General features: G+C 67.6%; 55 protein-coding genes (1 of these 55 cut by a window edge). 29 read left to right on the top strand and 26 right to left on the bottom strand.

Annotated elements, in window-relative coordinates:
* A protein-coding gene (locus ACFOYU_RS25450; RefSeq protein WP_226739557.1) for a DsbA family protein crosses the window boundary here: on the bottom strand, positions 1 to 217 show its 5' end (the start). The gene continues 422 nt to the left of window position 1, outside the view; the window shows 217 of its 639 coding nt (coding positions 1-217); it begins with the start codon at positions 215 to 217; the stop codon falls past the left edge of the window.
* A gap of 72 nt (positions 218 to 289) precedes the next feature.
* A complete protein-coding gene (locus ACFOYU_RS25445; protein ID WP_226739555.1) occupies positions 290 to 793 on the bottom strand; it encodes a DUF721 domain-containing protein in 504 nt (167 codons plus the stop codon).
* 57 nt (positions 794 to 850) lie between these two features.
* On the opposite strand from ACFOYU_RS25445, the gene mutY reads away from it, so the two are divergent.
* A complete protein-coding gene (gene mutY, locus ACFOYU_RS25440; protein WP_377035694.1) occupies positions 851 to 1,972 on the top strand; it encodes an A/G-specific adenine glycosylase in 1,122 nt (373 codons plus the stop codon).
* A gap of 5 nt (positions 1,973 to 1,977) precedes the next feature.
* Here the strand turns inward: mutY and ACFOYU_RS25435 are convergent, their stop codons facing one another.
* Positions 1,978 to 2,874 (bottom strand): LysR family transcriptional regulator, encoded by an 897-nt coding sequence (locus ACFOYU_RS25435; RefSeq protein WP_226739551.1) that lies wholly within the window; start codon positions 2,872 to 2,874, stop codon positions 1,978 to 1,980.
* 359 nt (positions 2,875 to 3,233) lie between these two features.
* Here ACFOYU_RS25435 and ACFOYU_RS25430 point away from each other — a divergent pair, with 359 nt between their 5' ends.
* Positions 3,234 to 4,118, top strand: a complete 885-nt coding sequence (locus ACFOYU_RS25430; RefSeq protein WP_377035693.1) for an alpha/beta hydrolase — start codon at positions 3,234 to 3,236, stop codon at positions 4,116 to 4,118.
* Between the two features lie 73 nt (positions 4,119 to 4,191).
* Here the strand turns inward: ACFOYU_RS25430 and ACFOYU_RS25425 are convergent, their stop codons facing one another.
* The 5 genes from ACFOYU_RS25425 to ACFOYU_RS25405 form a co-directional block, all read right to left on the bottom strand.
* Positions 4,192 to 6,027, bottom strand: a complete 1,836-nt coding sequence (locus ACFOYU_RS25425; RefSeq protein WP_377035692.1) for an ABC transporter permease — start codon at positions 6,025 to 6,027, stop codon at positions 4,192 to 4,194.
* Positions 6,024 to 7,001: an extracellular solute-binding protein gene (locus ACFOYU_RS25420; protein WP_377035691.1), complete on the bottom strand. Its 978-nt coding sequence runs from the start codon at positions 6,999 to 7,001 to the stop codon at positions 6,024 to 6,026. Before ACFOYU_RS25420 ends, ACFOYU_RS25425 begins: the two co-directional genes overlap by 4 nt.
* A 98-nt stretch (positions 7,002 to 7,099) precedes the next feature.
* Positions 7,100 to 8,293, bottom strand: a complete 1,194-nt coding sequence (locus ACFOYU_RS25415) for a site-specific DNA-methyltransferase (protein ID WP_377035690.1) — start codon at positions 8,291 to 8,293, stop codon at positions 7,100 to 7,102.
* A gap of 159 nt (positions 8,294 to 8,452) precedes the next feature.
* A complete protein-coding gene (locus ACFOYU_RS25410; protein ID WP_377035689.1) occupies positions 8,453 to 9,094 on the bottom strand; it encodes a ribonuclease HII in 642 nt (213 codons plus the stop codon).
* A 328-nt stretch (positions 9,095 to 9,422) separates the two neighbouring features.
* On the bottom strand, positions 9,423 to 10,508 hold the full coding sequence (locus ACFOYU_RS25405; RefSeq protein WP_377035763.1) for a PA0069 family radical SAM protein: 1,086 nt from the start codon (positions 10,506 to 10,508) through the stop codon (positions 9,423 to 9,425).
* Positions 10,509 to 10,719: 211 nt separating this feature from the next.
* Between ACFOYU_RS25405 and ACFOYU_RS25400 the strand changes: the two genes are divergently transcribed.
* Positions 10,720 to 11,223, top strand: coding sequence for a hypothetical protein (locus ACFOYU_RS25400; protein ID WP_377035688.1), 504 nt, complete (start codon positions 10,720 to 10,722; stop codon positions 11,221 to 11,223).
* Between the two features lie 3 nt (positions 11,224 to 11,226).
* Here the strand turns inward: ACFOYU_RS25400 and moaB are convergent, their stop codons facing one another.
* The 7 genes from moaB to ACFOYU_RS25365 form a co-directional block, all read right to left on the bottom strand.
* Positions 11,227 to 11,781, bottom strand: coding sequence for a molybdenum cofactor biosynthesis protein B (gene moaB, locus ACFOYU_RS25395; protein ID WP_377035687.1), 555 nt, complete (start codon positions 11,779 to 11,781; stop codon positions 11,227 to 11,229).
* A gap of 92 nt (positions 11,782 to 11,873) precedes the next feature.
* Complete coding sequence (locus tag ACFOYU_RS25390; RefSeq protein WP_377035686.1) at positions 11,874 to 12,455, bottom strand: hypothetical protein; 582 nt, start codon at positions 12,453 to 12,455, stop codon at positions 11,874 to 11,876.
* Between the two features lie 99 nt (positions 12,456 to 12,554).
* On the bottom strand, positions 12,555 to 13,418 hold the full coding sequence (locus ACFOYU_RS25385; RefSeq protein ID WP_377035685.1) for a neutral zinc metallopeptidase: 864 nt from the start codon (positions 13,416 to 13,418) through the stop codon (positions 12,555 to 12,557).
* A gap of 87 nt (positions 13,419 to 13,505) precedes the next feature.
* Positions 13,506 to 14,333 (bottom strand): uracil-DNA glycosylase, encoded by an 828-nt coding sequence (locus tag ACFOYU_RS25380; RefSeq protein ID WP_226739533.1) that lies wholly within the window; start codon positions 14,331 to 14,333, stop codon positions 13,506 to 13,508.
* A 68-nt stretch (positions 14,334 to 14,401) separates the two neighbouring features.
* Positions 14,402 to 14,968 carry a methylated-DNA--[protein]-cysteine S-methyltransferase gene (locus tag ACFOYU_RS25375; protein WP_377035684.1) on the bottom strand — a complete coding sequence of 189 codons (567 nt, stop codon included), beginning with the start codon at positions 14,966 to 14,968 and terminating at the stop codon, positions 14,402 to 14,404.
* A gap of 80 nt (positions 14,969 to 15,048) precedes the next feature.
* Positions 15,049 to 16,182 (bottom strand): transglycosylase domain-containing protein, encoded by a 1,134-nt coding sequence (locus tag ACFOYU_RS25370; RefSeq protein ID WP_377035683.1) that lies wholly within the window; start codon positions 16,180 to 16,182, stop codon positions 15,049 to 15,051.
* Positions 16,124 to 16,462, bottom strand: coding sequence for a hypothetical protein (locus ACFOYU_RS25365; protein ID WP_226739526.1), 339 nt, complete (start codon positions 16,460 to 16,462; stop codon positions 16,124 to 16,126). The genes ACFOYU_RS25370 and ACFOYU_RS25365 overlap by 59 nt, the downstream gene beginning before the upstream one ends.
* A gap of 200 nt (positions 16,463 to 16,662) precedes the next feature.
* Between ACFOYU_RS25365 and ACFOYU_RS25360 the strand changes: the two genes are divergently transcribed.
* From ACFOYU_RS25360 to ACFOYU_RS25350, 3 genes are all read left to right on the top strand, one after another.
* Positions 16,663 to 18,327 carry an electron transfer flavoprotein-ubiquinone oxidoreductase gene (locus tag ACFOYU_RS25360; RefSeq protein WP_377035682.1) on the top strand — a complete coding sequence of 555 codons (1,665 nt, stop codon included), beginning with the start codon at positions 16,663 to 16,665 and terminating at the stop codon, positions 18,325 to 18,327.
* Positions 18,328 to 18,916: 589 nt separating this feature from the next.
* A complete protein-coding gene (locus ACFOYU_RS25355) occupies positions 18,917 to 20,701 on the top strand; it encodes a tetratricopeptide repeat protein (protein WP_377035681.1) in 1,785 nt (594 codons plus the stop codon).
* A gap of 127 nt (positions 20,702 to 20,828) precedes the next feature.
* Positions 20,829 to 21,701 carry a 4-(cytidine 5'-diphospho)-2-C-methyl-D-erythritol kinase gene (locus tag ACFOYU_RS25350; protein ID WP_377035680.1) on the top strand — a complete coding sequence of 291 codons (873 nt, stop codon included), beginning with the start codon at positions 20,829 to 20,831 and terminating at the stop codon, positions 21,699 to 21,701.
* Positions 21,702 to 21,785: 84 nt separating this feature from the next.
* Here the strand turns inward: ACFOYU_RS25350 and ACFOYU_RS25345 are convergent, their stop codons facing one another.
* Entirely contained in the window at positions 21,786 to 22,091 is a 306-nt protein-coding gene (locus ACFOYU_RS25345; RefSeq protein ID WP_377035762.1) for a MetQ/NlpA family ABC transporter substrate-binding protein, read from the bottom strand.
* 203 nt (positions 22,092 to 22,294) lie between these two features.
* Here ACFOYU_RS25345 and ACFOYU_RS25340 point away from each other — a divergent pair, with 203 nt between their 5' ends.
* Both ACFOYU_RS25340 and ACFOYU_RS25335 read left to right on the top strand, forming a co-directional pair.
* On the top strand, positions 22,295 to 22,513 hold the full coding sequence (locus ACFOYU_RS25340; protein ID WP_377035679.1) for a cadherin repeat domain-containing protein: 219 nt from the start codon (positions 22,295 to 22,297) through the stop codon (positions 22,511 to 22,513).
* A gap of 6 nt (positions 22,514 to 22,519) precedes the next feature.
* The gene (locus tag ACFOYU_RS25335) at positions 22,520 to 22,984 is read left to right on the top strand and encodes a M10 family metallopeptidase C-terminal domain-containing protein (RefSeq protein ID WP_377035678.1); all 465 of its coding nucleotides are present in this window, start codon (positions 22,520 to 22,522) and stop codon (positions 22,982 to 22,984) included.
* Between the two features lie 142 nt (positions 22,985 to 23,126).
* Here the strand turns inward: ACFOYU_RS25335 and ACFOYU_RS25330 are convergent, their stop codons facing one another.
* Entirely contained in the window at positions 23,127 to 24,146 is a 1,020-nt protein-coding gene (locus ACFOYU_RS25330) for a polyprenyl synthetase family protein (RefSeq protein ID WP_377035677.1), read from the bottom strand.
* A 114-nt stretch (positions 24,147 to 24,260) separates the two neighbouring features.
* Between ACFOYU_RS25330 and ACFOYU_RS25325 the strand changes: the two genes are divergently transcribed.
* Complete coding sequence (locus tag ACFOYU_RS25325) at positions 24,261 to 24,485, top strand: DUF2007 domain-containing protein (RefSeq protein ID WP_226739513.1); 225 nt, start codon at positions 24,261 to 24,263, stop codon at positions 24,483 to 24,485.
* Positions 24,478 to 25,218 carry a tRNA1(Val) (adenine(37)-N6)-methyltransferase gene (locus ACFOYU_RS25320; RefSeq protein ID WP_377035676.1) on the top strand — a complete coding sequence of 247 codons (741 nt, stop codon included), beginning with the start codon at positions 24,478 to 24,480 and terminating at the stop codon, positions 25,216 to 25,218. Before ACFOYU_RS25325 ends, ACFOYU_RS25320 begins: the two co-directional genes overlap by 8 nt.
* A gap of 46 nt (positions 25,219 to 25,264) precedes the next feature.
* On the opposite strand, the gene ACFOYU_RS25315 is transcribed toward ACFOYU_RS25320, so the two are convergent.
* Positions 25,265 to 25,594, bottom strand: coding sequence for a hypothetical protein (locus tag ACFOYU_RS25315; protein ID WP_226739509.1), 330 nt, complete (start codon positions 25,592 to 25,594; stop codon positions 25,265 to 25,267).
* Between the two features lie 165 nt (positions 25,595 to 25,759).
* Here ACFOYU_RS25315 and ACFOYU_RS25310 point away from each other — a divergent pair, with 165 nt between their 5' ends.
* The 7 genes from ACFOYU_RS25310 (at position 25,760) to ACFOYU_RS25280 (ending at position 34,219) form a co-directional block, all read left to right on the top strand.
* Entirely contained in the window at positions 25,760 to 26,641 is an 882-nt protein-coding gene (locus ACFOYU_RS25310; RefSeq protein WP_377035675.1) for a S49 family peptidase, read from the top strand.
* 162 nt (positions 26,642 to 26,803) lie between these two features.
* Entirely contained in the window at positions 26,804 to 27,745 is a 942-nt protein-coding gene (locus ACFOYU_RS25305) for a glycine--tRNA ligase subunit alpha (protein ID WP_377035674.1), read from the top strand.
* A gap of 49 nt (positions 27,746 to 27,794) precedes the next feature.
* Positions 27,795 to 29,900, top strand: a complete 2,106-nt coding sequence (gene glyS, locus ACFOYU_RS25300) for a glycine--tRNA ligase subunit beta (RefSeq protein ID WP_377035673.1) — start codon at positions 27,795 to 27,797, stop codon at positions 29,898 to 29,900.
* A 98-nt stretch (positions 29,901 to 29,998) separates the two neighbouring features.
* The gene (locus ACFOYU_RS25295) at positions 29,999 to 30,649 is read left to right on the top strand and encodes a L,D-transpeptidase (RefSeq protein ID WP_377035672.1); all 651 of its coding nucleotides are present in this window, start codon (positions 29,999 to 30,001) and stop codon (positions 30,647 to 30,649) included.
* 254 nt (positions 30,650 to 30,903) lie between these two features.
* A complete protein-coding gene (ppdK, locus tag ACFOYU_RS25290) occupies positions 30,904 to 33,582 on the top strand; it encodes a pyruvate, phosphate dikinase (protein ID WP_377035671.1) in 2,679 nt (892 codons plus the stop codon).
* Positions 33,582 to 33,851, top strand: coding sequence for a hypothetical protein (locus tag ACFOYU_RS25285; protein ID WP_226739498.1), 270 nt, complete (start codon positions 33,582 to 33,584; stop codon positions 33,849 to 33,851). Before ppdK ends, ACFOYU_RS25285 begins: the two co-directional genes overlap by 1 nt.
* Positions 33,852 to 33,874: 23 nt before the next feature.
* Complete coding sequence (locus ACFOYU_RS25280; RefSeq protein WP_377035670.1) at positions 33,875 to 34,219, top strand: GFA family protein; 345 nt, start codon at positions 33,875 to 33,877, stop codon at positions 34,217 to 34,219.
* A 78-nt stretch (positions 34,220 to 34,297) separates the two neighbouring features.
* On the opposite strand, the gene ACFOYU_RS25275 is transcribed toward ACFOYU_RS25280, so the two are convergent.
* Positions 34,298 to 34,699: a hypothetical protein gene (locus ACFOYU_RS25275; RefSeq protein ID WP_226739494.1), complete on the bottom strand. Its 402-nt coding sequence runs from the start codon at positions 34,697 to 34,699 to the stop codon at positions 34,298 to 34,300.
* A gap of 143 nt (positions 34,700 to 34,842) precedes the next feature.
* On the opposite strand from ACFOYU_RS25275, the gene ACFOYU_RS25270 reads away from it, so the two are divergent.
* The 6 genes from ACFOYU_RS25270 to ACFOYU_RS25245 all read left to right on the top strand — a co-directional run bounded on the left by ACFOYU_RS25270 (position 34,843) and on the right by ACFOYU_RS25245 (position 41,017).
* On the top strand, positions 34,843 to 35,664 hold the full coding sequence (locus ACFOYU_RS25270) for a helix-turn-helix domain-containing protein (RefSeq protein ID WP_377035761.1): 822 nt from the start codon (positions 34,843 to 34,845) through the stop codon (positions 35,662 to 35,664).
* Between the two features lie 172 nt (positions 35,665 to 35,836).
* Complete coding sequence (locus ACFOYU_RS25265; protein ID WP_377035669.1) at positions 35,837 to 36,964, top strand: cell wall hydrolase; 1,128 nt, start codon at positions 35,837 to 35,839, stop codon at positions 36,962 to 36,964.
* A gap of 92 nt (positions 36,965 to 37,056) precedes the next feature.
* The gene (locus ACFOYU_RS25260) at positions 37,057 to 37,956 is read left to right on the top strand and encodes a hypothetical protein (RefSeq protein ID WP_377035668.1); all 900 of its coding nucleotides are present in this window, start codon (positions 37,057 to 37,059) and stop codon (positions 37,954 to 37,956) included.
* 6 nt (positions 37,957 to 37,962) lie between these two features.
* Positions 37,963 to 38,634, top strand: coding sequence for a M10 family metallopeptidase C-terminal domain-containing protein (locus ACFOYU_RS25255; protein ID WP_377035760.1), 672 nt, complete (start codon positions 37,963 to 37,965; stop codon positions 38,632 to 38,634).
* Positions 38,635 to 38,695: 61 nt separating this feature from the next.
* Complete coding sequence (locus tag ACFOYU_RS25250; RefSeq protein ID WP_226739486.1) at positions 38,696 to 39,940, top strand: MFS transporter; 1,245 nt, start codon at positions 38,696 to 38,698, stop codon at positions 39,938 to 39,940.
* A gap of 90 nt (positions 39,941 to 40,030) precedes the next feature.
* Positions 40,031 to 41,017: an MDR family oxidoreductase gene (locus ACFOYU_RS25245; protein ID WP_377035667.1), complete on the top strand. Its 987-nt coding sequence runs from the start codon at positions 40,031 to 40,033 to the stop codon at positions 41,015 to 41,017.
* A gap of 490 nt (positions 41,018 to 41,507) precedes the next feature.
* On the opposite strand, the gene ACFOYU_RS25240 is transcribed toward ACFOYU_RS25245, so the two are convergent.
* Positions 41,508 to 42,428 carry a LysR family transcriptional regulator gene (locus tag ACFOYU_RS25240; RefSeq protein ID WP_377035666.1) on the bottom strand — a complete coding sequence of 307 codons (921 nt, stop codon included), beginning with the start codon at positions 42,426 to 42,428 and terminating at the stop codon, positions 41,508 to 41,510.
* 164 nt (positions 42,429 to 42,592) lie between these two features.
* Here ACFOYU_RS25240 and wrbA point away from each other — a divergent pair, with 164 nt between their 5' ends.
* Positions 42,593 to 43,192, top strand: coding sequence for an NAD(P)H:quinone oxidoreductase (gene wrbA, locus ACFOYU_RS25235; protein ID WP_226739481.1), 600 nt, complete (start codon positions 42,593 to 42,595; stop codon positions 43,190 to 43,192).
* Between the two features lie 18 nt (positions 43,193 to 43,210).
* On the opposite strand, the gene ACFOYU_RS25230 is transcribed toward wrbA, so the two are convergent.
* Complete coding sequence (locus ACFOYU_RS25230) at positions 43,211 to 44,200, bottom strand: L-threonylcarbamoyladenylate synthase (RefSeq protein WP_377035665.1); 990 nt, start codon at positions 44,198 to 44,200, stop codon at positions 43,211 to 43,213.
* 107 nt (positions 44,201 to 44,307) lie between these two features.
* On the opposite strand from ACFOYU_RS25230, the gene ACFOYU_RS25225 reads away from it, so the two are divergent.
* The 4 genes from ACFOYU_RS25225 to ACFOYU_RS25210 all read left to right on the top strand — a co-directional run bounded on the left by ACFOYU_RS25225 (position 44,308) and on the right by ACFOYU_RS25210 (position 48,844).
* Entirely contained in the window at positions 44,308 to 46,089 is a 1,782-nt protein-coding gene (locus ACFOYU_RS25225; protein WP_377035664.1) for an acyl-CoA dehydrogenase, read from the top strand.
* A 4-nt stretch (positions 46,090 to 46,093) separates the two neighbouring features.
* Complete coding sequence (locus ACFOYU_RS25220; protein ID WP_377035663.1) at positions 46,094 to 46,945, top strand: SDR family oxidoreductase; 852 nt, start codon at positions 46,094 to 46,096, stop codon at positions 46,943 to 46,945.
* Between the two features lie 42 nt (positions 46,946 to 46,987).
* The gene (locus tag ACFOYU_RS25215; protein ID WP_226739473.1) at positions 46,988 to 47,983 is read left to right on the top strand and encodes a magnesium transporter CorA family protein; all 996 of its coding nucleotides are present in this window, start codon (positions 46,988 to 46,990) and stop codon (positions 47,981 to 47,983) included.
* A gap of 111 nt (positions 47,984 to 48,094) precedes the next feature.
* Entirely contained in the window at positions 48,095 to 48,844 is a 750-nt protein-coding gene (locus ACFOYU_RS25210) for an SOS response-associated peptidase (RefSeq protein WP_377035662.1), read from the top strand.
* A 268-nt stretch (positions 48,845 to 49,112) separates the two neighbouring features.
* Here the strand turns inward: ACFOYU_RS25210 and ACFOYU_RS25205 are convergent, their stop codons facing one another.
* From ACFOYU_RS25205 to ACFOYU_RS25185, 5 genes are all read right to left on the bottom strand, one after another.
* Complete coding sequence (locus tag ACFOYU_RS25205; RefSeq protein WP_377035661.1) at positions 49,113 to 50,363, bottom strand: class I SAM-dependent RNA methyltransferase; 1,251 nt, start codon at positions 50,361 to 50,363, stop codon at positions 49,113 to 49,115.
* The gene (locus tag ACFOYU_RS25200; protein ID WP_377035660.1) at positions 50,356 to 51,084 is read right to left on the bottom strand and encodes a TlyA family RNA methyltransferase; all 729 of its coding nucleotides are present in this window, start codon (positions 51,082 to 51,084) and stop codon (positions 50,356 to 50,358) included. Before ACFOYU_RS25200 ends, ACFOYU_RS25205 begins: the two co-directional genes overlap by 8 nt.
* A 188-nt stretch (positions 51,085 to 51,272) precedes the next feature.
* Complete coding sequence (gene dxs, locus ACFOYU_RS25195) at positions 51,273 to 53,180, bottom strand: 1-deoxy-D-xylulose-5-phosphate synthase (protein WP_377035659.1); 1,908 nt, start codon at positions 53,178 to 53,180, stop codon at positions 51,273 to 51,275.
* A 105-nt stretch (positions 53,181 to 53,285) separates the two neighbouring features.
* Complete coding sequence (locus tag ACFOYU_RS25190) at positions 53,286 to 53,534, bottom strand: exodeoxyribonuclease VII small subunit (protein ID WP_226739463.1); 249 nt, start codon at positions 53,532 to 53,534, stop codon at positions 53,286 to 53,288.
* Positions 53,535 to 53,622: 88 nt separating this feature from the next.
* Positions 53,623 to 54,135, bottom strand: coding sequence for a tyrosine phosphatase family protein (locus tag ACFOYU_RS25185; RefSeq protein ID WP_377035658.1), 513 nt, complete (start codon positions 54,133 to 54,135; stop codon positions 53,623 to 53,625).
* Positions 54,136 to 54,280: 145 nt separating this feature from the next.
* On the opposite strand from ACFOYU_RS25185, the gene ACFOYU_RS25180 reads away from it, so the two are divergent.
* A complete protein-coding gene (locus tag ACFOYU_RS25180; protein WP_377035657.1) occupies positions 54,281 to 54,703 on the top strand; it encodes a helix-turn-helix domain-containing protein in 423 nt (140 codons plus the stop codon).
* Positions 54,704 to 54,826 lie beyond the last annotated feature (123 nt).

Genomic DNA, 54,826 nt, shown 5'->3' with positions numbered 1-54,826 from the left:
CCTTGTGGAAAGCCGCGCAGTGCGAGCAGGTGAGCGAGGCGTACTCGATGATCGTCACCTTCGCGTCCTCGGGGCCGAGGGCCACGTCGCCGAGGGGGCCGGGGACCGCGAGGTCCGCAGGTGCGACGTTTTGGGCCAGAGCCGGAAAGCTCGTGGCGATCAGGGCCGTGGCGGCCGCGGTACCAAGAAGCTGAAGCGTTTGACGCCGGGTGATCATCTCAAAGGTGCTCCGTGAGAAATTTCGTTCTGCGGTAGAATGCCTTGGGATATGTGGCAAGCGCTGCGTCTGTCACGCTTTCGTGCGCGAGCCCACCACCGCCTGCCCGAGCCGGGCCAGGGCGGCCTTCAGGCCGTCCTCCTCGATGGGCGCCACGGCGCTCTCGACCCGGCGCCGGTCCGCCTCTCCGAGGACGGGGGCGGGCGGGCGCTTCTTCTCGGCGCGCCGCACGGGCCCCTGCTTCAGCACCAGCTTCCCGATGCAGCGCCAGCCGTAATAGACGTTGACCCGCTCGATGACGATGGGCGCCATGTGCTGCATCTCGAGGGCGAAGGCGCCCTCGACCCGGATCACGAGGGTCGCGGGCTCGGGCCGCGCCTCCGGATCGGCATGGGGGCCTTTGCGCTTCCACTCGATCTTCAGCGGCTGGGTGAAGGCGGCGAGGCGCTCGCCCACGATGTCCGGCCAGGCCACGATGATGTCGGAGGTGGCAAAGCCTTGCGCCGCCAGGCTCGGGCTGAGACAGACGTCGAGAAAGTCGGCAAGGGGCCGGGGCCGGTGTCTCGGCTGTCGCATGTTGAAGGTCCAAAAGCCACGTTGGAATATTCGACGAGGATCGTTATTCCACGTCACATGTTAACGCCCGCCTTGCGCGTCACCAAGCCATGCCCTGACGATTTGCTCGCCTGGTACGACCGTCACCGGCGCGATCTGCCATGGCGCGCGAAGCCGGGCGAGACGGCAAACCCTTACCGCGTCTGGCTTTCCGAGATCATGCTGCAGCAGACGACGGTGGTGGCGGTCAAGCCGTTCTATCTGAAGTTCCTGGAGCGTTTCCCCACCGTCGAAGCCCTGGCCGAAGCGCCTGCGGACGCGGTGATGCAGGCCTGGGCGGGGCTGGGCTACTATTCCCGCGCCCGCAATCTCCATGCCTGCGCCAAGGCGGTTGTGGAAAACCATGGCGGACGTTTTCCGGGCACGGAGGCCGAGCTCCTCAAGCTCCCCGGGATCGGCGCCTATACGGCAGCCGCCGTGGCGGCCATCGCCTTCAACCAGAAGGCCGCCGCGGTGGACGGCAACGTGGAGCGGGTCATGTCCCGGCTCTTCATGGTCGAGGAGCCGCTGCCGAAGGCCAAGGCCGCGATCCGGACGCTGACCGAGGATCTGGTCCCGGCCGACAGGCCCGGCGATTTTGCCCAGGCCGTCATGGATCTCGGCGCCAGCATCTGCACGCCGAAGCGGCCCGCCTGCGCCATCTGCCCCTGGATGCTGCCCTGTCAGGCCCGCGCGGCGGGCCTTCAGGAGAGCTTCCCCAAGAAGCAGAAGAAGGAGACGGGCCAGCTCCGCAAAGGCGCCGCCTTCGTGGTCCTGCGCGCCGACGACAGCATCCTCCTGCGCACGCGCCCGCCGCGGGGCCTTCTCGGCGGCATGGTCGAGACCCCGACCAGCGCGTGGGAGCCCGACTACGAGCCCTCCCGCGCCATGGTGGACGCCCCCATCGAGGCGCGGTGGAAGCGCCTGCCGGGCACAGTCCGCCACGTCTTCACCCATTTCCCCCTGGAGCTCACGGTCTTCTTCGCCCGGGTGCCGAAGGACGAGCCGGCCCCGGAGGACATGCGCTGGACCCCGCGCCAGCAGCTCCACGAGGAGGCGCTGCCCGGCGCCATGAAGAAGGTGCTGGCCCATGCGCTGGGGGACATGCCGGGGGCCAAGCCGCCGGCCAAGGCTTCTGCGAAGCCAAAGTCAGAAGGCTGACCGGTTCAGATGCCGGTCAGCGCCTTTCGGTGCCGCTTGAACAGATCCGCCAGGGCGTTCGCCACCCGCTGCACGCTCTCCCGGTTGCGGCTGCGGCGGTGCATGACGAGGAAGACGTCCTCGATCAGGTCGCCCTGCGGTTTCGTGACCTGGACGAGATCCGGGTCCGAATCGCCGAGCCAGCAGGGCAGGAAGGCGGCGCCCAGACCGGTCCTGGCGGCCTGATAGCGGATGGGCATGTCGCCGATGCGGGCCGAGATGGCGCGGCCCTGCGCGAATTCCGCAACGTAGGCGGCCTGCCGCGAGAGGGTGGGGTCCTCCGAAGGCGCGATGACCGCCTTCGGGTCGGCGGTGCGGTCGTACATGGCGAAGGCGATCTGCCCGACCTTGCGCACCACGAGATCCTCGGCCCCGTCGGGCAGCGTCCTCATGCGCAGCGCGATGTCGGCCTCGCCCGCGGCGAGGTCGAGCTTCCGCCGGGTCGGGATGTAGGCGATCTCGGCGGGCTGCGCCGCCCTGTGCAGGTCCGCGGCGTGGAGCGAGAGGAAAAGCGTCACCGAGGACGTGGCGGTGATCCGCACCGGCGCCGTGGGATCGGGCCGGTAGGCGGCCGCGATGCGCGGCACCGCATTGGCGGCCTCCGCCATGGGCGATGCCGCCTCCAGCACGGCACGGCCGGCTTCCGTCAGGTCGAGATTGTTGGGGCCTCGCTGGAACAGGGGAACGCCGAGCGTCTCCTCCAGTGTCCGGATCCGGCGGGCGACGGTGGGCTGGCTCAGGTCCAGGGCGCGGCCGGCGCCGTTCATCGATCCATGAGCCACCACAGCCAGGAAGATCCGGAGGTCGTCCCAGGACGGCTCGGCCGCGCCGGGCCAGGATGGATCGAGAGAAGGAGCAGCCATGAGACGATGCTAAAGCTTTTCGGGACGTTCGACATGGGAGAATGCTCGCGCTTCCACAGGGTTGGAACCGGGCCGACGATGGCGCGGGGAGGCGAGGCGTGCAGCCCGCCGGGAATGTGCGGGTGGCCTTCACCGGCGGCGGGCTTCAGGCCATTCACAAGCTGCGCATTTTCAGGCAAAAGCATCGCGCCGAAACCGGCGCCCGTTTTTCGAAGGACAGCTCCCGTGCCCCTCATCCGTTAGCGACGCTATCCGACACGACAGAAGCCGGCGTGCAGCCCGTTTCCGGGCCGCTTCGTCACGACCTTTGTCGGCCGAACCGAGGGTTCGGTCGGATGCAACGGATTCAAGGACATCACATGTCTGCCTTTGGACACACAACCGGCGCCTCGACGCGCGGAACCATCCGCTCGGGCGCTTTCGAACTGGGCTATTCGATCGAAGGGGAGGGGCCGCCCGCCATCGTGATCGGCAGCGCGGTCTACTATCCCAGGACCTTCTCCGAACGGTTGCGGCAGTCGCTGAAGCTGGTCTTCGTCGATCACCGCGGCTTCGCCCGTGCGAGCGGCGACGTCTCGGCCGCGGATTTCGCGTTCGATACGGTTCTTGCCGATATCGAGCGGGTGCGCGAGCATCTCGGTCTCGGCGAGGTGATCGTGATCGGACATTCCGGCCATGGCTACATGGCGCTGGAATACGCCAAGCGCTATTCCCGCAATGTCTCGCATGTGGCGATGATCGCCACCGGCCCGAGCCACGGCGCCGTGCATGTGCAGGCCACGGAGCGGTACTGGGACGAATCGGTCTGCCCGGAACGGAAGGCGCAGCTGGCGGCGGACCTCGCGAAGCCTCCCGCCGAGATCGAGGCCGCGCCCGACAGGCGCTTCGTCGCCTATTGTGTGAGGATGGGCGCGCGAAGCTGGTACGATTATACGTTCGACGCCTCGCCCCTGTGGCGGGACGTGCATGTGAACATGCCCGCCTTCGACCATCTCTGGGGCGAGGTCTTCCGCGACATCGACATCGGGCATGGCCTCGATGCGCTGGACGTTCCGGTGCTGCTGGCGCTCGGGCGGTACGATTACCTCGTGGCGCCCTACGCCACGTGGGAGCCCTATCGCGAGAGCTTCCGCGACCTCACGGTGCGGGTGTTCGAGAGGAGCGGGCACACGCCGCAGTTCGAGGAGAGCGCGCTTTTCGATGCGGAGCTGCTGCGATGGCTGTCGGAGAGGCGGCGGGCCTAGGCGCCGCCGGGAAGAAGCAGGAAGGCCGCCGCAGGGCGGCCTTTCACGTAATGGGCTCCCGGCGTCTCGCCGCCTACCGGCGAAAGGCTCTCGACGGCACGGCCGCCACGGCGGGCAGCGGCGGCGCGGCGGGTCTGCGCCGGGTGGCGGGGGAGGTCGACAGGCTCTCCGGAATTGCCGCCCGAACCGGAGCGGCAGCGATGTCCCACGGCAGGGTCCCGGCCGGCAGCCATGCGCCGAACCTGTCGAGCGCCACCATGGCAAGCGTCACGATGACGACGCTCGTCACGGCGACGGCGGCGGCCTGGGCGGCCAGGCCCGCTTCCTCCAGATTGTAGAGCACCACGCCGATGGTCTCCGTTCCGGCGGTCCAGAGGAGGGCCGAGACGGTGAGTTCGTTGAAGGCCAGGAGGAAGGCCATCAGCCCTCCGGCCGCCGCGGCGGGCAGGAGCGAGGGCGCGACGATGTCGAGGATCCGCCGCCTCAGGCGGGCGCCGTCGAGGGCCGCGGCCTCCTCCTGCGCCAGCTCGACCTGCTCCATGGCCGCAAGCGCGGGCTTCAGCGCCACCGGCAGAAAACGGGCGAGATAGGCGAACACGATGATCCAGGGTGTGGCGTAGAGCGACACGCCCACGAGCGGCAGGGGCTTGAGGAAGAGCAGGATGCACGCAATCGCCAGCACGACGCCCGGCAGAATGTAGGAGGTTTCGAGAAGGGCCGGCAGGATCGTCCGGCCCGCTCCGGCATGGCGCACGAGCCCATAGGCGAGGGGGATCGAGAGAGCGGCCAGCATCAGCGCCGCGCCGCCCGCATAGAGGAACGAGTTTCCGAAGGCGCGCACGGTCACGGTCTGGCGCACCAGAACCTCGACGAAGTTGTCGAGCGTCACGGTGGAGGCGTCGAGCGGCATGCCGTAGGACGGCACGAGAGCGGCGGCCAGGAGCGACAGCATCGGCAGGACGAGCGCGATGCCGAGCAGTCCCCACACGAAGATCCCTGCTGCGGCCTTGGCGCCGGCAAGCTGCCAGAACGGCTGGAGCGGAGCATCCTCCTCGAGCTGCACGGCATCCCGCCGGGTGAGCCATTGGCTCAGCGCGACGCAGATTCCCGCCACGGCGGCGACGAGAATGCCGAGCGCCGCGACGTCGCCGATGACGCCGGGCCCGAAGCTCGACAGGCGCCGGTAGATGAGCACGGGCAGGGTGAGGTAGTTCACCGGAGCGCCGAGAAGGGCCGGAATGCCGAAATTGCCCGCGCCCGCCACGAAGGCGAGAAGCGTCGCGCCGATCATGTGCGGCCTCAGCAGCGGAAGCACCACGTCGCGCACGACGCGCTGCGGCGTGGCCCCGTCGATGCGCGCGGCCTCGATGACGGCGCGAGGAATGCGCCGCAGGCCGGCATTCAGCACCACATAGACGAGCGGCGCATGGTGCAGGCCGAGCACGAGGACGATGCCGCCGCGTCCGAGCATCGGGTTGGCGCTGCCCGCTTCGGGCGCGAGCCCGAGGGTGTTCAGGAGCGGCGAGGCCGGGCCCGCGAGGCTCAGGAAGGCGAGCGCCACGACCTGCGGCGAGATCATGGTCGAGAGAACGAAGAGAAAGGAGGCGGGACGGCGGGCGCGGACATCCGTGACGCCGAGAACGAGCGCCATCGCGCCGCCGATGAGGAGCGCGAGGAGGCTTGAGAAGAAGGCGGTCTCCAGGGTCGCGAGGCTCGCGCGGATGGCGGAGCGGCTGGCGATGACGGAGAGCGCGTTGTCGGGCGCGAAGGTTCCGCCCGGCGCGATGGCGGCGGCGATCAGCCGCGCGGCGGGCATCACGTCGAAGGCGAGGGCGAGAACGACGAGAAGAGCAAGGAGGCCGAAGCCACCCTGCTCGGAGAATCCCCTGTCGCGAGGGATGCGTCTCACTGGCCGAAGATGTCCGCGAAGGTCGTCTTGTTCTTGGTCTCGTCGGCAAGAGCCTGGGCGGCGTCGAACGGCATGACCTTGATGGCGTCGCGGGACGGATAGCCGGCGGGAAGGGCGACGGCCGGGTGGGCCGCGATATAGCCCTGCTTGAGGGCGAGCTCCTGGCCTTCCTTCGAGATCAGGAAATCCACGAAGGCGCGGGCGGCTTCCGGGTTCTTGGTGTTCTTCAGGATCGCGACGGGCTCGGTGACGGCCGAGACACCTTCCTTCGGGAACACGAACTCGATGGGGGCGCCCTTGGCCTTCTCGCGGATCGGCATGAAGTCCACGATCATGCCGTAGAGCTTCTCGCCGCCGGCGATGCTCTTCAGCACGTCGCCGTTGCCGCCGCCTGCGAGCGCGCCGTTGTCGTTCAGGGCCTCGTAATAATCCCAGCCGCCTTCCAGGTTGCTGGTGAGCGTCGCGGCATGGATCAGCGCCGCGCCGGAGCTGAGCGGGCTCGGCATGACCACCTGGCCCTTCGCCTCGGGCTTGGTGAGATCGGCCCAGGAGGTCGGCTTGAACGGAGCCTTGGTGTTGTAGGCGATGCCCGTCGTGATCAGCTTGGTGGAGAACCAGTGCTTCTGCGGATCGTGCGTGCCGGCCGGATAGGCGGAGACGTCCGCCTTGTCGTGCGCCAGCAGGCGGTCTTCCTTCTTCAGGCCTTCCATGGTGACGCTGTCGGCGATCAGGAGAAGATCGGCCTGAGGCTGCCCGGCCTCGAACTCCGCGCGCAGCTTGGCGAGGATCTTCGGCGTGCCGTCGCGCACGAAGGTGACGTTGACGCCCGGGTGCTTCGCCTTGAAGGCGTCGATGGTCTGCTGCGCGTCCGTGTTCGGCTGGCTCGTATAGAGCACGAGATTGCCGGACAGGTCCTGCGCCAGCGCAAACGTGGGCGCGAGGGCGAGAACGGCGGAAAGGATGAGGCGCTTCATGGGTTTCGTCTCCGGGCGATGAACGACTTCGCGCTAGCGCTGCTCGGTGACGGTGGTGTGACGGTGCGCTCGCACCGTCAACCAAATAGGCAAAAGGCTCACACGGTCAACGTCGCCCGCACCTTCGCGCGGAACTCGTCGATGCAGACGAGCTTGCCGTTGCGCTCCACGTGCCAGAAGGTCCAGCCGTTGCAGGCGGGCAGGCCCTGGGTGAGCGCGCCGATCTTGTGGATCGAGCCGATGATGGCCCCGAGCGCCAGGCTGCCGTCGGCGCGGATCGTCGCCTGGTAGCGGCGGCGCTCGTCGACGAGGGTCTCGCCCGCCTTCACGTATCCGCCCTCGATCAGCGACAGGAAGGGCACGCGCACCTCGGCGCGCTTCTCGGGCGGGGCCGCGATCGCTGCGTCGGACAGGGGCACGACCGCATCGATGCGGGCCCGCGCCGCCTCGGCGTAGGTCGAGTCGCGCTCCAGGCCGATGAAGTGGCGTCCGAGCCTCTTCGCCACCGCGCCGGTGGTGCCGGAGCCGAAGAAGGGATCGAGCACCACGTCGCCGGGATTGGAGGACGACAGCAGCACGCGCGCCAGCAGCGCCTCGGGCTTCTGGGTCGGGTGGACCTTGCGTCCGTCCCCGTCCTTCAGGCGCTCCTCGCCCGTGCAGATGGGGATGAACCAGTCCGAGCGCATCTGAACGTCTTCGTTCGCGGCCTTGAGCGCCTCGTAATGGAAGGTGTAGTTCTTCGCCTCCGCGCTCTTCGAGGCCCAGATCATGGTCTCGTGCGCATTGGTGAAGCGGCGGCCCCGAAAGTTCGGCATCGGGTTCGCCTTGCGCCAGACGATGTCGTTGAGAACCCAGAAGTTCAGGTCCTGCAGCGTGGCGCCGACGCGGAAGATGTTGTGATAGGAGCCGATGACCCACAGCGTCGCGTTCTTCTTCATCACGCGGCGCACGGCGAGAAGCCAGGCGCGGGTGAACGCGTCGTAGTCGGCGAAGCTCGCGAACTTGTCCCAGTCGTCGTCGACCGCGTCGACGAGGCTCTGGTCCGGGCGCGTCAGCGCCTGTTCGAGCTGGAGGTTGTAGGGCGGGTCGGCAAAGACCACGTCCACGCTCTCGGCGGGAAGCTTCTCGAGATTGGCGATGCAATCTCCGAGAAGGATCTCGTTGAGAGGAAGTGACGGGAGGACGGACAGGGGGGCTTTGCGCCCCGTCCGAGGCGCCGACGCAGACCGCCCGGTACGCGAGACATGGATCCGGGAGGTGGCGCCGGCGGCCCCGGTACGCGAGGTACCCATAGGTGATCACCGGTTACGCAACTGACACTCAGGATCATGGTCCGTTAGGGTAAAGATGAAGTTTCCAAGTGGAAAAAAATGCGTGCTGTTTTGGGTCGGCAATTCTTGCCTACCCGTTGAAAAGATTGACGTTTTCCGGTTAACGGCCGTTAAGGGAGGTTACAGGTCGAGTAACCCTTGCCTCAGGGGCGCAAAACTTAGGCGATGGAAGGGGCAGGGACCCTCGCTCGCCAGCACGGTGAGGTGCGCCTTCGTGCTGTAGCCCGCGTTCGAGGCGAAACCATAGGCGGGATAAGCGGTTCCGAGCCGCGCCATCAGGCGGTCGCGCACCACTTTCGCGACGATGGAGGCCGCCGCGATGGAAGCGATTCGCGAATCGCCCTTCACCACCGCCTCGACGGAGCAGGGAAGATCCGGCGGATCGTTGCCGTCGACGAACGCCATGTCGGGCTTGCAGGGCAGCGCGGCGAGCGCGCGGCACATGGCCAGCAGCGAGGCCTGGCGGATGTTGATGCTGTCGATCTCCGCGTGCGAGACCGATGCGATTCCCACCTGCGACGTGGCGAGGATCTCGGCGAACAGCGCCTCGCGCTTCGCCGCCGTCAGCGCCTTCGAATCGGCCAGTCCCTGGGGCACCGCATCGAGATCGAGCACCACGGCGGCCGAGACCACCGGACCCGCGAGCGGCCCGCGCCCGACCTCGTCGAGACCCGCGATGCAGGTAAAGCCCGCGGCGCGCGCAGCCATCTCGTGCTCGAGGCCGAGGTTCGGTCGGGAGGAGGGGCGAATCGGTGCCGTCATGGGCGGGATGAAAGCGGGGATGCGATCCGTTTTCCACCCCCTCGGGGGAAACGTCGGTGACGCAGGCGTGGACTGGCCCGTCGGTTAGGCGAGACGCGCGTTCTTCCGGGGGACACGCGGACTGAGACCAGAAGAGCGCGACCTCATTCCCTCCTCATTGTGGGGAGGGCCAGGGTGGGGGTGTGAGCGATAGCCTATGAAGGTGTGGCGCCCACACCCCCACCTCCACCTCCTCCCCACCGCAAGTCGGGTGTTCCCGACTTGCGCAAGAGGATGCGGATCTCGGGCAAGCCCGAGGTCCGTGGGAGGAGAGGCAGCGTTGCGCTAATCAAAACAGACTTAACTGCCCCGTCTCCTTCACCGGCGGCCGGAACAGGTCCGTGCGCAGCTTCAGCGAGCGCTTGTTCAGGCCGAGCCTCTCCGCCGCCGTCTCGAAGCGGCGGCCGATCATCCAGGCATAGGGGCCGACGCCCGTCTGGCGCACACCCCAGTTGGAATCGTAGTCCTTGCCGCCGCGCGCCTCCTGCAGCAGCGAGAACACGTGGTTGAGCTTGTCCGGGTAGTGCTCCGCGAGCCAGTCGCGCACGAGCTCCTTCAGGTCGTGCGGCAGGCGCAGCAGCACGTAGCCCGCCTCGATGGCGCCCGCAGCGGAGGCTGCCTTGAGGATCGCCTCGATCTCGTGGTCGTTGATCGCCGGGATGACCGGCGCCACGAGCACGCAGACCGGGATGCCGGCCTCCGTCAGCTTGCGCACGGTCTCCAGCCGCTTGGCCGGGGAGGCGGCGCGGGGCTCCATCTTCCGGGCAAGCGCCGGATCGAGGGTGGTGATGGAAATGGCGACCTTGGCGAGCTGCCGGTCCGCCATTTGGGCGAGAATGTCGATGTCGCGGGTGACAAGGGCCGATTTCGTCACAATGCCGACCGGGTGATTGGCCCGGTTCAGCACCTCCAGGATGCCGCGCATGATGCGAAAGCGCCGCTCGACCGGCTGATAGGGGTCCGTGTTGGAGCCGATGGCAATGGTGCCCGGCTGGTAGTTCGGGGTGCGCAGCTCCTTCTCCAGCAGCTCAGGGGCGCTGGGCTTGGCGAAGATCTTGGTCTCGAAGTCGAGGCCCGACGACAGGCCCTGATAGGCGTGGGTCGGGCGGGCGAAGCAATAGGAGCAGCCGTGCTCACAGCCGCGATAGGGATTGATGGAGCGGTCGTAGCCGATATCGGGCGAATCGTTCTTCGTGATGACTGTGCGCGGCTTCTCGACGATGACCTCGGTCGGCAGGGGAGGAAGCGCCTCCTCCAGATCCCAGCCGTCGTCGAACGTCTCGCGCTGTGCGGGCTCGTAGCGGCCGGTCGGGTTCGACACGGCGCCCCGGCCCCGGCGCAGGTCGGCTTCGACGCGGTAGGCCGGGTCGTCCATGCGGCGGCGCGCCGCCTCGGCCGCCTCGATGGGACTGCGGTTCACGGGCCGGGAGCGGACAGGATCGCGGGCGGTATCCTTGGCACGGACAGTCATGGGAGCCTCGAACGAATCCAAGCTTGAGAACGGATGATGAACAAAGAACAAAAATGGAACGAAATCAAGACGGCTTGATGGCGACGGACGCTGCGGAAGCCACTATGGTGACCGCATGATCAGCGTTCTTATCCGTGTCGGTCACGGGCCCGAGGCCCTGGCCGCGACCTTGAGTTCCCTCGTGCCTGCCGTTGCGGCGGGGCTCGTCGGCGATGCCGTCATCCTGGCCCGAGAGCCGGACGAGGCCATCGCTCACGTGGCCGATGCGGCCGGAGCGACCCTGGTCACGACGAAGGACGGGACATGGCGGCGCGGGGCCGAAGCCGCGCGGCGGGAATGGCTCCTGTGTCTCGACGACGGCGACATTCCGCAGGAGGGCTGGATCCGGGTCCTCGACCGCTTCGTCAGCGTGAGCAGGCCCGAGCGCGGCGTCGCCCGCCTGCGGCATCGGCAGTCCGGCCCGTTCAGCGGCATCGTCGATGCGGTGCGCGGCCTAGCCGGAGGGTCGACGATCCGCGCCGGCGACCTGGTGCATCGCCGGGTCCTGATGGAAGGCGCCAAGGCGGGAAGGCCCGTGCGCCTCGCGGCCATGATCGAGCGCGACCCGGCCCTCGGCTGAGGCTCAGGCCTTGAGCTTGCCGCGCTTCAGGTGCTCGTCGAGGCGCGGCATGATCTCCACGAAGTTGCAGGGCCGGTGCCGGTAGTCGAGCTGCGCTTCCAGGATGCCGTCCCAGGCGTCCTTGCAGGCGCCGGGAGAGCCCGGCAGCACGAAGATGAAAGTAGTGCCCGCAAGCCCCGCCGTGGCGCGGGACTGGATCGTCGAGGTGCCGATCTTGTCGTACGAGATGCGGTGGAACACCGCCGAGAAGCCCTCCATGCGCTTTTCGAACAGGGGCTCGACGGCCTCCGGCGTCACGTCGCGGCCGGTGAAGCCCGTCCCGCCGGTGGTGACGATCACGTCGATGGCGGGATCCGCGATCCAGCCCTTCACCTTGGCGCGGATGGCCTCGATGTCGTCCGTCACGATGGCCCGGTCGCCGAGCCGGTGGCCCGCTTTCGTCAGGCGCTCGGCCAGGGTGTTGCCGGACCTGTCGTCCTCCAGGGAACGGGTGTCGGAAACAGTCAGAACCGCGATGGAGAGGGGAACGAAATCGAGATTCTGGTCGATGCCGGGCATGGGGAGCGCTCTGGTGGATCCTGCCTTCATCTAGCGCGGCACGGGAGCGGGTTCCAGAACGGGCTTCTCACCCCGTCATGGCCGGGACTCGTCTAGGATGCCGCGCCTGTGGAGGCCGGCTCCCGCGCCGCTTTCCGGAACAGCCAGGCCGACAGGAGCCAGAGCGCGGCGAAGAATCCGGTCAGGACCAGGACGACCCTTGGCCAGTTCTCTCCGGTGGAGCCAAGCCCCGCGGTCAGGGCGATCACGCCGACCAGCACCTGAGCCAGTGCCGTCGCGGCCAGCGCGAGCGCCATGCCACGGGGCTGGAAGCGGACGACGAGGGCGCCGACGATCCCGGCGGCGAGCACGCCGCCATACATCAGGTTGGCCGGGTTGTCCTCGGATCCGATGATGCCGACCGCGAGATTGATCCAGATGAGGACGAAGGCCGCCGCGACCGCGACGCCGACGGCGGCCCGGTAGGCAACGCTTCCCGTCATCCGGGCGGCCAGTTCGTAGGTGCCGCAAGCGCCGAACAGCATGGCGCCGAAGACGGCGAAGTCGGTCTCGTCCCAGGCCACCTCGTCGGTGAACTGCATCGCCACCAGGGGCAGCAGCAGAAGGAGCGCCGAGATCGCCCAGGGCGCCAGCCTCCAGAAACGCCTGCCGCCGTTGAACGCCTTTCCAGCCATCGCCTTGCCTCCGTGCAGGCTCGAGGCCTTCAACATAGCTCAAGGCTGCCGATGGGTGGTATGGCCAAATTCCGGGGCCTGGGCGTGGGGCAGGGACGATTAGAGCCGCGTCGCCCGGAACGTGTCGCAGGCCTGGACCTGTCCGCTCTTCAGGCCCGTGGTGAGCCAGCGCATGCGCTGGGCCGAGGAGCCGTGGGTGAAGCTGTCGGGCACGACCCGGCCTTGGCTCTGCTTCTGCAGGCGGTCGTCGCCGATGGCCTCGGCGGCCCGGATCGCCTCCTCGATGTCGCCCTCCTGGAGGGATTGCCAGCGTTGGTTGGAATGGTGCGCCCAGACGCCCGCGAGGCAGTCCGCCATCAGCTCGACGCGCACCGAGAGCTGGTTGGCCTCCGTCTGCCCGACCTGGCGCTGGCGCTCCTGCACGCGGGGCAGGATGCCGAGCTCGTTCTCGACATGATGGCCGACCTCGTGGGCGAGCACGTAGGCATAGGCGAAATCGCCGCCGGCGCGGAAGCGCTGCTGCATTTCCTGGAAGAAGGAGAGATCGATGTAGATGGTCTGGTCGAGCGGACAGTAGAACGGACCCATGGCCGATTGCGCGCCGCCGCAGCCGGAGCGGGTCGCGCCGGAAAACAGCACGAGCTTGGGCGGATTGTACTGGCGGTTGACCTGCTGCGGCAGCACGGTCGTCAACACATCCTCCGTATTGCCGAGGATCGCGGCGGCGAAGCGGCCCATCTCGTCGTCGGGGGCGCCCTGGCGGCCCTGCTGCTGCTCGTAGCCGGAGCCGCCGCCCGCGAGCATCTCGGCCCCGCCGATGAGAAGGCGCGGGTCGATGCCGAAGGCCCAGCCGATCAGGCCGAGGATCACGATCGTCCCCATCCCGAGGCCGCCGGCGCCGCCGATTCCCATGCCGCGACGGTCTTCCACATTGGACGAGGTTCGAAAATCTTCCCAGCGCATGATCCACCTGCAACGAGCGGCATCCTGCGCCGCACAGTCTTAAAGCGGATCCTTTGGCCCGGTTCCGGGGAGAAGGAGAAGCTTGGCCTATTCGCGGCCGTCGAGGGCGCGGCGCAGGGAAGTGAAGTCCCGCCAGCCGAGGCGCTTCTGCAGGGGCTGGCGCAGGAGATAGGCCGGATGCAGGGTCGGCATCGCGCGGAGCTCGCGCCCGGCCTCGGTCTTGTATGTGAACCAGCGGCCGCGGGTGCGCAGGATGCCGTCCTTCACGTTGAGCAGGTTCTGGGCCGCCGGGCCGCCGAGGCAGAGCAGGATCTCGGGGCCCGCGAGCTCGATCTGGCGGGCGATGAACGGCTTGCAGATCGCGATTTCCTGCGGCGTGGGCGTGCGGTTGCCCGGCGGTCGCCACGGCACGATGTTGGCCACGTAGACGTTGCTGCGGTCGAGGCCGATGGCCGCGAGCATCCTGTCGAGGAGCTGGCCGGATCGGCCCATGAAGGGCTTTCCGATCCGGTCCTCGTCGGCGCCGGGCGCTTCGCCCACCAGCATCACGCGCCCCTTCGGGTTGCCGTCCGCGAAGGCGAGGTTCTTGGCGCTGAACTTCAGGGCGCAGCCGTCGAACTCCCGCAGGAGGGCTTCGAGTTCCTCGAGGGACTGGGCGTCGCGCGCCAGCTCGCGCGCCATGGTCGCCACGTCCTCCGGCGCAGCCGCCGCCATCTTGGGCAGGGCGCGGGGAGGGGGCGCGGCGGGGCGGGGGGCTTCACGGGGCTGTTCCGGCGCCCTGGCGGGGGCTGGCGGCGCTGCGGCTTCGGCAAAGCGGTTGTGCGGCGTCTCGTCCAGGGCAAGGTCCACCCCCGCCTCGACATGGAAGTCGAGGAGCGCCTGAAGAGCGTCGCGGTCGGAAGGGGCGTCCTGCATGAATCGTATGTAAGCATTCCGAGGGGCACGGACAACTCGGGCCCGCACAGGACCCGACCGGTCTGCCTTCACGAAATCAGGTCGAAAAGGGTCGGACTCTCGTCCCGTCTGGCGCCTTCGATGGCGAGAAGGCGGCGCTTGGTCGTGGCACCCCCATTGGCCGAGAACCCCCCAAGCTTGCCGCCTGCCGCCACGACCCGGTGGCAAGGCACGATGACGGCGAAAGGATTGCGCCCCAGCGCCTGGCCGATCGCTCGCGCGTTGTCGATGCGGAGCCGGGAGGCAATCTCGCCATAGGTCAGCACGCGGCCCGGCGGAATGCTGCGGGCGATCTCGTAAACGCGACGGTCGAATTCCGGCACGCCGTCCATGTCCAGCGGCACGGCGGACAGATCGCGCGCCTCGCCCCCGAGCAGAGCCGCCACGTCGTCGATGACGGCCCGGATATCTGGTGGCGGCGGCGTTTCGCGGATCCCGGGGAAGCGCTTGGCGAGGCGGCTGCGCATCCCGGATGCTTCCTCCTCGGGAAGCTGGAAGCCCGCGATTCCGCGCTCGTTCCAGGCGAGCCCACAGACCCCGATGGGCGTGTCGAACAGCGTATAGGACGCCTCTCGATCGGACGGATGATCCTGCATGTCTCATTGTAGACATCCCGAGACGGGGCGGCAACTCGGGGGCTTTCGCTCCCGGACAGGGACCGCCCGGATCGTCACGCTCAGTTCGAGATCACCAGGGGTTCGCCTGCAGCCAAATGTGCGGCCGTGGGCGTGATCAGGCCATCGTCCGCCATGCGGGCCAGAACCCAATCCCTCCGGTCCTTCGCTCGATCCCGGTTCTCGGCCATGTCGAGGCGGTAATGGTTGGGAGCCTTCGGCAGGGCAGCCAGGTAGGCAGCTTCGGCAAGGGTGAGGTCGTGCGGTGCCTTGCCGAAATAGGCCTGCGATGCCGCGGCGATGCCATAGGCGCTGCCGCCGAAATAGATCTGATTGAGATAGATCTCGAGGATCCGGTCCTTGGTCAGGTTCGCCTCGATCCTGCGGGCCAGGATGACTTCCTTGATCTTGCGCTCGAGGGAGCGCGGCTGGCCCGGCAGCAGCACGTTCTTGGCGACCTGCTGGCTGATCGTGCTGCCACCTGCGGGATTGATCCCGAGACTGGCGATGTTCTGCAGGGAGGCGCGCAGGATCGCCCGCGTGCTCACACCGCCATGGTCGTAGAAATCCTGATCCTCGGCCACCAGAAAGGCTTTCACCACATGAGGCGGGATCTCCGTCAGGGGGACGAAGCTGCGGTGCTCCAGGAGGCGCCCTTTGTCATCTCTCCTCACCAGGCTGGGCGGTTGATAGGTGGCGAGCGATGCGACCTCCGGCAGATCCTGGCCGTAGTGCCAGAAGAGAAGACCGGTCCCGGCGCCCATGAGGCCCAGAACGACGACCGTCGCGACCGCGCCGCCGCCGATGATCCGGCGCAGGCGCCCCGTGGCAACCTCATAGGGTACGGCCAGAAGATGGGCGGGAATGGCGAAGGCCCGGGACAGCTTCTCGACCATGTCGGCCGACAGATGCCGCTTCCGGCTCAGGACCTCCGAAGCGCGGGAGCGCGACCCGAGGGTGGCGGCAACATCCTTCTGCCCCTTGCCCTGCGCGCGAAGGGCGAACTGCAGCACGCTGATCGGATCGGCCGAGGCCGCCACACCCTGCTTCGCCTCATAGGCGGCCACGAGGGCGGCCAGGACTTCCAGTCGGTCCTCCTCGGGGGAGCCCGGTTGGGCAGCCATGAGGGTTTCGATCTCACGCAGGGCTTGCTCGTAATCCGCCGGGGATCTGATCGGTTTTACGCTGACGGTCATCGCTCGTCGCTCCATGGGGCGCAAGGGCATTCACGGCTTGGATCTGGGCGATTCCGAGGGCGAAGTTGATCTGAACCAGGACCTCGCACCCGTCGTCGACGAGGGCGAGCCTGATGCATCCCTTGTCCTCACGGGCTATGGCCGCCCAATGCAGCACCAACTCGGCCGCGCTGCCCCACGAGGCCGCGGACAGCAGAGCATGAAGAGCCCTCAAGGAGGGCTCCGCCTCGGGATGAAGGGTCCAATAGGCTTCAAGTCTCGGAACGCCGATCACAAGCATGGGGAGCACCATAGATGTTCCCAAATTTGGGAACAAGTGGAAAGTTCGGCATAATGTTATGCCGAAAGAGAGCTTTCGGCCGCGCACCAATGAAGTTAGGAAGGTGCCTGCGTTAGAATAACTTGAGAATTCGAATAGGTCGTTCATATGTAAACCATCTATTCGCTCAAGCGTGAAAGCCGCGTACCAGGAGAACCGCTATGGCCGATCTGCCCGCCCGTGAATCGATGGATTTCGACGTCGTCGTCGTCGGAGCCGGTCCTGCGGGCCTCAGCACCGCCATCCGGCTCAAGCAGCAGGCGGCCGAGAAAGGAGCGGACATCTCCGTCGTGGTGGTGGAGAAGGGCTCGGAGGTCGGCGCCCACATCCTCTCCGGCGCGGTGGTCGATCCCATCGGCCTCGACAGCCTCCTGCCGGAATGGCGCAGCGATCCGGACCGTCCCCTCAAGACCGCAGTGACGGCGGACGAGTTCATGTATCTGGGCCATGCGGGCGGCGTGAGGCTGCCCAACGTGTTCATGCCAAAGCTCATGAACAACCACGGCAACTTCGTCGGCTCGCTGGGCAACGTGGCCCGCTATCTCGGCCGCAAGGCGGAGGAGCTGGGCGTCGAGATCTATCCGGGCTTCCCGGCCGCCGAGGTGCTGGTGGAGGACGGCAAGGTGGTGGGCATCGCCACCGGCGACATGGGCATCGGCCGGAACGGCGAGCCCAACGCCAACTTCACCCGCGGCATGGAACTGCGCGCCAGGTACACGGTCTTCGCGGAAGGCGCGCGCGGCAACCTGACGAAGCAGATGGTCGAGCGCTACGGCCTCAACCAGGGCCGCGACCACCAGAAATACGGCATCGGCATCAAGGAGCTCTGGCAGGTTCAGCCCGACAAGTTCCAGCCCGGCCTCGTGCGCCATTCCATGGGCTGGCCCCTGCCGAACAACGCGGGCGGCGGCTCCTGGCTCTACCACTTCGACGACAATCTGGTCTCCGTCGGCTTCGTGGTGCACCTCAACTACAAGAACCCGACTCTCTCGCCCTTCGAAGAGTTCCAGCGCTTCAAGACCCATCCGATGGTGCGCGACGTGTTCGAGGGCGCCAAGCGCATCGGCTACGGCGCCCGCGCCATCATGGAGGGCGGCTGGCAATCGGTGCCGCGCCTGTCCTTCCCGGGCGGCTGCCTCGTGGGCGATTCCGCCGGTTTCGTGAACGTGCCGCGCATCAAGGGCAGCCACAACGCGATCCTGTCCGGCATGCTCTGCGCCGATCACCTCCTCGAGGCGCTGCAGGCGGGCCGCTCCCACGACGAGGTCGCGTCCTACGAGGAGGCCTGGCGCTCCTCGCCCATCGGCTATGACCTCAAGCGCGTGCGCAACGTGAAGCCGCTCTGGTCGAAATACGGCACGACGGCGGGCGTGGCGCTGGGCGGCCTCGACATGTGGCTGACGGAGCTGTTCGGCTGGTCGCCCTTCGGCACCATGAGCCACGGCAAGCCCGATCACGAATGCCTGCTGCCGCTCGATCAGGTGAAGCCGATCAGGTACGACAAGCCCGACGGGGTGCTGACCTTCGACAAGCTCTCCTCGGTGTTCCTGTCGAACACCAACCACGAGGAGGACCAGCCGGTCCATCTCAAGGTCAGGGACATGGGCCTGCAGAAGGCGTCCGAGCACGACGTCTATGGCGGCCCCTCGCAGCGCTACTGCCCGGCCGGGGTCTACGAATGGGTCGAGGGCGAGGGGGGAGCGCGCTTCCAGATCAACGCGCAGAACTGCGTCCACTGCAAGACGTGCGACATCAAGGACCCGAACCAGAACATCAACTGGGTCACCCCCGAAGGCGGCGGCGGACCGAACTACATCAATATGTGAGGGGCTTGATGTAAGGGGCTTGGCTCCGGCCCTAGCGCGACCTCATTCCCTCCCCCTTGGGGGAGGGTCAGGGTGGGGGTGCCGGCGCAGGACTGGAACCAGGATGGCGCCCACACCCCCACCTCCACCTCCTCCCCACAAGGGGGAGGAGAGCCGGGCGGCGCCATCCGCATGAGCTTTGAACCGAGGCCGAGACCGGTGGGAGAGAGGTCGCACCGTAGATTCGTGTGAGAGGCCGTCGTCGATGTGGTTGTGATCGCGCGCCGCCATTTCCCTCCCCCTTGTGGGGAGGGCCAGGGTGGGGGTGTGGGCGCCGGACCCTCATAGGCTATCGCTCACACCCCCCACCTCCAACTCCTCCCCATAAGGGGGAAGAGAGCCACGGGGCGCTCTCCGCGAGCTTCGATCAGGCCCGCAATCCGTGCCTCCAAGCCGCCATCCAGCCGACGAATTTCCCTCGGATCTTCACGAGACCTCGACCAGCGTCAATGTTCCCCTTGCCGCCGTGACAGGGAAACGCCATTCTCCGGCCTGATTTGGCGCACATCTCCGTTCCATTGAGATGTCGCGATGATTGGAGCCGCGCTTCGTGCCAACCTTTAGTTTCTCTTCGGTCCGCAAGGGCTTGCCCGCGCTTATGCTCTCGGTGGCCGGTTTCCTTGCCGCGCCCGCCATGGCCGCCGCCAATGTGGAACCGGCCGAGCCTCTCCGGCCCGCCATGAGCCTGGAAGGCAACTTCCTGGCCGCCTATGTGGCCGGCGCCGCCCGCGACACGGCGGCTGCGACGACCTTCTTCAAGGAGGCGATCCAGGAGGACCCGCGCAACCAGGAGCTCCTGGAGCGTGCCTTCGTGGCCTTCCTCGCCAACGGCTCGATGTCGGACGCGTTCCGCGCCGCCGAGCGGCTGGCCTCGCGCGATCCGTCGAACAACCTCGCCCAGTTCGCCCTGAGCGTCCGCGCCCTGAAGAACCAGAAATACGCGGATGTCCGCAAGCGGCTGCTCCAGGCCACGGGAACGCGCCGGGCCGACCTGACCGGGACTCTCCTCGCCGCCTGGGCCTATGCCGGGTCCAAGGACGGCAAGAAGGCCCTGGCCACCGTCGACCGGCTCAAGAACGAGCGCGCCTTCAACCAGTTCCGCGAGTACCACGCCGCCCTGATCGCCGATGTGGTCGGCAATACCGCCGAGGCCGAGAAGCGCTTCAAGGCGGCCTATGAGGGCGAGCGCAACACCCTGCAGGTGGTCGACGCCTATGGCCGTTTCCTCGCCAAGCGCGGCCGCAAGGAGGAGGCGCTGGCGGTCTACAAGGGCTTCGACGAGGTGGCGCCGCGCCACCCCCTGGTGCGCAGCGCCATCAAGGCCCTGGAAGAGGGCAAGCCGCTTCTTCCCCTGATCAAGACCGCCCAGGACGGGGCCGCGGAGCTGCTCTACGGGCTCGGCGTGGTCGGCAACAGCCAGGGCGACGAGCTGACGGCCATCATCTATCTGCAGCTCGGGCTCGATCTCAACCCGAACCACGCGCTGGCCCTCGTCACCCTCGGCGACGTCTATGAGCGCCTGAAGCAGTACGAGCGGGCCAACGAGGCCTTCGCCCGCATTCCCAAGGACGCCCCGGTGCGCGCGAGCGCCGACATCGCCATCGGCCAGAACTACGAACTGATGGGCCGCGGCGACGAGGCGATCGCCTACCTCCAGAACCTGATGAAGGAGTACCCGGAGGACGTCGAGGTCGTGATGGCTCTGGGCAACGTGCAGCGCTCGCGCAAGCAGTTCGCCGAAGCCGCCGAGACCTACAGCAAGGCCATCGAGCTGATCGGCACCCCCGACCGCAGCCACTGGATCCTTTATTTCTATCGCGGCACGTCCTACGAGCGCGCGAAGCAGTGGGAGAAGGGCGAGGCCGATCTGAAGAAGGCCCTCGAACTGGTTCCGGACACCCTGCCGGCGGGCAAGGCCCAGGTGCTGAACTATCTGGCCTATTCGTGGGTCGATCAGAACGTCAACATCGACGAAGCCTTCAAGATGCTCACCCGCGCCGTGGAGCTCGCGCCCCGCGACGGCATGATCATCGATTCCCTCGGCTGGGCCTATTACCGCATGGGCCGCTACGAGGATGCCGTGCGCGAACTCGAGAAGGCCGTGGAGCTGAAGGCCGGCGATCCGGTCATCAACGACCATCTGGGCGACGCCTATTGGAAGGTCGGCCGCAAGCTCGAGGCCAAGTTCCAGTGGAACCACGCCAAGGACTCGAACCCCGAGCCCGAGGATCTGGAGAAGATCCTCAAGAAGATCGAGCACGGGATGGAGGAAGAGCCCAAGCCCGCCGCGGCCGAGACCGTTCCTTCGCCGAAAGCGGATGCCAGCGGCGGCTGAGCCGTTTCTCCCGAACGCATCCCATGAGATCTCATGGCCGGGCGGATCCGCCCGGCCATTTTCGTTCAGGGGACCGCTCCAGCCCGGCCCTTCCCAACGCTCCCGCTCTCGGGCATGGAAAGGCGTCATGCCCCAGCCCCTCGCCACCCGCGCACCCGCCAAGATCAACCTGACGCTCCATGTCCTGGGGCGGCGCGCGGACGGCTATCACGACCTGGAAAGCCTCGTGGCCTTCGCCGGAACGGGGGACGACCTGCGGCTGGAGCCGGGGCCCGCATTGGCCCTGCGGGTCTCCGGCCCGACCGCCTCCCTGGCCGGAGGCGACGCGGACAATCTCGTGCTCAAGGCGGCCCGCCTCCTGACCGAGCGGTTCGAAGGCCTGGCCGTCGGCACCTTTCATCTGGTGAAGCGCCTGCCGGTCGCGGCCGGCATCGGCGGCGGCTCCTCGGATGCCGCCGCGGCCTTACGGCTTCTCGCGCACCTCAACGGCCTGCCGCTGTCCTATCCGGCCGTCCGGGAGGCCGCCCGCCTGACCGGGGCCGACGTACCCGTCTGCCTGGAGCCGCAGGCGCGCATGATGCGTGGGGCAGGCGAGGAGCTGGGCCCGGCGCTGCGCCTGCCGCGCCTGTTCTCCGTGCTGGTCAACCCGCGGGTGCCGGTCGAGACGCCGGCGGTGTTCAAGGCGCTGGGATTGCAGGCGGGGCAGGCTCTCGCCGGGGAGCCGCATCCCGCGGTGGCGGGCGCTTCGGCCGGCTCCCTGCTCGATGCCCTGAAGGCGGCGCGCAACGATCTGGAGCCTCTTGCGGGCCGGGTCCAGCCCCTGATCGGCGAGGCGCTTCGGCTGGTGTCGGAGACGCAGGGTTGCCGTCTCGTCCGCATGTCCGGCTCAGGGGCGACGGTGTTCGGGCTCTACGACGATTGCGAAACCGCTGCCGCGGCATCCAAACGGATCGCGGCGCGGCGGCCGGATTGGTGGGTAAAGGCCACGAGCCTTCGGTAGGCTCACGGCGGTCACACGAAAACGTGGATGGCCGGCACGAGGCCGGCCATGGTGCGCAAGGGCCGGTATCGGAACCGAGCCGCCTTACCAGGCCGGAATGATGGCGCCGTTGAAGCGCTCTTCCAGGAACTTCGCCACCTCCGGCGACTGATAGGATTCCACGAAGGTCTTGATCTCGGGGCGGTTTTCCTCGCCCTGGCGGGCGGCCACGAAGTTGGCGTAAGGGTTGCCCTCGCGCTTCTCGACCGCGATCGTGTCCTTGCGGATGTCGAGGCCGCCGTTGAGGGCGTGGTCGGTGTTGATCACGGCCGCATCGAGATCGGGCAGGGCGCGGGGCAGCTGCGCCGCGTCGAGCTCGGAGAACTGCACGTTCTTGGGATTTTCGGCGATGTCGAGCAGTCGCTGCCTTCTCTGGTGCGAGAGCGGACTACGATATTCAACCGAGCATCACCGGCACTTTTATCATTGAGGCTCTCCGGGCCAATGGGGATGGCATCGACCGAGTCAGCGACGTCCGTCTCCTCAAGTTCAGCGACAAGGTCGTTGCTCTGTCGAATGAAGCACCCTCTCGGGCCGCGCTATCCAGCGCCACCGTGGCCGAGAACGCGCCCGCCTACACGCAGGTCGGCCGCCTCTCGGCCACGGATGCGGACAGCGATGCGGTCAGCTTCAGCCTTGCCTCCAACCCGGACGGAGCATTCGCGATCAGCGGCGACTATCTCGTGCTCGCTCGCCCGCTCGATTTCGAGGCCAGAGCGCAATACGACGTCGTCGTGAAGGCGATGGATCCCTATGAAGGGGAGACGACCTAGACCTTCATGATCACGGTCACGGATCAGATCGAGGACCTGGTTTTGCGCGGCGGCTCGCGTGCCGACCGTCTGGTCGGGCGGGGCGGCGACGACCGGCTCTACGGCGGCAAGGGCAAGGACGTGCTGACGGGTGGAGCCGGCCAGGACATCTTCGTGTTCGACACCAAGCCGAACAAGAAGAAGAACCTGGACACAATCAAGGACTTCTCTGTGGCCGACGACACGATCTGGCTCGACAACAAGGTGTTCAAGAAGCTGGGCAAGAAGGGCTCGGAAGCCAAGCCGGCCAAGCTGAACAAGAAGTTCTTCAGCCTGGAGAAGGCCAAGGGCAAGGACGACTACCTGGTCTACAGCGAGAAGAAGGGCATCCTGTATTACGATGCCGACGGATCGGGTGCCGGCAAGGCGGTCGAGATCGCCAAGCTGTCCAAGAAGCTCAAGCTCACCGCAAACGACTTCTTCGTCGTCTGAGAGCGGCATGCATCGCCCTCATCCCGGGGAGCGGCCGCAAGGCCGCACCTGGAAGGGGCAGAGTGTAGCGAAAGCGCCCTCGTTCAGGAGATGGACTGCCGAAGCGATCCTCTTCAGCGCGAGGGCCGAGGGGCCGGCCTGCTCAGTGAGCCCTGGCGATGCAGAAATCGACCGTGTCGAGCAGGGCCTGCTTCATCGGGCTCTTGGGGAAGAGGGCCAGCGCGTCGCGGGCCATGGCGCCGTAATGGCGCGCCCGCTCGATGGTGTCCTCCAGGGCCCGGTGCCGGCGCATGATGGCGACGGCCTGCTCCAGGTCGGCATCCTCGATCTCGCCCTGTTCGAGCACGCGCTTCCAGAAGGCGCGCTCCTCGTCCGTGCCGCGGCGGAAGGAGAGGACCACGGGCAGGGTGATCTTGCCCTCGCGGAAGTCGTCGCCCACGTTCTTGCCCAGGGTCGCGGCCTTGCCGCCATAGTCGAGCGCGTCGTCCACGAGCTGGAAGGCGATGCCCAGATTCATGCCGTAGGAGCGGCAGGCGGTCTGCTCGGCTTTGGGCCGGCCGGCGATGACGGGTCCGACCTCGCAGGCGGCGGCGAAGAGCTCCGCCGTCTTGCCGCGAATCACGGCCAGGTACTCGTCCTCGGTGGTCTCGGTGTTCTTGGCGGCCGCGAGCTGCATCACCTCGCCCTCGGCGATCACGGTCGCGGCGGCGGACAGGATGTCGAGGGCGCGTAAGGACCCGACCTCCACCATCATGCGGAAGGCCTGGCCGAGCAGGAAGTCGCCCACGAGGACGCTGGCCTCGTTGCCCCACTTGATGCGGGCGGCGATCTTGCCCCGGCGCATGTCGCTCTCGTCCACCACGTCATCGTGGAGGAGGGTGGCCGTGTGCATGAACTCGACCGAGGCCGCGAGCTTCACGTGCCCGTCGCCCTCGTAGCCGGAAAGGCCCGCCGTCGCGAGGGTGAGCATGGGGCGCAGGCGCTTGCCGCCCGAGGAAATGAGGTGGTTGGCCACCTCCGGGATCATGGTGACCTCGGAGCCGGTGCGCGACAGGATCATCCCATTGACCCGTTCCATGTCAGCGGCCACAAGGGAGACGAGCTTTTCGATGCCCGCATTCTTCTCAGGATGCTTGTCTTCGAAAGGAACGACGACGCCCACGTCTCAATACCCGGGTTGCCGGCCGGCAGGGCCGGTAGGAATATGAAGCCACCGTGGCATGGCACTTTTCATGCTGCAATGCAAACGCATGCCGTAGGGGAGGGGCAGGCGCCGATGGTCGAAATCGTCCGGACGAACGACCTCGTGCTCATCGGCTTCCTACAATCCTTGTTGGAGAACGCCAATATCCCGGTTTTCGTCGCAGACATGCATATCAGCGCCCTGGAGGGCATGATCGGCGTGTTCCCGCGCCGCATCCTCGTGCCCGAGGATCACGTGGCCCAGGCCCGCCGGCTGATCAGCGATGCCGGTCTCGAATCCGAGCTGCGGCATGCCTGACACCACGGACGATTCGCTTCTCGGCGGGCGCGTCCGGCTGGTTCAGCCCGCCAAAGGGCACCGGGCCGGCACCGATGCGGTGCTGCTCGCGGCCTCGGCGCCCGTCAAGGCTGGGGACTGGGTGGTGGATGTGGGCGCCTCCACAGGGGCGGTCGGCCTCATGGCGGCCGTGCGGGAGAGGGGCGCCCGCTACGTCTTCGTCGAGCGGGACCCGGATCTCGCGGAACTCTGCCGCCGCAATTGCGGCCTCAACGGCGTGGCAGGGGAGGTCGTCGCCATCGACGTGCTGGACAGGTCCGCGCGGCTGACGGCGGGCCTGACGCCGGAAAGCGCCGACTGGGTCCTGACCAATCCGCCTTTCCTCGAAGAGGGGCAGGCCCGCATTTCGCCGGACCGCGGCAGGGCCGCCGCCCATGCCCTGCCGGCGGGCGGGCTCGAGGCCTGGCTCAGGGCCTGCACGGGTTTGCTCAAGCCGAAGGGGCGTTTCGTTCTGATTCACCGGGCCGACCGGCTCGCCGAGTGCCTGGACCTGCTCGGCGCCGGCATGGGCGGCTTGCAGCTGCGCTTCGTGCATCCGACCGCCGGGAAGCCGGCGATACGGTTCCTGCTGGCGGCCACCAAGGGAAGCCGTGCCCCCTTGGACGTGCTGCCCCCGGTCGTTCTCAACGGTCCGGACGGCCGCTTCACCGCCCAGGCGGAGGCGCTGCACCGGGGCGAGGCGATCCTCGCATGAAAACGGGCACCCGAAGGTGCCCGCATCGTTCGGCCTGTCGGCCTTCTTACCAGCGGCAGACCCGCACGGGACGCCGGACCCAGCCGTAATCCGTCCAGACCCGCTGCGGCCGCACGAAGCAGCGCCGACCCGCATAGACCGGGCGGCCATAGACCGGACGGGCGTAGCGATAGTGACGGTAGGGGCGGTAATGGCGCCGGGCGCGGTAGGGCCTCCGGTACTCGTAGCGCGGCGGACCGAACTGCACGGTGACGGCCGGGCCGCCCCAGTGCTGCCGATAGCCGGGATAATAGGGCTGGGCCTCGGCGGGCTGGGCGGTGAAGGCGCCGAAGCCCAGGGCAAGAAGGCCGAAGAGGCCGAGAAGCAGTTTACGCATGGATGTCTCCTCAATTCCGCGCCGTGCTGCGATCTGAAAATGAAGTATCGACAGGGCTGCTGTTCATGCTGAAGGTTTAAACGGGCCCAGCTGAACGCAGTCCGACCAATTCCCTAAAGGAATGTTCATCTTGGGAAGCTGCGCCGCGCGCACTACATTCCCGTCATGAGCCAGATCACCCTCTCGACGCTGCTTCCCCAGCGCCTCCATTTTCTGCTTCCCGGCCGGCTGAGGCCGCAGGTTCCAATCGTTCCGGTGGTGCGCCTCTCGGGTCCCATCGGGGCGGTGATGCCCCTGAGGCCGGGCCTTGCCATGTCGAGCATGGCCCCGGTTTTCGAGCGCGCCTTCTCGATCAAGGGCGCCTCGGCCGTGGCCCTCGTCATCAACTCTCCCGGCGGCTCGCCGGCGCAGTCCCACCTGATCTTCCGGCGTATCCGCGCCCTGGCGGAGGAAAAGAAGGTTCCGGTCATCGCCTTCGTGGAGGATGCGGCGGCCTCGGGCGGCTACATGATCGCCTGCGCGGCGGACGAGATCTTCGCCGATCCGTCTTCGATCGTCGGCTCCATCGGGGTCGTGTCCGCCGGCTTCGGCTTCGACCGCCTCATCGAGCGCTTCGGCATCGAGCGGCGCGTGCATACGGCGGGCGAGAACAAGGCCATTCTCGACCCCTTCCGGCCCGAGGACCCCAAGGACGTGGAGCGCCTCAAGAACCTGCAGCGGCACATCCACGGCGTCTTCATCGATCTCGTGAAGTCGCGCAGGGGCGAAAAGCTCGACCAGGCCAACGGCGAACTCTTCTCCGGGGCCTTCTGGGTCGGCGAGGAGGCGAGGGGCCTCGGCCTCGTGGACGGCATCGGCGACATCCGCACGGTCCTGCGCGAGCGCTTCGGCGACAAGGTGCAGCTGCGCGTGATCGAACCGGCCCGTCAGCCGCTCCTCGCCCGTCTCCTGGGCCGCCGGCCCGGAGGCCAGACCAGCCTGATCGACCCGGCCGAGATGATCGGCGCCCTGGAAGAGCGGGCCTCCTGGTCGCGGCTGGGGCTGTAGCACCATTTCAGCCCTGGTAGTCCGAAGGACCGGGAAGGAGATTCCCTTCCCGTCCGCCGCCTCCGGCCGGGAATGACGAGGGAGCGGTCCGCCCCGGCGCTTGACTTGCGCCGCCCCAACTCCCAAGGGTTCGACAGAGATTTCCAACCACCGGACGCCGAAATGACGAGCGAAACCGCGCATATGAATCCTGCGCGCTCCTTTCAGGGGCTGATCCTCACCCTTCAGCGCTACTGGGCCGAACAGGGCTGCGTGATCCTACAGCCCTACGACATGGAGATGGGCGCCGGCACCTTCCATCCGGCCACGACCCTGCGCGCCCTCGGGCCGAAACCCTGGCGCGCGGCCTATGTCCAGCCCTCGCGGCGCCCGAAGGACGGGCGCTACGGCGAGAACCCCAACCGGCTCCAGCACTATTACCAGTTCCAGGTCATCCTGAAGCCGAACCCGCCGGACATCCAGCAGCTCTACGTGAAGTCGCTGGAGGCCATCGGCATCGATACGGGCGTCCACGACATCCGCTTCGTCGAGGATGACTGGGAGAGCCCGACCCTCGGGGCCTGGGGCCTCGGCTGGGAGTGCTGGTGCGACGGCATGGAGGTCTCGCAGTTCACCTACTTCCAGCAGGTGGCGGGCTTCGAGTGCTCCCCCGTGGCCGGTGAGCTCACCTACGGGCTCGAGCGCCTCGCCATGTATCTCCAGGGCGTGGAATCGATCTACGACCTCAACTTCAACGGGCTGGAGGGCGACCGGAAGGTCACCTACGGCGACGTCTTCCTCCAGGCCGAGCAGGAATATTCCCGGCACAACTTCGAATATGCCGACACGGAGATGCTCTTCCGCCATTTCCGCGACGCGGAGGCCGCCTGCCGCAAGTACCTGGCGGACGGCGAACCCAAATCCGGCGCCAACGACAGCCGCCATCTCATGGCGCTGCCGGCCTACGACCAGTGCATCAAGGCCAGCCACATGTTCAACCTGCTCGACGCCCGCGGCGTGATCTCCGTCACCGAGCGCCAGAGCTATATCCTGCGCGTCCGCGAGCTGGCCAAGGCCTGCGGCGCCGCATGGCTGAAGACCGAGGGCGGGGGCGTGGCCGCTTGAGGCGGCGTGCTCCCTCGATCCCTTCCTTCCTCGATTTCAAAGTCCTGTCATGCCCGACCTTCTCCTTGAACTCTTCTCCGAAGAAATCCCCGCCCGCATGCAGCGCCGTGCGGCGGAGGATCTGAAGAAGCTCGTCACCGATGCGCTCGTGGAGCGCGGCTTCGTCTACGAGGGCGCCAAGGCCTTCGCGACCCCGCGCCGGCTCGCGCTCCATGTGGCGGGCCTGCCCGTGAAGGGGCAGGACGTGCGCGAAGAGCGCAAAGGCCCCCGCGTCGGCGCGCCCGAGGCGGCGGTTCAGGGCTTCCTGAAGGGGGCGGGGCTGACCTCGCTCGACCAGGCGAAGATCGAGAGCGACCCGAAGAAGGGCGAGTTCTACGTGGCCGTCATCGAGAAGCCCGGCCGCACCACCCAGGACGTGCTGGCGGAGATCGTGCCCCAGATCGTCAAGACCTTCCCCTGGCCGAAATCCATGCGCTGGGGCGCAGCCTCGAAGGACCCCGGCTCGCTCCGCTGGGTGCGCCCGCTGCAATCCATCGTCTGCACCTTCGGGCCCGAGACGGAGGACCCCGAAGTGGTGCATTTCGAGGTCGACGGCATCGCCTCCGGCGACGTCACCCATGGCCACCGCTTCCTGTCGCCGGGCGCTTTCCGGGTGAAGCGCTTCGACGACTACGCGCCGGCGCTGGAGCGCGCCAAGGTCGTGCTCGATGCAGACCGCCGCAAGGACATCATTCTCCACGACGCGCGGGACCTCGCCTTCGCGCAGGGACTCGAACTCGTGGAGGACGAGGGGCTTTTGGAGGAGGTCGCCGGCCTCGTGGAATGGCCGGTGGTGCTCATGGGCTCCTTCGACGAGGCCTTCCTGGACATTCCGCCGGAGGTGATCCGCACCACGATCCGCGCCAACCAGAAGTGCTTCGTGCTGCGCGATCCCAAGACCGGCAAGCTGGCCAACAGGTTCCTGCTGACGTCGAACCTCGTCGCCAAGGACGGCGGCAAGACCATCGTGGGCGGCAACGAGCGCGTGGTGCGCGCGCGTCTCTCCGACGCCAAGTTCTTCTGGGAAACGGACCAGAGGGTGAAGCTGGAGGACCGGCTCGACAAGCTGAAATCCATCGTCTTCCATGAGAAGCTCGGCACCCAGCACGAGCGCGTGGAGCGCATCGCGGCCTTGGCGCGCGACCTCGCTCCCTTCGTGGGCGCCGATCCCGAGCTGGCCGAGCGCGCTGCGCGCCTCGCCAAGGCCGACCTCGTGACCGAGATGGTGGGCGAGTTCCCCGAGCTGCAGGGCCTCATGGGCCGCTACTACGCCACGCTCCAGGGCGAGAACCCGTCCGTCGCGGCGGCCGTCGAGGAGCACTACAAGCCGCTGGGCCCCTCCGACCGGGTGCCGACCGATCCGGTTTCGGTGGCTGTGGCGCTCGCCGACAAGATCGACACGCTGGTGGGCTTCTGGGCCATCGACGAGAAGCCGACCGGATCGAAGGATCCGTATGCCCTGCGCCGTGCGGCGTTGGGCGTGATCCGGCTGGTGCTGGAGAACGACATTCGCCTGCATCTCGTTCAGCAGGTCATGAAGAGCCGCGCCTTCGCCGCCGCCGAGGCGAATGAAGGCGTCGCGGCCGATCTCCTCTCCTTCTTCGCCGACCGCCTGAAAGTCTACCTGCGCGACCAGGGCGCCCGGCACGACCTCATCGACGCCGTGTTCGCGCTTCCGGGCCAGGACGACCTTCTCATGATCGTCCGTCGCGTGGAGGCGCTGGGCCGCTTCCTCGACACGGAGGACGGGGCGAATCTCCTCGCCGGATACCGCCGGGCGGCGAATATCCTGCGGATCGAGGAGAAGAAGGACGGGCGCTCGTACAGCGAGGCGCCGGATCTCGAAATCGTGAATGCCCAGGGCCAGATCGAGGAGAAGGCCTTGGCGGTGGTTCTGCACGGAGCGCGGCAGGAGGCGGCCGCCGCGGTCGAGAACGAGGATTTCGAGGGCGCCATGCGCGCTTTGTCGCGCCTGCGCCAGCCCGTGGACGCCTTTTTCGACAAAGTGACCGTGAATGCGGAGGATTCCGCCTTGCGCGAGAACCGCTTGAGGCTCCTCAACGCCTTCCGCGAGGCCACCCGGGCGGTGGCCGATTTCTCCCGGATCGAGGGCTGAGCTCACATTCGAGCCCGGCTGTTGCAAGCAGGGCACAGCCAGACTCGTTACTTCGCGTTAGGCAGGGGCAACTCCGTTACCCTGTCTTGGGACAGCCGATGCTCACTCGACGTCTTCTGCTCGGCGCAATCGCCATTGCGCCCCTCGCTGCCTGCCAGTCCATCCAGCAGCCTCCCCAGGCCGCGGCGGAAGCCGATCCCTATGCGGGTTGGTATATCGGCTCCATGCCGGACAAGCCGCACAACGTGCCGCTGGTCGACCGCAGCAGGATGGACCCGAAATACGCCCGCCAGACCGTGGCCTATAACGGCCCCGAGAAGCCGGGCTCCATCGTCGTCGATATCGACGAGCGGATGCTCTACCTCGTGCAGGCCGACAACAAGGCGATTCGCTACGGCGTCGGCGTCGGCAAGCAGGGCTTCTCCTGGAAGGGGACCGCGACGGTCGGCCGCAAGGGCGTGTGGCCGGCCTGGTCGCCGACCACCACCATGGTGAGCCTCAAGCCCGACCTGCCGCGCCACGTGGAGGCCGGTCTCGACAATCCGCTCGGCGCCCGCGCCCTCTACCTGCACCAGAACGGCGCCGACACGCTCTTCCGCATCCACGGCACCAACGAGCCCTGGAGCATCGGCGAGCAGGTCTCCTCCGGCTGCGTGCGCATGCTGAACGAGGACATCGTCGATCTCTATGAGCGCGTGCCGGTTGGAACCACCGTCTACGTGAAGCGCAACGGGCGCTACCGGGTCTGACGGAACGCTGCAGGAATGAATCCGAGGCCGGGCGCAAGCCCGGCCTTTTTCGTTCGACCCTCGCCATCTTTCCGGGGAACCTCCATCGTCATTCCGGGGCGAGCGGAGCCCGGAATGACGGGGGGCGTGAAGACGGCGGAGCGCCTTGGTTTCTTAGACTAAGGAACCTTGGCCGTTCAGGTTGCGTTTTGGTCCCGCATGCTTCAAGCCTTCACCTGCGCTTCAGCAGGACGAAAAGCCAAAAGGGTCGAGCGATGACGCAGTGGGTCTACACCTTCGGTGACGGAAAGGCCGAGGGCGAGGCGGGGATGAAGAATCTCCTGGGCGGCAAGGGCGCCAACCTCGCCGAGATGTCCAATCTCGGGCTGCCCGTTCCTCCGGGCTTCACCATCACGACCGAGGTCTGCACCTACTATTACGACCATGGCCGCTCCTATCCGCAGGAGTTGAAGGACCAGGTCGGGAAGGCGCTGAGCTATGTGGGCGGCCTCACGGGCCGCACTTTCGGCGATGCCGCCAACCCGCTTCTCGTCTCCGTCCGCTCCGGCGCCCGCGCCTCGATGCCGGGCATGATGGACACCGTCCTCAATCTCGGCCTCAACGACACCACCGTGGACGCGGTCGCGAAGGACGCCAACGACGAGCGCTTCGCCTACGATTCCTATCGCCGCTTCATCACCATGTACTCGAACGTCGTGCTCGGGATCGAGCACCACCATTTCGAGGAGGTTCTCGACGAGTACAAGGACCGCCGCGGCTACACCCTCGATACGGATATGACCGCCGACGACTGGAAGTCCCTGCTTCCGCGCTACAAGAGCATCGTCGAGAAGGAGCTGGGCAAGCCCTTCCCGCAGGACCCGCACGAGCAGCTCTGGGGCGCCATTGGGGCCGTGTTCGGCTCCTGGATGAACAACCGCGCCATCAAGTACCGCGAACTCCACGGCATTCCCGCGAGCTGGGGCACGGCCGTGAACGTGCAGGCCATGGTGTTCGGCAACATGGGCGAGACCTCGGCCACGGGCGTCGCCTTCACGCGCAATCCCTCCACCGGCGAAAAGGAACTCTACGGCGAGTTCCTCATCAACGCCCAGGGCGAGGACGTGGTGGCGGGCATCCGCACCCCGCAGGACATCACCGAGAAGGCGCGGGTGGCGTCGGGCTCCGACAGGCCTTCCATGGAACGGGCCATGCCGGAGGCCTATGCCGAGCTGGTGCGCATCTACGGCATTCTCGAAAAGCACTACCGTGACATGCAGGACATGGAATTCACGGTCGAGAAGGGCAAGCTCTGGATGCTCCAGACCCGCAACGGCAAGCGCACCGCGAAGGCGGCCCTGCGCATCGCGGTGGAGCTGGCATCCGAGGGGCTGATCTCGCAGGAGGAGGCGGTGAACCGCGTCGAGCCCGCGGCCCTCGACCAGCTTCTCCATCCCACCATCGATCCCAAGGCCGAGCGCCGGATCCTGGCCACCGGCCTGCCGGCCTCTCCGGGCGCGGCCTCGGGCGCCATCGTATTCAACTCGGACGATGCCGAAGCCGCCAAGAAGGCCGGCCACAAGGTCATCCTCGTGCGCGTCGAGACGAGCCCCGAGGACATCCACGGCATGCACGCGGCCGAGGGCATTCTCACCACCCGCGGCGGCATGACGTCCCACGCGGCGGTGGTCGCGCGCGGCATGGGCAAGCCCTGCGTGTCGGGCGCGGGCTCGATCCGCGTCGATTACGCCTCCCAGACCCTCACGGTCGCGGGCCAAGCCCTGAAGAAGGGCGAGGTCATCACCATCGACGGTTCGAACGGCCAGGTGCTGCTCGGCCAGGTGAAGATGCTGGAGCCCGAGCTGTCCGGCGAGTTCGCCACCCTCATGGGCTGGGCCGACAAGGTGCGCCGCATGAAGGTGCGCGCCAATGCGGAGACGCCGCTCGACGCCCGGACCGCGCGCAATTTCGGCGCCGAGGGCATCGGCCTGTGCCGCACGGAGCACATGTTCTTCGAGGGCGACCGCATCGTCGCGGTGCGCGAGATGATCCTCGCCGACGACGAGGCAGGCCGCCGCGCGGCGCTCGCCAAGCTGCTGCCCATGCAGCGCAAGGACTTCGCCGAACTCTTCACGATCATGAGCGGCCTGCCGGTCACGATCCGCCTGCTCGATCCGCCGCTGCACGAGTTCCTGCCTCACTCGGAAGCCGAGATGCAGGAGGTCGCGAAGGCGATGAACGCATCGGTGGAGAAGCTGAGGCACCGGGCGCGCGAACTGCACGAGTTCAACCCCATGCTCGGCTTCCGCGGCGTGCGCCTCGCCATCGCCTATCCGGAGATCGCCGAGATGCAGGCCCGCGCCGTCTTCGAGGCGGCGGTGGAGGCCGGTCGCGCCACGGGCGAGCCGGTGGTGCCCGAGATCATGGTGCCCCTCGTCATGACCAAGGCCGAGCTCGACCTGGTGAAAGCCCGCATCGTCGCCATGGCGGAGGCGGTCGCGAAGGAAACGGGCGTCACCGTGGAGTATCAGGTCGGCACGATGATCGAGCTGCCGCGCGCTGCCCTGCGCGCGGGCGAGATCGCGGAGGCCGCGGAGTTCTTCTCCTTCGGCACCAACGACCTGACGCAGACCGCGCTCGGCATCTCGCGCGACGATGCCGCGTCGTTCCTGGGCTCCTACACGAGCAAGGGCATTCTCGCGGCCGATCCGTTCGTCACCATCGACCAGGAGGGCGTCGGCGAACTGATCCGGATCGCGGTGGAACGCGGCAAGCACACCCGCAACGGCATCAAGCTCGGCATCTGCGGCGAGCATGGCGGCGACCCGGCCTCGATCCATTTCTGCCAGGAGACGGGCCTCGACTACGTCTCCTGCTCGCCCTACCGCGTGCCGATCGCCCGCCTCGCGGCAGCGCAGGCGGCGCTCGGCGTCAAGGCCGCGAGCCAAGCCTGATGGCGCTCTCCCGCAGCAGGTTGCTTTACATCGCCGCGATGATCGTCACGGGCGTCGTGATCGGATGGGTCGCGGCGCAGAACCCGACATGGCAGGAGGCGGCGATCACGCCCGCCGCCTGGCCGTTCGTGGTTTCTCTGGTTCTCGACATCGTCATCGGCCAGGCGGCTGCCCGAGGCAAGGCGGAGCCCCTCACCATGGGCGACCGCTTCGTCGGCGTCCTGGGCGCGGGCCTCATCGTCACCGCATTCCTGGCTATCGGAACCTGAGACGGAAATAGGGGAAGGGGCACATGCACAAGGGTTCGTGCCATTGCGGCAAGGTCGCGTTCGAGGTCGAGGCCGCCCTCGACCAGGTCATCGAATGCAACTGCTCCCATTGCCGGCGGAAGGGCTATCTCCTGACCTTCGTGCCGCGCGGCGCACTGACGATCCTGCGCGGCGAGGAGGATCTCGCGACCTACACCTTCAACACCCACACCATCCAGCACCGGTTCTGCTCGACCTGCGGCTGCGCGCCCTTCGGCGAGGGCAAGAAGCCGACCGGCGAGGCGACGGCGGCGATCAACGTGCGCTGCCTGGAGGATGTGGAGCTGTCCGAACTCGAGCTCGTCCCGGTGGACGGGCGGAACTTCTGACGGCGTGCAGACGCACGTTCACCTCTCCCTGAGGAGAGGTGAGACGCAGTGCCTGCGAGGCTGCAGGGCCGTCATGTCCTATGCGGTCGCCGCCTGCGACCGGCGCAGGCCGACATACTGGAACTCCGCATACATCAGCACCACCAGGCCTTGAGCGATCACGAAGGCATAGCCGGCCCGTGTCGGCTCGACCCAGCCGCTCACGAGAAGCAGCGCGCTGTCCGCCACCCACAGGGCATTGCCGATCACGACGGCCCAGACGAGGGGGCGCTGCAGGTGGCTGCGCAGGCCCATATAGGCGAGGAGCGCCGCATAGGGCACGAGCACCGCGCCCACGAGGCGCAGGAGCATCTCCGGCAGGCCGAGCAGACCGCTCAAGGGGCCGGCGGCCAGCACCATCAGCACGGCGAAGGCGGCGCTGGTCGAAGCGTCGGCGAGCAGGGCCTGGCGGAGAAGCGGGGAGGGGATGATCGTCGGCATGGCAGGTTCCTCTTGGCTCGGTTGAGGTCCATGGCGGGAAGGGCCATCGACCGTGCCTGAAGGATTGCGCCGCCCGTGCGGCCCGTCGATTACCTCGGAGGTCATTGGAAGATGATCCTGCCTCGGGCTATCGTCCGGCCATGATGAACGCGAATTCCACGAAACCGGTCGGCGACCACATCCGCGAATGGCGCCAGCGCCGCCGCATGAGCCAGCTCGATCTGGCGCTCGAGGCCGACATCTCCACCCGGCATCTCAGCTTCCTGGAGACCGGCCGCTCGCAGCCCAGCCGCGAGATGGTGCTGCATCTGGCCGAGAAGCTCGACCTGCCCCTGCGGGAGCGCAACATCATGCTGGTCTCGGCAGGCTATGCGCCGGTCTATTCGCAGAAATCGCTGGACGACCCGGAACTGCGCAGCGCGCGCCAGGCGGTCGATCTGGTGCTCAAGGGGCACGATCCCTATCCCGCGCTGGCGGTGGACCGGCACTGGCACCTGATCGCCGCGAACGATGCGCTGTTTCCGCTGATCGGCGATGTCGATCCGGCGCTCCTCAAGCCGCCGGTGAACGTGCTGCGCCTGAGCGTGCATCCCGCCGGGATTGCCCGGCGCATCGTGAACTTTACCGAATGGCGCAACCACCTCGTGACGCGCCTGCGCCACCAGGTGGACGTGACGGGCGACGCGGTTCTGTCCGGCCTGATGGAGGAGCTGAGCGCCTACCCGATACCCGATGCCGCGCGGCGCGGGCCTGCGCCGGCCGATCATTATGCCGGCGTCGTCGTGCCCCTGAAACTGACGGTACCCGAAGGCGTGCTGACCCTGTTCAGCACGACCACGGTCTTCGGCACGCCCGTCGACGTGACCCTGTCGGAGCTCGCCATCGAGGCCTTTTTCCCCGCCGATGCGGAGACCGCGCTTCTCCTGCGGCGCATGGCCGAGGGGCGGGGGAATCCCGGGCCTTAACCCCCCATCAACCTTAAAGGGCGATAACCATACCGAGCCGGAGCATTCCCGAGGGATGCTCCACTGGCGGGTTCCGGTAGGGTGTGGTCGCGTGCGTATACATTATCGTCGCTCTCGGGTCAGATGGATTTGCGCAACCACGGCGCCCTGGGCTCTTGCGGCCGGTCTTTTGGTGTCCTTCACCGCGTCGGCGAGCAACGATCCCCAGTCCGGCGTGAGCTTTGCCCCGCGTGGCGCGATGGCCCGGTTGACCGGCATGAACCTCGTGCCCTCCATTCCAGCCGACAGCCGCGCTGATTTGGGCGTGCTCAGGACGCTTCCCCGCTACGATCTGCCGGACGACCTCGTGAACGGCTCGCCGCTTCAGGACGAGAAGAAGAGGGATGCGGGCGCCCTTCCGGCGGTCGAGCGCGCCCGCAAGGGCGATCCGCTGGTCCAGCCCCGCATCACCCTGTCCCGCCGCGCGGGCGAACTGCGCCCGATGCTCCAACAGGCCGGGACGCGGCTGCTCTTCGGTCAGGACGAGCGGCTCCTGCCGCCGACGATTCTCATGGAAGGCAAGCTCGAAGGCCCCGAGATGGAGCAGGATTTCGAGCCCTGGGAGGCGCCCGAATACACCACGACCCGCCGTGCGAGCTCCGTGCAGTCGCCGGCCGCGGCGGCGGCCGGCTCGACGGGCGCCGCAGGAAGCGCCACGACCCCGACCGTGCGCCGTGCCGTGGCCCTGTCCTCGACCACGCCCGCGCCGGTCGATTCCACCCCCATCGAGATCGCCGCCGCGCCGGTCTCCCTGCAATCGCCGCGCCTCGACCGCAACGGCGGCTTCGACGGCACCGTGGTTCCCAAGGACGACGACCGGCCCCGCTATGCGGACCTGATCGATCCCGACGACCTGAGCAAGGAGCAGCGCTGCCTCGCCGAGGCGGTCTATTTCGAGGCCCGCAGCGAGCCGGAAGAGGGGCAGGCGGCGGTCGCGCAGGTGGTCCTGAACCGGGTGAAGAGCGGTCTCTACCCGTCCTCCGTCTGCGGCGTGGTCTACCAGAACCGCCACCGCCATCTCGCCTGCCAGTTCACCTTCGCCTGCGAGGGCAAGAAGCTGCGCATCGGCGAGTCCGAATCCTGGGAGCGGGCCAAGCGCGTCGCGAGCGCCGTGCTCGAAGGCAAGACCTATCTGGCGGAGGTGGGCGGATCGACCCACTACCACGCCAACTATGTGCGGCCCTACTGGGCGCGCCGCCTGAAGAAGATGGACGTGATCGGCCGCCACATCTTCTATAAGCTGCGGCCGGGGCAGACCTGAGCAAGCTTGTCCGTTCGGTGCGCTGCCTCACGCTGCGGAAGGGCTCAGGCGGGCTATCAAGGGCCTGAGCCTCGTCCACAGCAGGAGATCCCATGGCGGCCGTCAAGAAATCCGTCCCCGGTTCCGGTTACGGGAATGTCTATGTCGATTCCCTGATCTGGGGCGGGACGACCTGGGATCCGGCCGGCGGGCCGATCAAGGTTTATTTCGGGTCCGGGGCCGACTATGCGGCCGCCAGCAAGGTGCACGGCACCAGCCAATACGGCGATTATCTGGTCGACGCTTCCGGGGCCCAGGCCTGGACGAGCGGCGAGGTGAGGGCCTTCGCCCATGCGACCTCACTCTACGAGAAGGTCTGCGGCCTCAGTTTCGCTCCCGCGACGACGGTGGAAGAGGCCGACATCTTGTGGTGGAAGACGGAAATCGACTTCTTCACCATGGGAGCGCACGAGCCTCCCGGTGGACGGCAGGTCTGGGGATATTTCAATCCCGGGAGCCCGGGCTGGAAGCACCGCAAGGCCGGAGGCGACGGGCTCAACACCATCGTCCACGAGCTGGGCCACGGGCTGGGGCTGGCGCATCCCCACGACGGCGGCCTGAACGGCGACGGCACCAAGTTTCCGGGCGTCGGCGGCTCCGACGATACGGGCCGCCACGGGCACAACCAGGGCATCAGGATCGTGATGTCCTACAACACCGGCTGGGACCGGGTCCCGCACGACGAATCCTTCGGCGCCCAGACGGGCCTCGGCGCCTTCGACATCGCCGCCCTGCAGGCGCTCTACGGCGAGAACACGACCACGGCGGACGGAAACACGACCTACCGCCTCCCGAGCCGGAACGCCCCCGGCACTGGCTGGTCCTGCATCTGGGACACGGGAGGGCGGGACACGATCAACGGCACGCGCGCCACCGACGACGTGACCATCGACCTGCGTGCCGCGACCCTGGAGGCGGGGAGCCGGCATGCGGGCGGCTTCGTCTCCCACTAGGACGACATCGCCGGCGGCTACACCATCGCCAAGGGCGTGGTGATCGAGAACGCCTATGGCGGCCGGGGCGACGACCGCCTCGTGGGCAACGGGGCCGCGAACCTGCTCGCCGGCAATGGCGGCGCCGACCGGCTGATCGGCCATGCCGGCGACGACATCCTGAAAGGCCGGGCCGGCAACGACGTGCTCACCGGCGGCTCGGGCGCCGACGTCTTCGTGTTCGACTCGAAGCCCAACAGCCGCACCAACCGGGACAAGATCACCGATTTCGCGCCCGGCACGGACAGGATCTGGCTCGACGACGGGATCTTCAAGAAGCTCGGCAAGGGCAGCCAAGCCGACCCGTCGCCCCTGAAGGCAGAGAATTTTGCCCTCAATCGCGCCAAGGAGAAGGACGACTTCTTCATCTGGAACCCGAATACAAAGAAACTGTACGGGACGTGGACGGCTCCGGCCGGAAGGCCATGGTGGAGATCACCAGCTTCAAGTTCCAGAAGAAGGAGGGCGAGACCCTCACTCACAAGGACTTCTTCTTCATCTGACGTGCTGTCCCATGATAACTTGAGGGGCGGCGCTAGGGCCGTCCCTCGCTATTCTCCCAGTGGACTCCGAATGTCTTGGATCGACGACTCATCACGTCCGCTCATACCTAAGGCTACAAACTTTCAATTCTGTTGATGCGCGACTCAAGCTAAGGTGCGGCCTCTTCGGGCCTGGCCCGCGCTTCAGGATCGCGATCATGTCGACGCAAACCGATCGTTCCCGCTTCTCGCCGGAAGTCATCGTCCTCTCCGGCTGTCTGATCGCCCTCATCACCTTCGGGCCGCGCGCCTCGGCCGGTCTGTTCCAGATCCCGATGACGACGGATTACGGCTGGGGCCGCGACGTGTTCGGCCTCGCCATCGCGTTCCAGAACCTCCTCTGGGGTCTCGGCCAGCCCTTCGCCGGCGCCGTGGCCGACCGGTTCGGGGCTCTGCGGGTTCTGTGCGCGGGCGCCATCCTCTATGCGCTCGGCCTCGTGGTCATGGCCTATGCGACGACGCCCGGGATGCTGCATCTGGGCGCGGGCATCCTGATCGGCTTCGGCCTGTCCGGCTGTTCGTTCAACCTGGTGCTCGGCGCCTTCGGCAAGCTCCTGCCCGAGAAGTGGCGGCCCATGGCGTTCGGCGCAGGCACGGCGGCCGGCTCCTTCGGCCAGTTCCTGTTCCCGCCCATCGGCAACGTGCTCATCGCGTCCTTCGGCTGGCAGCAGACCCTGGTGGTCTTCGCCGCGAGCGTCCTGCTCGTCCTGCCCCTGGCGCTCACTCTCGCGACACGCCCCAATGCAGGCGGCGCGTCTGCATCCGGACCGGCGCCCGCGCCGGGTCAGTCGATCCGGCAGGCCCTGTCGGAGGCGTTCCAGCACCGCTCCTACGTGCTGCTGGTCCTCGGCTTCTTCACCTGCGGCTTCCAGCTCGCCTTCATCACCGCCCACCTGCCGGCCTACCTGAAGGATGCGGGGCTGTCCGCCGCCATCGGCGGCTGGACGCTGGCCGTGATCGGCCTCGCCAACGCCTTCGGCTCGCTCTCCTCGGGCTGGCTGTCGACGCGCATGTCGAAGCGCTGGCTGCTGGCCTGGATCTATCTCGGGCGCTCGGTGGCGATTGCTGCTTTCATCCTGCTGCCGGCCTCGCCCGTCACGTCCATCGCCTTCGGCATCTCCATCGGCCTGCTCTGGCTCTCCACCGTGCCGCCCACATCCTCCCTGGTGATGCTGATGTTCGGCACGCGCTACATGGCCATGCTCTACGGCTTCGCGTTCTTCTCGCATCAGGTCGGCGGCTTCCTAGGCGTCTGGCTCGGCGGCCTGCTCTACGAGGCCTATGGCAGCTACACCTTCGTCTGGTGGCTCTCGATCGCGCTCGGCATCGCCTCCGCGCTGATCAACCTGCCGATCAAGGAAGCTCCAGTCGAGCGCGCGCCGGCCCTGCAGCCGGCGGAGTGACGGCGCCTTCGCCGAAGGAATGACACGGCCCGCGCTTGCCCTGAACGGCCGCCACGCCACAAATGGTCCGGCGTGGTGGAGGAGAATGGAATGAGCACGTTCAGGGCCGTCGTCATCGACAAGAACGAAGCCGGGCAGAGTGTCGAATTGCGGAGCTTCGACGAGGCCGATCTCATGGACGGCGACGTCACGGTCCGGGTGACGCATTCGACCCTCAACTACAAGGACGGGCTGGCGCTCACCGGCAAGGCGCCGGTGGTGCGCCGCTTCCCCATGATTCCGGGCGTCGATCTGGTGGGGTCCGTCGAGACGTCCTCCCACCCCGATTTCAAGCCGGGCGACGCGGTCGTGCTCAACGGCTGGGGGCTCGGCGAGACCCATCTCGGCGCCTATGCCGAGAAGGTGCGCGTGAAGGGCGATTGGCTGATCCCGCTGCCGGAGGGGCTGACGCCCCATCAGGCCATGGCCATCGGCACGGCGGGCTACACCGCCATGCTCTGCCTGATGGCGCTGGAGCGGCACGGCCTGCGGCCGGATCGCGGACCGGCCATCGTGACCGGCGCGGCCGGCGGCGTCGGCTCCGTGGCGGTGGCGCTGCTGGCCCGGGCGGGCTGGCACGTGGTCGCCTCCACCGGCAGGCCCGAGGAGGCGGATTACCTGAAAGGCCTCGGCGCGGCGGAAATCCTCGAACGCGGCGAACTGACCGGCTCCGTGCGTCCGCTCGCCAAGGAACGCTGGGCGGCGGGCGTCGACACGGTCGGTTCGACCACGCTGGCCAACGTCCTGTCCATGACCCGCTACGGCGGCGCGGTCGCGGCCTGCGGCCTCGCGGGCGGCATGGACCTTCCCTCGACCGTCGCCCCGTTCATCCTGCGGGGCGTGTCCCTGCTCGGGGTCGATTCGGTGATGGCCCCGAAGGCGCTTCGCATGGAAGCCTGGGACCGGATCGCGCGCGAGCTCGATCCGGGCAAGCTCGCCGCCATGACCTCCACCGTCTCCCTCGACGAGGTGACGGAGGCCGGGCGGCGGATCGTCGAGGGCAAGGTGCGCGGGCGCGTCGTGGTGGAGATCGGCTGACCTGGGACGCGAAGGGCGCGCCGGTTCGTCGCCTCTCCGTTGGGGAGGGGCGTCCGCGCTCCGGTCATCGGCATTGATTCAGCCCCGCCAGCAGCCCTCATCCGGAGGAGATCACGCCATGATCGTCTCGAAGGACAAGGCGTCTCCGGAGTGCACTGGAGCCTCCTTCGGGACGCCGCTTCGCGGCTCCTCAGGATGAGGGTGGAGTTTGGTTGCGACCGTTGTGGATGTGGCGGTGTTCAGCGCGACCTCATTCCCTCCCCCTTGTGGGGAGGGTTAGGGTGGGGGTGCCGGCGCCACACCTTCATAGGCTATCGCTCACACCCCCACCTCCACCTCCTCCCCACAAGGGGGAGGAGAGCAGGTCGGCGCTTCCGGCAAGGCCCGAGATCGGGGGAGGAGAGTTCGCGCGGCGCCATTCGTACGAGCCCTTGATCGGCTCAACCCTTCACTTGGTGTCGCGCGATCTCTCCCTCAGGGAATCGCGGGATCAGCCGCCCTTGCGGCCGTAGCCCTCGATCCATTTGCGCTGCTTGCCGATCTCGGTCGCCATGAAGTCCATGAAGGCGCGCACGCGCGCCGACTGGCGCAGGTCGGGATGGGTCAGGAGCCAGAGACCGGCCGAGAATTCGGGGTTGATCTCGGAGAGGCGCACGAGGCCGGGCCTGCCGTCCGCGATGAAGCAGGGCAGGGGGCCGATGCCGATGCCCGCCTCCACGGCCTCGGCCAGGCCGAGCACCGTGTTCACCTTGTAGGCGATGAGCTCCGGCGCCACCCGGTCGCGCACGTAGCGGGCGGCCTTGAGCGCCGCCAGGTTGTCGCCCAGCGCGACCCAGGGGCGGTTCGTCAGCAGACCGGGATCGACGGTGCCCGCATCGGGAAATTCGGCGGCCCGTCCGTAGACGGCCCAGGCGATGGTCGCGACCCGGCGGCCGACCAGGGTCTCCGGCGGAGTGTCCGTGGCGCGAATGGCCACATCCGCGTCGCGCTTCGACAGGTTCAGGGCCTGATTGGCGAGCACCACGTCCAGGCGCATCTCGGGGCAGGCCTCGAGGAACCGGGTGAAGAGCGGAGTCAGCATGTGGATGAGAAGCGAGTCGTTCGTGGTGACCCGCAGCTCGCCCGCGGGCGCCACGGCCTGGCCAGCGAGCTTGCGGGTGAAGGCGGTGACGTTCTCTTCCATATGTTCCGCGAGCGCCGCCATTTCCTCGCCGGCAGGCGTCAGCACGTAGCCGGTCCGGTGCCGCTCGAAGAGCTTCACGCCGAGGCCGTCCTCCATCTGTCCCAGACGCCGGAACACGGTGGAGTGGTTGACGCCGAGACGCTCGGCCGCGCCCGCGAGGCCGTTGGCCTCGGCGATGATCTTCACGAGCCTGAAATCGTCCCAGTCGAGATTCTGCTGTTTGGCCATGGTCTTGCATCCATGCAATGACGGCCCTGCATTTCTAGCACTAGTTTTGCAGTTTGGAAAGTTTACCCTAAGGCTCGTCGGATGGCTGGGGAGCTTCCGCGACGTTCCGGTGCGGCCGGCATTCCGGCACGTTCAAACAACCTTCACCGTTGGAGATCATCGTCATGGCCAAGGTCCTTGTCCTGTATTATTCCGCTTGGGGTCACATCGAGCAGATGGCCTACGCCGTTGCGGAGGGAGCCCGCGAGACAGGAGCGGACGTGGTCGTGAAGCGCGTGCCCGAGCTCGTTCCCCTCGAGGTGGCGCAGAAGGCCCATTACAAGCTGGATCAGCCGGCTCCCATCGCCTCGCCGGAGGAGCTCGCCGAGTACGACGCCATCATCTTCGGCACCGGCACCCGCTACGGCAACATGACGGCGCAGATGAAGAACTTCATCGACCAGACCGGTTCGCTCTGGGCCCGGGGCGCCCTCGTGGGCAAGGTCGGCGCGGTCTTCACCTCCAGCGCTCAGCAGCACGGCGGCCAGGAATCGACTATCCTCACCTTCATCCCGGTGCTCATGCATCTCGGCATGGTGGTCGTCGGCCTGCCTTACTCCTTCACCGGCCAGATGGGCCACGACGAGGTGAAGGGCGGCTCGCCCTACGGCGCCTCGACCATCGCGGGCGGCGACGGCTCCCGTCAGCCGAGCCAAGCCGAACTCGACGGCGCCCGCTTCCAGGGCCGCCACGTGGCCGAGATCGCCGCGAAGCTCGCGAAGTAAGCCTGTCGGCGGAGCGGATCAGCGTTCCGCCGCAGCCCGCCTGAGGCGGTCGTTGATCGCCTCGCCGAGGCCCGTCTCGGGGACCGGGCTCACGGCGATGGTTTTAGCGCCGGTGGCGTCGAGCTGCCTCAGGGACGAGAACAGACGAGCGGCGGCCTCCGTGAGGTCGCCGTTTTCGCTGAGACTGACGACTGCCCGCGCCGCCTCGATCCCGCTTGGCCGGACGGGGCCGAAGAGAAGCGCGGCCTCGCCGGGCTCGATGGCCGAGGCGTTCAGGCGCACGCGCGCCCGAGGCGCATAATGGGAGGCGAGCATGCCCGGCGCGACCGGGTTCGCCCCCGGCTCCGCTCCCGATTCCAGAGCCTGTCCGAGAAGAGCCTCGATCGCCTCGCGGGCGACGCCGCCCGGGCGCAGCAGGCGCGGAGCGCCGCCGAGACAGGCCACGATGGTCGATTCCACCCCCACCAATGCCGGTCCGCCGTCCAGCACCGCATCGATACGCCCGTCGAGGTCGCCCAGCACATGGTCGGCCTCCGTAGGGCTGACCCGTCCCGAGCGGTTGGCGGATGGCGCCGCGATGGGCCGGCCGGCCTTCTCCAGGAGGGCATGGGCGAGCAGATGCGCCGGCACCCGCAGAGCCACGCTGTCGAGGCCCGCGCGGGCGAGGTCGGAGATGGTGCAGGTCTTCGCCACCGGCACGACCAGGGTCAGGGGGCCGGGCCAGAAGGCCCTCGCGAGGCGCCGGGCGGTCTCGTCGAACTCGCCCTGGGCCTCGGCAGCCCCGATGCTGTCGAGATGGGCGATGAGCGGGTTGAAGCTCGGGCGCTCCTTGGCCGCATAGATGCCGGCCACCGCCTCGGCATTGGTGGCGTCGGCCCCGAGGCCGTAGACGGTCTCCGTCGGGAAGGCGACGAGGCCGCCGCCCTGCAGGATCGCCGCCGCGTGGGCAAGTCCCGCTGTATCGGCCGCCAGACGCTGCGTCTGCACCATTGACCCATGATCGTTCACGTCTAAACTATCCTTCAATCCAGGCGGGATTGGCGTGCCTGGGCGGGTTTAACTGCACGGCAACACGCGTCAATATCAAAAGCCAGCCGCTTCTGAGAGGAAACACCATGACCTATCGCGCGCCTGTCTCCGACATCGTCTTTACGATGCGTCATGTGGCCGGTCTCGACCGCGCCCTCGAAGACGGCCTCTATCCCGATCTCTCGGCCGATCTGGCCCAGACGATCCTGGAGGAGGCGGGGCGCTTCGCGAACGACGTCATCGCGCCCCTGAACCGGGAGGGCGACAAGCATGGCGCAACCCTCAAGGACGGGGTCGTGACCACCGCGCCCGGCTGGAAGCAGGCCTACAAGGCCTGGACGGAGGCGGGCTGGAACGCCCTGCCGGGGCCGGTCGAGTATGGCGGGCAGGGTTTGCCGACGCTGCTCAATTCTGCCTGCGTCGAGATGTGGAACGCGGCCTCCATGGCCTTCGGCATCGGTCCCGTCCTGACCATGGGCGCCATCGAGGCGCTGATCAAGCACGGGTCGGAGGATCTCAAGGGCCGCTACCTGGAAAAGCTCGTCTCCGGCGAATGGACCGCGACCATGAACCTGACGGAGCCGCAGGCGGGCTCCGACCTCGCGGCCCTGCGCACCCGCGCCGAACCGGTGGGCGACGGCACCTATAAGATCACGGGGCAGAAGATCTTCATCACCTACGGGGAGCACGACCTCACCGACAACATCGTGCATCTGGTGCTGGCACGCCTGCCGGATGCGCCGGCGGGCACCCGCGGCATCTCGCTCTTCCTGGTGCCGAAATTCCTGCCGGACGGCACCCGCAACGACGTGCGCTGCCACTCCATCGAGCACAAGCTCGGCATCCATGCCTCGCCCACCTGCACCATGATCTTCGGCGACGGCGGCGGCGCCGTGGGCTGGCTCGTCGGCGAGGAGAACCGGGGCCTCAACTGCATGTTCACGATGATGAACAACGCCCGCCTCGCGGTGGGCCTGCAGGGCGTCGCCATCGCGGAGCGCGCCTATCAGCAGGCGCTGGGCTATGCCAATGAGCGCAGGCAGGGTCGCGCCGCCATGGGCGCCGTCGAGGGCATGAGCCCCATCGTGGCGCATCCGGACGTGCAGCGGAACCTCCTGACCATGAAGGCGCTCACGGCCGCAGCCCGCGCCATCTGCTACATGACGGCGGAGGCCCTCGACCGTGCCCATCTGGAGACGGACGAGGCGGGCCGCAGGAAGGCCCATGAGCGCGCCTCTCTGCTCACGCCGGTGGCGAAGGCCTTCTCCACGGATGTGGGCATGGAGGTCGCATCGCTGGGCGTGCAGGTCCATGGCGGCATGGGCTTCATCGAGGAGACAGGCGCGGCGCAGCACCTGCGCGACGCCCGCATCGCGCCGATCTACGAGGGCACCAACGGCATCCAGGCCATCGATCTCGTCACCCGCAAACTGCCGCTTTCCGGCGGCGCCACGGTGCAGGCGCAGATCGCCGCCATGCGCGCGGTCGTCGCCCGGCTCCTGAAGGAGAGCACGCCCGCCTTCGGCGCCACCGCACCGCGCCTTCGCGACGCCGTCGAGAGCCTCGACCGGGCGACGAGCCATCTCCTCAAGGCCGCGTCCTCGAACGCGCCGGCCGAAGCGCTGGCGGGCGCGACGCCTTACCTGCGCCTCTTCGCGCTCGCGCAGGGCGGCGCGGCCCTGGCCCAGGGCGCGCTCGTCGCCAGTGCCCTGATGGCGGGAGGCGACGGCGATCCGGCCCACCCGGCGCGCATCGCGCTCTGCCGGTTCTTCGCGGAGAACATCGCGGTGGGCGCGAAGGGCCTGGAGGAGACGGTGATGGGCGGCGCCGGCTTCCTGCAGGACGCCAACTTGGCGCTGGCGAGCTGATCCCATGACGCTCAACGGCAAGACCCTCTTCATCACCGGCGCCTCCCGCGGCATCGGCCTCGCCATCGGCCTGCGGGCGGCGCAGGACGGCGCCAACGTGGTCATCGCGGCCAAGACCGCCGAGCCGCACCCGAAGCTGCCCGGAACGATCTACACGGCCGCGCAGGAGATCGAAGCGGCGGGCGGCAAGGCCCTGCCGCTCGTGGTCGACGTGCGCGACGAGGAGGCGGTGAAGGGCGCCATCGCCAAGACGGTGGAGACCTTCGGCGGCCTCGACATCGTCGTGAACAACGCCAGCGCCATCAGCCTCACGCCGACGCCGCACACGGACATGAAGCGGTTCGACCTGATGCACCAGATCAACACGCGCGGCACCTACATGGTGTCGAAATACGCGATTCCCTTTCTGGAAAAGGCCGAGAACCCGCACATCCTCATGCTGTCGCCGCCCCTCGACATGAGCGAGAAATGGTTCGCGCCGCACCTCGCCTACAGCCTAGCGAAATACGGCATGAGCCTGTGCGTGCTCGGGCTGGCGGGCGAGCTGCGGGGCAGGGGAATCGCGGTCAACGCGCTGTGGCCCCGCACCACCATCGCCACCAGCGCGGTGAAGAACCTGCTCGGCGGCGACGAGATCGTGCAGGCGAGCCGCACACCCGAGATCCTGGCCGATGCGGCCCACGCGGTCTTCCGGAAGCCCTCGAAGGGCTTCACCGGCCACTTCCTTATCGACGACGTATTCCTCTCCGGCGAGGGCGTGACGGATTTCGAGAAGTACCGGGTCGATCCGACGAAGCCGCTGATGCCCGATTTCTTCGTGCCGGACGATACGCCGCCCCTCTCACCATCGTCATAGAAGTTCTGCTAGAACCTCGGCGGGACAACTGGGGCGACGCGTATGATCTTGATTCACCGGCCGGCGGAAAAGGCAGGGCTCTCGGAGCAATCCCTCGACAGGTATGCCCTGCGTCCGGGAGAGCAGATCCCCGACGACGCCCTCTGGATCGACCTGATCGAGCCCACCCGGGAGGAGGACCGGCTCGTCGAGCAGCATCTCAACATCGAGATCCCGACCCGGGAGGAGATGGCCGATATCGAGCCGTCCGAGATCCTCTATACCGAGAACAACGCGCGCTACATGACCGTGCGCGTTCTCTGCTCGTCCGAGACGGAAGTGCCCAAGCTCATCGACGTGTCGTTCATCCTGACGGAGAGGGCGCTCGTGACGGTGCGTTACGGGGAGCCGCGCTCCTTCACCATGTTCATGTCCCGCGCCGTGAAGCCGGGAGGCTGCCGCCACCAGCCGGAGGCGGTGCTCGACGGGCTCATCGAGACCATCATCGACCGGGCGGCGGAAATCCTCGGCAATGTGGGCTCGCGCATCGACCGCCTGTCGCAATCGGTCTTCGACAACGACCGGGCGGGCACCCGCCGCGCCGCCGCCTTCCGGGCCGCGCTGAAATCCATCGGCCGCAAGGGCGATCTCATCTCCAACGTGCGCGAGAGCATGGTGACGGTGGAGCGCCTGCTCCTGTTCCTCTCGGCCTCCATGCCGCGGCCGCAGCGCTCCCACGGCTATCAGGCGGAATGGCGCACGGCGCTGCGCGACGTGCAGTCCATCGAGGAGCACGCGACGTTCCTGTCGAACAAGCTGCAGTTCCTGCTCGATGCGACGCTGGGCCTCGTGACCATCGAGCAGAACGACATCATCAAGCTGTTCTCGGTCATGTCGGTAATCTTCCTGCCGCCGACCCTGGTCGCTTCCATGTACGGCATGAACTTCAGGCTCATGCCCGAGCTGGAATGGGAGCACGGCTATCCCTTCGCCATCGGCCTGATGATCTTGGCCGCCGTGCTGCCCTACCTGTTCTTCCGCTGGAAGCGGTGGCTGTGAAGTCCCGGGAGGCGTCTCCCGGATCCGCGGGACTTCTCCCGGAGACGCAGCCTTGCGGCTGCTCCTCGGGATGAGGATGGTGTAAGACACGACGGAGCGGAGGACACCACCATGTGCGGGCGCTACGCCATCACCCTGCCTCCCGACACTTATCGGGAGTTCTACGGCTATCCGGAGCAGCCGAACTTTCCGCCCCGCTTCAACGTGGCGCCGACCCAGCCCGTGCCCATCGTCATGGAGGACAGGGGCGCGCGGCATTTCATGCTCGTGCGCTGGGGCTTCCTGCCGTCCTGGGTCAAGGACCCGAAGGACTTCCCCCTCGTCATCAATGCGCGCGGGGAGACCCTGGAGACCAAGCCCACCTTCAAGGCGGCGCTCAAGCGGCGGCGCTGCATCTTCCTCGCCGACGGCTTCTACGAGTGGCAGCGCCACGGGCGCGAGAAGGCGCCCTTCCTCATCCGTCCGCGCCATCGCGGACCGATGCCGCTCGCCGGATTGTGGGAGACCTACATGGACCCGAACGGCGGCGAGATCGACACCGCCGCCATCGTGACCACGGACGCCAACGGCACGCTCTCCGCCGTGCACGACCGGATGCCGGTGATCCTGTCGCCGGACGATATCGGCTCGTGGCTCGACGTGTCCGACGAGCGCGCGGACGTGATGCGCCTCGTGCGCCCGTGCCCGGACGACTGGCTCGACCTGGTGCCGGTGTCGAGCCGCGTGAACAAGGTCGAGAACGACGATCCCGGCGTGCAGGAGCCGCTGACCGAGCCGGAGGCGAAGCCGGTCAGGGAGTCGAAGCGCAAGGCCGCCAAGCCGCGCTCCAGCGACGAGGACGGGCAGGGGAAGCTGTTTTAGGGAACGCCTCTTTCTCCTCATGCTGCGCTAGCCCTGCGACCAGGCGAGGGATTGCGACGTCTCCGGATGTGGCGGTGTTCAGCACAACGCTTTTCCCTCCCCCTTGTGGGGAGGGCCAGGGTGGGGGTGTTGGCGCCGAACCTTCATAGGCTATCGCTCACACCCCCACCTCCACCTCCTCCCCACAAGGGGGAGGAGAGCAACGCGGCGCTTCCAGCGTGAGTCTTCGAACCGGCCGAAGCTTGTGAGGGAAGAGAGCGGGTCGGTGCTACCGCCGCTTCTTCGCGGTCTCGCGCCGCAGGATGCCGACCACTTCGAGATGCGGGCTGTGCTTGAACTGGTCCACCGGCACGACGCGCTCCAGCCGGTAGCCCGAGCCCATCAGGATCGCGGCGTCGCGGGCGAAGGTGGCGGCGTCGCAGGAGACGCTGACGATCAGGGGCACCTTGGAGACGGCAAGCTGCTTCGCCTGCGCTTCCGCGCCTGCCCGCGGCGGGTCGATGACCACCGCGTCGAACGCATTGAGCTCCGGCGTCAGGAGCGGACGGCGGAAGAGGTCGCGGGCTTCGCTCGTGACCCGGCGCAGGCCCGGCGTGGCGCGAAACGCCTTGTCGAGGGCGGCGATGGCGCCCGCCTCGGTTTCCACCGCATGGACTTCCGCCTTCTCGGCGAGGCGCAGGGCGAAGGGGCCCACGCCCGAGAACAGGTCCGCCACGCGCTTGGCCCCCTGGCAGGCCTCGGTCACCAGCCCGGCCAGTGTCTCCTCGCCCAGGCGCGTGGCCTGCAGGAAGGAGCCGGCAGGAGGCACGACCAGGGCCTTGCCCATGCGGATCGCGGGCGGGCGGCGCTCCACCACCACGTCCCCGTGGATCGACAGGCGCGCCAGGTCGAGCTTCTCGGCCAGGCCGATCAGGCTCAGCCGGTCCTTGTCCTTGAGCGGTCCGTGGCCGCGCACGTCCACGTCGAGGCCGGTCTCGACCGCCGTGATCTGGATGTCGAGGGGCTTGCGGGAACTGCGCAGGTGCTCGCCGATCGCCCGCGCCACCGGAGGCGCGGCATGTTTCAGGGCGGGTTCCGCGATGGGGCAGAACGCGATCTCCACCACCTCGTGACTGCGCGCGGCCATGTAGCCCACGCGCATGGCGCGGTCGGGAAAACGCACATGCAGGGTCACCCGCCGCCGCCCATCGCCATGGGCGTCGACGAGCGGAGCGATGGGCGCTTCGATCCGCGCCTGCCGCAGGGTGTGGACCAGGGTGTCCCGCTTCCAGTCCTGATAGAAGCCGTGCCGCATGTGCTGGGTCGCGCAGCCGCCGCAGGCGTCGAAATAGGGGCAGAAAGGCGTCTCGCGCTCGGGCGACGCCGCATCCACCGAGACGAGGCGCGCCCGCGCGCCGTCCCGCTCGATGGTGACGGTCTCGCCCGGCAGCGCCATGGGCACGAAGACCGGGCCGGACGCGCTTTCCGCGATCCCGTCAGCCTTCGCGCCGAGACGCGTGATGGTCACCTGTTCAGCCACGGCGTGCTCCCAAGAGGAATTCCCGATTGCCGTCCCCGCCCTCGATGGGCGAGGGGACGAGCCCCAGCGGCGTGAAGCCGAGGGATGCGACGAAGGCCGTCATATCCTCGCAGACGGCGCGATGCACGGCCTCGTCGCGCACGATGCCCTTCTTCACATGGTCGCGCCCCGCCTCGAATTGCGGTTTCACGAGAACCGCCAGGGTGGCGCGGGGCTTCAGCAGCGCGACGGCGGCGGGCAGCACGAGCTTGAGCGAAATGAAGCTCACGTCCGAGACGAGCAGGTCGGCGGCGCGCGGAATCAGATCCGGCGTGAGCGCGCGCGCATCCGTGCCTTCGAGGTTCGTCACGCGGGGATCCTGCGCCACCTTCGGGTGCAGTTGGCCGTGGCCCACATCGACCGCGTAGACATGGGCCGCGCCGCGTCCGACCAGCACCTCCGTGAACCCGCCCGTCGAGGCGCCGACATCGAGGCAGATGCAGCCGTCAGGATCGATGGCGAAGGCATCGAGCGCCGCAGCCAGCTTCACGCCGCCGCGCGAGACGTAAGGGTGCGGCTGCTCGGCGGTGATCGCCGCCTCGTCCGGCACCGCGTCCGACGCCTTGCGGATCACGGCGCCGTTCACGGTCACGAGTCCGGCCGCAATCGCCTCCTGCGCCCGGGCGCGGCTCGTGAAGAAGCCGCGCTCGACCAGAACCACGTCGGCACGCTTGCGGGTCATGGAATTCCTGCTGCTTGCATTGCGGGTCGGTTGCGAGCCGGGATGGGCACGCTCTGGTTCAGGTTCGGGTGGCGCCGCCCAGCCCTCTCCCCCACAAGGGGGAGGGAAAGGCGCCACGTTCTAAGGTGTCGCGGCCCTCACCCGGATCTGCGCTCCGGCCTTCCCCGACCGGAGAGGCGAGCCGGCCCTCAGGCCCTGGCCTGGCGCGGCTCCTCGCGGCCCAGGGCCTCGAACACCTTGGTGACGATGCCGGCCGCGTCCAGGCCGGCCTGGGAATACATGCGCTCCGGCTTGTCCTGGTCGATATAGGTGTCCGGCAGGATCATCGAGCGGACCTTCAGGGTGCCTCGGTCCAGCGCGCCCTTGTCGGAGAGGAGCTGCAGCACGAAGGAGCCGAAGCCGCCGACGGAGCCTTCCTCCACGGTGATCAGCACCTCGTGGTCGCGGGCGAGCCGCAGGATCAGCTCCTCGTCGAGGGGCTTGGCGAAGCGGGCATCGGCCACCGTGGTGGAGAGGCCGCGCGCTTCCAGCTCCTCGGCCGCCTTGAGGGCTTCGCCCAGGCGCGTTCCCAGCGACAGGATGGCGATGCGGCTGCCCTCGCGAATGATGCGGCCCTTGCCGATGGGGAGCGGCACGCCCCGCTCGGGCATGTCCACGCCCACGCCTTCGCCGCGAGGGTAGCGGAAGGCGATGGGACCGGCATCGTAGGCGGCCGCGGTCGCCACCATGTGGACGAGCTCCGCCTCGTCCGCCGCCGCCATGATGACCATGTTGGGCAGGCAGCCGAGATAGGCCACGTCGAACGAGCCCGCATGGGTCGGTCCGTCCGCGCCCACGAGACCGGCGCGGTCGAGGGCGAAGCGAACCGGCAGGTTCTGGATCGCCACGTCGTGGACGACCTGGTCGTAGGCGCGCTGCAGGAAGGTGGAGTAGATGGCGCAGAACGGCTTGTAGCCCTCCGTCGCCATGCCGGCCGCGAAGGTCACCGCGTGCTGCTCGGCGATGCCCACGTCGAAGGTGCGGCCGGGGAACTCCTTGGAGAACATGTCGATGCCCGTGCCGGTGGGCATGGCGGCCGTGATGGCGACGATCTTGTCGTCCTGCCGGGCTTCCTTGATCAGGCTCTCGCCGAAGACCTTGGTGTAGGCCGGGGCATTGGCCTTGGCCTTGGTCTGGGCGCCCGTCACCACGTCGAAGGTGACGACGCCGTGATACTTGTCGGCGGAGGCCTCCGCCGGGGCGTAGCCCTTGCCCTTCTGCGTCACCACGTGGACCAGGATCGGGCCGGTGCCGGAATCGCGCACGTTCTTCAGGATCGGCAGCAGGTGGTCGAGGTTGTGGCCGTCAATGGGGCCCACGTAGTAGAAGCCGAGCTCCTCGAACATGGTGCCGCCGGTCCAGAAGCCGCGGGCATATTCCTCGGCGCGCTGGGCCTTTTCGTAGATGAATTTGGGCAGCTTCTTCGCCAGCTGCTTGGCCGTCTCGCGCAGGCCCCGGTAGGTGCCGCCGGAGACGAGGCGGGCGAGATAGGACGACATGGCGCCGGTGGGCGGCGCGATGGACATGTCGTTGTCGTTGAGGATGACGATGAGGCGCGAATGCATGGCGCCCGCGTTGTTCATGGCCTCATAGGCCATGCCGGCCGACATGGCCCCGTCGCCGATCACCGCGATCACGTTGTTGTGCTTCTCCTCCAGGTCCCGCGCCACGGCCATGCCGAGGCCGGCCGAGATCGAGGTGGAGGAATGAGCCGCGCCGAACGGGTCGTACTCGCTTTCCGCCCGCTTGGTGAAGCCGGACAGCCCGCCGCCCTGACGCAGGGTGCGGATGCGGTCGCGGCGGCCGGTGAGGATCTTGTGCGGATAGGCCTGGTGTCCCACATCCCAGATCAGCCGGTCGCGGGGCGTGTCGAACACGTAGTGAAGCGCGACCGTCAGCTCGACCACGCCCAGGCCCGCCCCGAGATGCCCGCCGGTAACGGAAACGGCACTGATCGTCTCGCTGCGCAGCTCGTCCGCCACCTGCCGGAGCTGGTTCTCGGAAAGCTGACGGAGATCGTCCGGGGTTTTGATGGTGTCGAGGAGAGGTGTGGACAAATTTGTTCTCGCCAGAGCGGTTGCAGCGGCCTTCTGTTCAGCAGATAGGGTTGGGAAGGGGCTTGGTCAAACCGAAGACTTGGCCGTTTCCCTTGGGAAACTGGGCTATTCGGCGACGTCGAGCGGCGTCGTGCCGGAAGCCTGGCCGTCCGGACCGACGGTGATCTTCTCGATTCGCGCCTCGGCCTTCTTCAGAAGCTGCTCGCAATGCTTCTTGAGCGCCTCGCCGCGCTCGTAGATCGCGATGGAATCCTCCAGCGGAACATCGCCGCGCTCGAGCCGCCGCACGATTTCCTCGAGCTCGGCCAGGGCCTTCTCGAAGGGGAGGGTCTTGATCGAAGTGGTGTCGGTCATCCTGCCATCCGCCATTGCGTGATCCCGCGTTATGCGGATTGTGGAGCCTCCTGGCAAGGTTCGAGTCGGGCGTGGCTTTGCCGCGCCTTCAGGCGAGGCGGAGGGTGAAGGGAACTCCCTCCATGGCCTCCGCACCCCGGCCGATGCGGCTGACCGCGTCCACCATCCGGCCGTTGCGCCCCAGGATGTCGTCCGCAAGGGCGATGAAGCGGGCATTGGGCGTGGCGCTGGGGGAGGCCTGGCGCAGGGCCTGGGCCATCGCGTCCTCGCACCGCTCGGGCGCCAGGGCGCAGGCGGAGATGTAGGCGGCGGCGGTGGAGCGGCTGATTCCGGCCCAGCAATGGAAGACCAGGGGACTCTCCCGGCCCCAGGTGCGGACGAAGGCGAGAAGGGTCTCGATGTGCTCCGCCTCCGGCAGGATGTGCCCTTCGAGCGGCTCCACGATGTCGCTGACGCCGATGAAGAGGTGCCGGTCCGCCGCAACGCTCGCGGGCCGCTCCACGGCGGAGCCCACATTGATGAGGGTCACCACATGGCTGGCGCCCGTGGTGGCAACGGTATCGTGCAGGCAGGAGAGGGGACAGACGTGCAGGGTCGGCATGGGCCACCTTGAGCCGTGGGAATCGAACGGAAGACCGATCCTGTCTTAAAGATAAGGAGGAATGAGGGAAGAGTGTATCGAGAGACGTAAGAAACTGTTCTTATGCACGCGGTAGTGGTATATTGTTGCTCCACACCGGAACGGAATGATGGAACAGAAAGCTCCCAGCCTTATCGACAAGCATGTGGCCGGTCGGATACGCCTGCGTCGCCTCCAACTGGGCATGAGCCAGGAGGATCTTGCCCGGGCGCTGAACGTGACGTGCCAGCAGGTCCAGAAATACGAGAAGGGCGCCAACCGGGTCACCGCCGGGCGCCTGCACGAGATCGCCCGGGTTCTCGCGGTGCCCATCCAGTTCTTCTTCGAGGAAAATCCCGGATGCGGGGACGACGTGACGGACGAGGACGCCCGGCGATGGAGCCAGATCATGGCGTTGTCGGACATGGTCAGCTTCATCCAGCTCCTCGCCGGCTTCCGAAGCCCGAAGATCCGCAGGAGCATGAGGGACCTGGCCCTCGCGGTGGCGGAAGAGCTGCGCGAGGGCGGCGGACCGCCCGACAAGGGCTAGTGTTCTGTCACTGACGGGTGTTTCCGAAATCTGGTCTGACGTGCGATGCTGCTCGGATGGGCAAGATCGAACGCATTGAGGTTTCCGCCGCTGATCGGGAGCGCCTGGAGACCCTGGTCCGTG

The organism is Microvirga sp. GCM10011540 (genome assembly GCF_042650665.1).
GTDB classification, from domain to species: domain Bacteria; phylum Pseudomonadota; class Alphaproteobacteria; order Rhizobiales; family Beijerinckiaceae; genus Microvirga; species Microvirga lenta.
This window is presented reverse-complemented; position numbering and strand designations above follow the sequence as displayed.

What these genes read in the sequence shown, in the direction of transcription:
- ACFOYU_RS25445 (WP_226739555.1), bottom strand. Translation starts at nt 793, where the DNA reads ATGCGACAGCCGAGACACCGGCCCCGGCCCCTTGCCGACTTTCTCGAC.
- mutY (WP_377035694.1), top strand. Translation starts at nt 851, where the DNA reads ATGTTAACGCCCGCCTTGCGCGTCACCAAGCCATGCCCTGACGATTTG.
- ACFOYU_RS25435 (WP_226739551.1), bottom strand. Translation starts at nt 2,874, where the DNA reads ATGGCTGCTCCTTCTCTCGATCCATCCTGGCCCGGCGCGGCCGAGCCG.
- ACFOYU_RS25430 (WP_377035693.1), top strand. Translation starts at nt 3,234, where the DNA reads ATGTCTGCCTTTGGACACACAACCGGCGCCTCGACGCGCGGAACCATC.
- ACFOYU_RS25420 (WP_377035691.1), bottom strand. Translation starts at nt 7,001, where the DNA reads ATGAAGCGCCTCATCCTTTCCGCCGTTCTCGCCCTCGCGCCCACGTTT.
- ACFOYU_RS25415 (WP_377035690.1), bottom strand. Translation starts at nt 8,293, where the DNA reads ATGGGTACCTCGCGTACCGGGGCCGCCGGCGCCACCTCCCGGATCCAT.
- ACFOYU_RS25410 (WP_377035689.1), bottom strand. Translation starts at nt 9,094, where the DNA reads ATGACGGCACCGATTCGCCCCTCCTCCCGACCGAACCTCGGCCTCGAG.
- ACFOYU_RS25405 (WP_377035763.1), bottom strand. Translation starts at nt 10,508, where the DNA reads ATGGACGACCCGGCCTACCGCGTCGAAGCCGACCTGCGCCGGGGCCGG.
- ACFOYU_RS25400 (WP_377035688.1), top strand. Translation starts at nt 10,720, where the DNA reads ATGATCAGCGTTCTTATCCGTGTCGGTCACGGGCCCGAGGCCCTGGCC.
- moaB (WP_377035687.1), bottom strand. Translation starts at nt 11,781, where the DNA reads ATGCCCGGCATCGACCAGAATCTCGATTTCGTTCCCCTCTCCATCGCG.
- ACFOYU_RS25390 (WP_377035686.1), bottom strand. Translation starts at nt 12,455, where the DNA reads ATGGCTGGAAAGGCGTTCAACGGCGGCAGGCGTTTCTGGAGGCTGGCG.
- ACFOYU_RS25385 (WP_377035685.1), bottom strand. Translation starts at nt 13,418, where the DNA reads ATGCGCTGGGAAGATTTTCGAACCTCGTCCAATGTGGAAGACCGTCGC.
- ACFOYU_RS25380 (WP_226739533.1), bottom strand. Translation starts at nt 14,333, where the DNA reads ATGCAGGACGCCCCTTCCGACCGCGACGCTCTTCAGGCGCTCCTCGAC.
- ACFOYU_RS25375 (WP_377035684.1), bottom strand. Translation starts at nt 14,968, where the DNA reads ATGCAGGATCATCCGTCCGATCGAGAGGCGTCCTATACGCTGTTCGAC.
- ACFOYU_RS25370 (WP_377035683.1), bottom strand. Translation starts at nt 16,182, where the DNA reads ATGACCGTCAGCGTAAAACCGATCAGATCCCCGGCGGATTACGAGCAA.
- ACFOYU_RS25365 (WP_226739526.1), bottom strand. Translation starts at nt 16,462, where the DNA reads ATGCTTGTGATCGGCGTTCCGAGACTTGAAGCCTATTGGACCCTTCAT.
- ACFOYU_RS25360 (WP_377035682.1), top strand. Translation starts at nt 16,663, where the DNA reads ATGGCCGATCTGCCCGCCCGTGAATCGATGGATTTCGACGTCGTCGTC.
- ACFOYU_RS25350 (WP_377035680.1), top strand. Translation starts at nt 20,829, where the DNA reads ATGCCCCAGCCCCTCGCCACCCGCGCACCCGCCAAGATCAACCTGACG.
- ACFOYU_RS25335 (WP_377035678.1), top strand. Translation starts at nt 22,520, where the DNA reads ATGATCACGGTCACGGATCAGATCGAGGACCTGGTTTTGCGCGGCGGC.
- ACFOYU_RS25325 (WP_226739513.1), top strand. Translation starts at nt 24,261, where the DNA reads ATGGTCGAAATCGTCCGGACGAACGACCTCGTGCTCATCGGCTTCCTA.
- ACFOYU_RS25320 (WP_377035676.1), top strand. Translation starts at nt 24,478, where the DNA reads ATGCCTGACACCACGGACGATTCGCTTCTCGGCGGGCGCGTCCGGCTG.
- ACFOYU_RS25315 (WP_226739509.1), bottom strand. Translation starts at nt 25,594, where the DNA reads ATGCGTAAACTGCTTCTCGGCCTCTTCGGCCTTCTTGCCCTGGGCTTC.
- ACFOYU_RS25310 (WP_377035675.1), top strand. Translation starts at nt 25,760, where the DNA reads ATGAGCCAGATCACCCTCTCGACGCTGCTTCCCCAGCGCCTCCATTTT.
- ACFOYU_RS25305 (WP_377035674.1), top strand. Translation starts at nt 26,804, where the DNA reads ATGACGAGCGAAACCGCGCATATGAATCCTGCGCGCTCCTTTCAGGGG.
- glyS (WP_377035673.1), top strand. Translation starts at nt 27,795, where the DNA reads ATGCCCGACCTTCTCCTTGAACTCTTCTCCGAAGAAATCCCCGCCCGC.
- ACFOYU_RS25295 (WP_377035672.1), top strand. Translation starts at nt 29,999, where the DNA reads ATGCTCACTCGACGTCTTCTGCTCGGCGCAATCGCCATTGCGCCCCTC.
- ppdK (WP_377035671.1), top strand. Translation starts at nt 30,904, where the DNA reads ATGACGCAGTGGGTCTACACCTTCGGTGACGGAAAGGCCGAGGGCGAG.
- ACFOYU_RS25285 (WP_226739498.1), top strand. Translation starts at nt 33,582, where the DNA reads ATGGCGCTCTCCCGCAGCAGGTTGCTTTACATCGCCGCGATGATCGTC.
- ACFOYU_RS25280 (WP_377035670.1), top strand. Translation starts at nt 33,875, where the DNA reads ATGCACAAGGGTTCGTGCCATTGCGGCAAGGTCGCGTTCGAGGTCGAG.
- ACFOYU_RS25275 (WP_226739494.1), bottom strand. Translation starts at nt 34,699, where the DNA reads ATGCCGACGATCATCCCCTCCCCGCTTCTCCGCCAGGCCCTGCTCGCC.
- ACFOYU_RS25270 (WP_377035761.1), top strand. Translation starts at nt 34,843, where the DNA reads ATGAACGCGAATTCCACGAAACCGGTCGGCGACCACATCCGCGAATGG.
- ACFOYU_RS25260 (WP_377035668.1), top strand. Translation starts at nt 37,057, where the DNA reads ATGGCGGCCGTCAAGAAATCCGTCCCCGGTTCCGGTTACGGGAATGTC.
- ACFOYU_RS25250 (WP_226739486.1), top strand. Translation starts at nt 38,696, where the DNA reads ATGTCGACGCAAACCGATCGTTCCCGCTTCTCGCCGGAAGTCATCGTC.
- ACFOYU_RS25245 (WP_377035667.1), top strand. Translation starts at nt 40,031, where the DNA reads ATGAGCACGTTCAGGGCCGTCGTCATCGACAAGAACGAAGCCGGGCAG.
- ACFOYU_RS25240 (WP_377035666.1), bottom strand. Translation starts at nt 42,428, where the DNA reads ATGGCCAAACAGCAGAATCTCGACTGGGACGATTTCAGGCTCGTGAAG.
- wrbA (WP_226739481.1), top strand. Translation starts at nt 42,593, where the DNA reads ATGGCCAAGGTCCTTGTCCTGTATTATTCCGCTTGGGGTCACATCGAG.
- ACFOYU_RS25225 (WP_377035664.1), top strand. Translation starts at nt 44,308, where the DNA reads ATGACCTATCGCGCGCCTGTCTCCGACATCGTCTTTACGATGCGTCAT.
- ACFOYU_RS25220 (WP_377035663.1), top strand. Translation starts at nt 46,094, where the DNA reads ATGACGCTCAACGGCAAGACCCTCTTCATCACCGGCGCCTCCCGCGGC.
- ACFOYU_RS25215 (WP_226739473.1), top strand. Translation starts at nt 46,988, where the DNA reads ATGATCTTGATTCACCGGCCGGCGGAAAAGGCAGGGCTCTCGGAGCAA.
- ACFOYU_RS25210 (WP_377035662.1), top strand. Translation starts at nt 48,095, where the DNA reads ATGTGCGGGCGCTACGCCATCACCCTGCCTCCCGACACTTATCGGGAG.
- ACFOYU_RS25200 (WP_377035660.1), bottom strand. Translation starts at nt 51,084, where the DNA reads ATGACCCGCAAGCGTGCCGACGTGGTTCTGGTCGAGCGCGGCTTCTTC.
- ACFOYU_RS25190 (WP_226739463.1), bottom strand. Translation starts at nt 53,534, where the DNA reads ATGACCGACACCACTTCGATCAAGACCCTCCCCTTCGAGAAGGCCCTG.
- ACFOYU_RS25185 (WP_377035658.1), bottom strand. Translation starts at nt 54,135, where the DNA reads ATGCCGACCCTGCACGTCTGTCCCCTCTCCTGCCTGCACGATACCGTT.
- ACFOYU_RS25180 (WP_377035657.1), top strand. Translation starts at nt 54,281, where the DNA reads ATGATGGAACAGAAAGCTCCCAGCCTTATCGACAAGCATGTGGCCGGT.